This is a genomic window from Arthrobacter sp. SPT-J7 (genome assembly GCF_059089965.1).
Genome location: NZ_JBNHFF010000005.1, coordinates 113325 through 168464, shown reverse-complemented (window position 1 = coordinate 168464; position 55140 = coordinate 113325). Strand labels below are relative to the sequence as shown.

Here is a 55140-nt window from a genome sequence, read left to right as displayed (position 1 = left end):
ACCCCAAGCGCGTGGCCAAGGCCGTCTCGGCCCTGCTGCAGGTGGGCATCGGCGGGCCGTTCGGGCTGGCGCTCGGCCCCGGACATTACACCGCGGTGGTGGAGGCGACGGAGCGCGGCGGGTATCTGCTCTCGGAGCACCTGCGCAAGCTGCTGAGCGGACCGATCATCTGGGCGCCAGGGGTCCGCGGTGCGATAGTGATGAGCCTGCGCGGCGGGGACTTTCTGTTCGAGTCGGGCCAGGACCTGTCCCTCGGCTACGACCGGCACGACCAAGAGTTCGTGTATCTGTACATCGAGCAGTCCTTCAGCTTCCGGGTCGCCACTCCGGAGGCCGCGATCCATCTGACCGGCAGCGACGGTTAGGCCAGGAAAGCCGAGGCGAGCACCGCCGTCGTACTTCCAGACATGCCGGGCACTGGCGATTGGCCGGTCTCCGTGCCTAAGTTGGGGAGACCGCAACGGAAGGAAGCACATGTCCCGCATTGCCATTATTGGCGGCCACGGCAAGGTCGCACTGCACCTCTCCCGCATCCTCGCCGGCCAGGGCCACGAGGTCACTGCGATGATCCGCAATCCGGACCATGCCGTGGATGTTCAGGATGCCGGAGCGACGCCGGTAGTGGTCGACGTCGAGACCGCCACGGCTGGGGAGTTGGCCGATCAGCTGCGGGGGCACGAGGCTGTTGTTTGGTCCGCCGGTGCCGGTGGCGGCAATCCAGAACGCACCTATGCAGTGGATCGCGACGCGGCCATCCGGTCGATGGATGCCGCGGCGGCCGCCGGCGTGCAGCGATACATCATGGTGTCCTACCTGGGTGCCGGCAAGGATCATGGAGTCCCCGAAGACAATGCATTCTTCCCCTACGCCGAGGCGAAGGCGGCCGCGGACGAGTACCTGAAGTCGACGTCGCTGGACTGGACGATCCTTGGTCCCAGCGCACTGACTCTGGAACCGGCAACCGGAAAGATCCAGGCCGGGCCGGGAACGCCAGGCGGGCAGGTGAGCCGGGAGGACGTCGCGCTGGTCGCGGCAGAGGTGCTCGCCGTTCCGTCCACCACCGGGAAAGTGATCGAATTCATCAACGGAAGCACACCGATCAGCCAGGCCGTCCGCGAGCTCTGAGGCAGGTGCGGTCCCGGCGGGCCGCTGCTTTGGTTTAACTACAGAACCCCGCGCTGCAACCAGCGCGGGGTTCGGAATTTGAGATTTAGCCTTCGCAGTCGCGGCAGTACTTCTCGCCGTTCTTTTCGCGGGCTACCTGGCTGCGGTGGCGGACCAGGAAGCAGGAGGAGCAGGTGAATTCGTCCTCACGGGGAGGAACAACCTGCACTACCAGTTCTTCGCCGGAGAGATCAGCACCAGGAAGGTCAATGCCCTCGGCGGTGTCCGAATCCTCGACGTCGATCAGCGCGGTCTTCGCACCACCGGAGCGCTGGGCCTGAAGGGCTTCGAGCGACTCATTGTTATTGTCGTCGTCCTTGTTGCGCGGTGCGTCGTAATCGGTTGCCATGCGGGTTTAGAACTCCTGATGCTCTAGTTTGTTTTGACGTATCTGCGAGCGCCCATCATAGCTGCTCATCCAGACAATTCAACATCGTTTCAACAACGTCTCGCCTAGGGCGATAATTCCCGGCCTTCGGGAACCGCTGCAGCGCGCTGTTCAGGCGCAATTACTGTGGGCAAAGCCACGGCCACGGGCGGCTGGGTAAGGGGTGTGCACGCACGCGGTGCGAGGATTGCGCAGCCGACAAGCGGAGGCTTGCGCGCCACTGTCAGAGCGGTCCACGGCGGGCGGTCGGCGGTTTGTGCAGCGCCGTCAGAGGAGTGTGCGGCGGCGGTCAGAGGTATGCGCGGCGGCCGTGAGAGGAGTGCGCGGCGGCGGTCAGAGGTTCACCAGATTGCCGACGCCGGCGACGGTTGCCACAGCCCCGGCCCAGCACGCCAAGATCACCAAGGCGAACCCGACCAGCCAGAACGCGGCAGGAATCCCCGTCCGTTTGGCGATGATGAAGGCATCAGAATTGGCCAACTGATGGCGACGCCGTGTGTGGACGCTCAGCAGATTCAGCCAGTCCCGCACGGCCCCCACCAGCAGCCCGATGCCAATGGCCAGAGTCACATGGCCCAGGAACTCCGCCGGCGCAAACCAGACCAGCAACTGGGAGGCAACCGCCAGTCCCACGGCGATCACAATGCCCTCGAGATTTCGGATGAACAACAGCGTGGCCAGCAGCAGGAGCGCGCTCACCGACAGCGCCGCGCCAGACCATCCCGCGAATGCGGCCCACACCAACACGGCTCCCACCAGCGCAGGCACCGGGTATCCCCAGAAGCCCGCCCAGGCAGCCGAGGCAGGGCCTGCCCCGCGGCTGATCATCGCCCCGGATTGGTCGAACCGCAAATGAATTCCGCGCACCAGTCGACCAGTGGTCAGCGCCGCGAAAGCGTGTCCAAGCTCATGGACCGCCGTGACGAACAACCCGAAGTACCGCCAGCTGCCCCGCGGGACCGACAAGACCAACGCAACAGCCAGGATCAGCGCCAGTTCCAGGATTCCGGTTTCGAGCGGTTCGCCGCGCGTGAATCCGTCAGTGATCCTGCCCCACCATTCGGCGGCGAACTGCTGCAGCATTTTCCCTCGTCTCAGCCGTGACTACGCGATATAACTAGACCACATTCCCCCACTCCTGAAAGCAAACATGGACAAGCTTGATTTCAAGAAGGACCAGAAGGAGCTCTACTCCCCCGGCAAGGATTTCCGCTTGGTCACCGTTCCACCGATGCAGTTTCTGGAGGCAGACGGCCACGGCAACCCGAACACCTCCGAGTGGTACGGCCAAATGATCGAAGCTCTGTATTCCGTCTCCTACACGTTGAAGTTCGCCAGCAAGAAACAGTTCGACCGCGACTATGTGGTCGGCCCGCTGGAAGGCCTGTGGTGGGCCAACGACATGTCCGCCTTCACCCGTCGAGCCAAGGACGAGTGGTCGTGGACGCTGATGATCCGCCAGCCTGATTGGCTAGGACCGGACCACGTCAAAGATGCGATACGGCAAGCAGCGGCCAAGAAGGAACTTCCCGCCGTGGACTCGCTCCGGCTCGGGTCGCTGGATGAAGGGCTGAGCGTCCAGGTCATGCATGTGGGCCCGTACGACGACGAAGGACCCGTGCTGGCCAGGCTGCACGATGAATATCTGCCGGCGAACAAACTGGAGCGGGTGGGTCGGCACCACGAGATCTACCTCAGCGATGCCCGCAAGACTGAGCCGGCCAAGCTCAAGACCATCCTGCGCCAGCCGGTCCGCCGGGCTTAGTAGCCGAGTCCGCCCGCGCCTAGCGACCGAGTCCGCACTTGGGCGACGGCCCCGCGGATGGCGGCCGCATTCGCGAAAGTTGACACTTCAACATAATTGCTGTCACTATTTAGTTGAAGCGTCAACCTCCTGATGCTTATCGCTCGTTCAAGACGGCCGAGTTCCCCTGACCATCGAAACGGTGACAACATCATGACCAATTCCGCTATGACCACCACCGCACGTACCGTGCTCCGCGTAGTTTTGGGCTTCCTCTTCGCAGCCCACGGCTGGCAGAAGTTCAACGAATGGACCATTGCCGGCACCCAGGCCGCGTTTGGCCAGATGGGCGTCCCGGCCGCCGACATCGCGGCCCCGATCGTCGCCGGCCTGGAACTGGGCGGCGGCATTGCCCTGATTCTCGGCGTGCTGACCCGCGTGGTCGCAGCCCTGCTGGCGCTGGACATGATCGGCGCCCTGGTGCTGGTTCACGCTTCCGCCGGCGTCTTCGTCGATGGCGGTGGCTACGAACTGGTGCTGCTGCTCGGCGCTGCCGCACTCGCGCTGGCCCTGGTCGGGCCCGGCCGAATCTCGGTTGACCGCGCCGTCTTCGGCAAGACCAAGCTGGCGGCCATGGCCTAACCCACGCCACACCCGCAATTCCCAACGGGCAGGCGCAGCCGCAAAGGCCGCACCTGCCCGTTGTGCTGTCCGCGCACAACCGACCCGCGGCTCAAACAGAACGGGCGCCAAACTCGCTGCCCGGGCCGCCGTGGCCCCTGCCCGCAAGGGTTAGCCGCTAGCCCCTGTGTCTAGGCGCAGGAACGAGCCGCCGGTAGCTGTGACGGTCGGGCCTACGCGGCCGTCAAGAAGGACGACGGCGACCGCGCCGTCTGGGTGCCCGGGTCCGGCTCTAGACCGGGGCCCAATTCTGTACCTGGGCCCGGTTCTGCACCGAGGCGCAATTCTGTACCAGGGCCCGGTTCTGCGCCTGGATCCAGTTCTGAGCCGATGCCGGACCGGAATGCGGCAGACGTCAACGTATTCGGCGGAACCGGTCGGGTCAGGTCAAGTACCGGCCGGCGCTCGGAGGCAGCCAGTTCACGGTGCGCCGCGGCCAGGAACGCAGCCAGCACGGAGCCCAATGACGCGCAAACCGCGGCGAGGATCTCCGAAGAGGCCTCTTTAAGCCCGCGTTCAATCTCCGACAGGTATTGGATGGACACCCCGGCGCGGGTGGCAACGTCGTCAAGCGTGCGATGCTGGCGACGGCGTTCCCTGCGCAGCACGGCCCCGTAGACGTCCCGCAGCAGCGGCGCCGGTCCGGAAACGGGATCGCGATGAAGCTTTTGAAGTTCGAGCACGATGGAACTCCCTCCTGGCTGGTTCCATCGTAGAAACCTGCGGCACAGGAGTCAGCATGGTCTGCTGACGGCAGAAAAGGGTTCCGCACCAATTCCCCGGCGGGTTCCACGTTTTTTGTCGATCAGTATGAGGTCATCCTTGTAGGGTGGCGGCATGGCACCTCTACGACCTATCGGATTTTGGCTGAAGCTCCTTGACCGGCTGATCGACGAGCAGTTCAACGAGATTATGGAGGAACACGGCATCACGCGCCGGCAGTGGCAAATGATGAACCTGTTGGCGGACAAGCCGTCCACCGCCGAGGAGCTCACGGAAGCGCTGGGCCCATTCATCCCGGAAACCGAAGACGAAGGGCCGCTGGCGCCGGTGGAAGAGCTGGTGGAAAGCGGCTGGATAAGTTCCACCGACGGCCACTACGCGCTGACCGACACCGGCCGGGCCAGCCTGGCCTCGCTCGGCGACGTGGTTGACCGCAAGCGGGACGTTCTTGCCCAAGGCATCAGCGTCGACGAGTACGATGCAACCCTCGATGTCCTAGAACGCATCGCGCGGAATCTCGGCTGGGACAACCCGGAACCATGACCACGCCGACCCAACTGCGAAAAAGCGCGCTGGCCCTGCCGGAAACGGCCGAGGCGACGCAGTCCGGGATGGTCGTTTTCTCCGTCCTGCAGGAGGAGTTTGCGTCGCTGACACAGGACGGCCTGCTCCAGCTACATCTGACCAACGACGACGCCGATGCCGCCTTGGCTGCCCATCCGACAGCCGGGCGGGCGCTGGACAAGGGAACGCCACTCGGCATTCGCCTGCCACTGGCTGACATCAACGGCAAGGACCTTAACTGGCTACTTCGCCGGTCCTGGCTATGTTGTGCCCCAAAACACCTGGCCGCGCAGCTCGAAGCCGCAGATTCCGGGGCCAAGCCGCACGCACTGCCGGCGATCGGCGGACCGGCCACCCGCGCCCTGGTTTCGGCCGGCATTACCGACTTGGACACGGTGGCCCGCCACAGCCAGGCCGAACTCCTGGCCCTGCACGGCGTCGGACCTAAGGCGGTACGGATTCTCACAGAAGCTCTGGCGGTCTCCGGGCAGTCCTTGCGAAGGGACGGATAAAGGGCACGCCAGCGCGGCCAGCTGATAGCCGGCGATGGACCGGGCAACGGACCACCGCGACAAGACGGGGGGCAACACGATGTGCAGGTTGTTTGGACTCCATGCGGGCCGACACCGGGTCCATGCCACCTTCTGGCTCCTGGACGCACCGGACAGCCTGTCCGAGCAGGGCAGGCACCAACCCGATGGAGCGGGCATCGGCATCTTCACGTCGCTCGGCGCCCCGATTGTCAGCCGGCAAGCCGAATCAGCGTGGCGCGGGCGGACGTTCGAACTCGCGGCCCGGGACTTCACCTCCTCCACCTTCCTCGCCCATGTCCGGTATTCGTCGGGCAGCAAGGCCTCCGTTGCCAACACCCACCCCTTCGAGCAGGACGGCCGGTTGTTCGCGCACAACGGCGTCTGCCGCGGCATGGAACTGCTGGATGAGCGGCTGCAGCGACTTGGCGCTGCGTCACTGGTGCGCGGCCAGACCGACAGCGAACGGATCTTCGCGCTGATCACGGCGGAAACACGCCGCAACCGTGGCGACGTCGTCCAGGGCATCACCGCCGCGCTGGGCTGGATCATCGACACCTTGCCGCTCTACAGCCTGAACATGGTGATGACGACGCCAAACCATATGTGGGCGCTGCGCTATCCAGACACCAACGAGCTGTACATCTTGGAGCGCACCGCCGACGATCCTCAAAGCCAAAACCAACTCCACGCCCGCAGCAACCGCATCCGGGCGCAGTTTCCCGACCTGGCACGGTATCCCGGCGTGGTGGTTGCCAGTGAAGTCATGGACGGCGAAGCCGGCTGGCGGCTGATGGAGCCGGGGGAAATGGTCTGCATTGGTCCGGACCTGCGCGTCGAATCGAGCAAGCCCTTCCCGCCCAGCCCCATGTTTCCGCTGGCACTGTCCGAGCTGGGCCGGCATGCCGTCAGCCAACGACCCGACTGATGTTGAAGGTGTGCGGCGCTCCACAGCCGGCCACCGCCGTCGTTGTTTCAGCGGAAGTTGGACTCGCCCAGGTAGGGTTCCAGGATCTGCCGCTGGCGGTCGCTCAGGCGCAGCAGGCGGCCGGAGTCGGTGTGGAAGAACGCCAGCGTGGTTTCGGCCAGCACGCATTGCTCCGCGGTCACCGGGTCCATGATCATGTACGCGATGGTCAGGCTGGCACCCTTGATCGCGCTGATCCAGACCTCCACGTGGGCCGGGATGTTGCGGTAGTTCAGCGGCCGGACGTACTTGACCCTGTGCTCGGCCACCAGCGCCTGGGTGGATTCCGGCAAATCGGAAAAGACCGGCAGGTCCACCTCGAGTCCGGGTCCACCGGTTCCCGCCGGCGGGCCGAACGCGTGGATGCGCGCTTCCTCCAGGATCCGCAGGATCTCCACATTGTTGATGTGCCCGTAGGCATCCATGTCGCCCCAACGCATCGGGACGTTGCAGGACAGGCGCTGGGCGGAAGGTGTCTCGGTCATGGCCCGATTTACTTTACCGGCCGTTTACCCGGTGGATGCTGTTTGGCATTCCTGATCCGGAACCCTATAGTAGGAGGGCGCCGCATAGTGTGATGCGCAACACAAGTCTCATGATGAATACATACGAAACAGAAGATACAGCCAGCACGGTACCGGGTTTCGACGTTTGGGTGGACGTCGAACTCCATGTTGATACCCAGCTGGGCCTCATTCAGTTCTGCCTCGAGGGCGAGCGCGTCCTGGGCTGGTCCGACAACATCGACGCCATCGCTGCGGCGACGGCAGATTCCCCCGGCACCGCCCAGTGGTGCGAGAAATACTCCAAACTTTTGGTGCCGAGTTCACGCAAGGGTGCGGGAAACCGCTTCTTCACCGTGACGAGGATGGACCCAGAGTTCGACGACGGGGACCGTCCGGCGGCGTAGCCACGCACTCTCTGCCGGGCGCTGCGGTGGGTTCGTGCGTGCGCGGGTTCGCTCGTGCAGCGGACGGATTCGTGCGCGGGGTCGTTCATGGGCCGGCGCGGGGTCGCTCGTCCGCAGGCTCGAGTTCGCACTTGCGCCGGGCGCGGGGGCCCGACGTGGCCGTCATGAACGCCGCCCTGCCGCGGAGATGACTACCATGAAGCCGTGCCTACTTCATCGCCTTCACCCCGTCCGGAACGCGGCAAGTTCGCCGCCAAACTGCTCCGCGGCGGCACCGAGCCCGATCCGCGGTTCACGCTGGCCAACGAGCGCACGTTCCTCGCGTGGATCCGCACGTCGCTCGCCCTGGTGGCGGGCGGCATCGCAGTGGAGGCCTTCACCACCGACATTTTCGTTCCGGAGATCCGCACGACCATCGCCGTCGTGCTCCTGGTACTGGCAATGGCGATCGGCTGCGGTTCCTTTTTCCGCTGGCTGAATATCGAACGGTCCATGCGGCACAAGACTCCCCTGCCGCTGCCGCTGATTGCCCCGATTCTGGCCATTGGCGGCGGCGTGGTGGCGGCGCTGCTGCTGGTCTTCGTCCTCCTGCGGCAGACGTGATGCGACGCGGCCGTCCCGCCCCCGAGCCGGAGCACCACGATGCCGGCCTACAACCCGAGCGCACGTCGCTGGCCTGGAGCCGGACCACCCTGGCCATGATCGTAGCGACGGCCATGTTCCTGCGCTGGTTTCCGGAATACGGCTGGTTCACGGCAACGCTCGTGACCGTTGCGTTGTGCACGGCCTTGGGCATCTACCTCACCCAGAAGCTGCGCTACCGTCGGGCAGTCTCCGGCATCGCCAACGAAAGGATCCACGCCGACGCCGCCGCGGCCGCCTGGGTTGCCGGCAGCGTGGTGGTGCTCGGCGCGCTCGGCATCTACGCGGTCCTGTTCCTGGCCTTGGACTGATGAACGACGGCGGCGCGCGCCCGCAGGCGGGCGGCGGGAGTCAGGACAGTGACAGGGCGTCGCGGTAGACCCAGCGGCCGTCCTCGCGAACGAACGTGCTCTTCTCCTGTTGCGCCCGGTCTTGGCCGCCTTCGCGGTAGGTAGCCCGGAACTCCACCGTGCCCGCGCGGTCCGCTTCGCCGCCGCGCACGGTTCTCAGGATCTGCAGTCCGGTCCACGCCAGCGCAGGATCCAGTTCAAGGCTCGCCGGCCGTGTTTCCGGGTGCCAGGTACGCAGCAGATAGTCAACGTCGCCTGTCACAAACGCTGTGTAGCGCGAGCGCATCAGAGCTTCCGCCGTCGATGCCTCCGCGTCCCCGCGGTGCAGCGGCCCGCAGCACTCCCCGTACGTCCGGCCGCTCTGGCACGGACAGGCGGTGGCGGATCCAAGAGCCCTCATGAGGCCACCGCCACGCACGGCTCGGCCCAGCTGCTGGCGACGTGCTCGCGATGCCAGCTGTCTGCTTCGTGACAGCCGGCCCGCTCCGCGCGACGCACGAAGGACCGGGCGTTCCGCTCGGACCGCATGTCAGTGGGCCAACTGCCGGGCGGAGGCGTAAATGTCAGGCAGGCTGTCGTTCCGGCCCGCCTCGCGCCGGGTCACCCAGACTTCGAAGGCCACCCGGACCACCGCCGCGCAGGTCTCGAAGGCGAGCCTGATCTGCAGATCGCTGACGCCGGCGTGGCCGAACCTGTCCATCAGGGCATCCACCAGCCCCGTGGTGCGGGTGGCATTGTGCTTGAGCAGGGCCGCCTTCAGCAGCGGTTCCTTGCGGATGAGCTGGTTGACCAGCAACATGCTGCGGGCCTGCGGAGCATCGTTGTCCGCGTACCCCTGCATCACCTGCTGATAAACACGCTCCAGCTCTTCGCGCGGATTGCCCGTGGGGTCGATGGTCAGCAGCCCGGCTTCAAGCGCGGCGTCGAAGTCCTGGTGGGCCGGCAGCGCTGCCTCTTCCTTGCTGGTGAAGTAGCGGAAGAACGTGCGCTGGGAGATTCCGGCGGCGTTGGCTATGCCGTCCACGGTGGTGGCATCAACGCCGTACTCCTGGAACAGGCGCAGCGCCGCCTCACTGATTTCGATCCGGGTCTGGCGCCGCCGTCGCTCCCTCAATCCGGGTGCAGCAGCAGGGAGCTCAGCCGTGGAAGGGCCGGGCACATCGGTTCTGGAAGCGCCGCTGATCGGCGATTTCTGTGGCATAGCAGCTTCCAAGATACCCCAATATTTGAGTATTAGCTGCCAATGTGGCAGTATCTGCCATAATGGCATGAAAGGGCATCAATGAACATTAAAGTTGGCGACACCCTCGTCTACCCCCCGCACGGCGCCGTCACCGTGACCGATCTCCGGACCCGTCCGTTCAAGGACTGCCAGACCAAGTTCGTGCAGTTCCGCGCGCATCACGACGGACTGATGATCGAACTGCCGCTGGGCAACGCGGAAACGGTCGGTGTGCGCAAGGCCATCAGCAAGAAGGGCGTCAAGGAGGTCTTCGCGATCCTCAAGGCGAAGGTGCCCGAGGACCAGGAGAACTGGTCGCGCCGCTTCAAGGCCAATCAGGAAAAGATCAACAGCGGCGACATCTACAAGGTCAGCGAAGTGGTCCGCGACCTCTCGCTGCGGGCCCTCGGACGCGGCTCCTCGGCCGGCGAGAAGCACCAGCTGGAGCAGGCCATGCGGATCCTGTGCTCGGAGCTTGCCCTGGCCGAGAAGACCGACACCGACACAGCCCGCGGCATGATCGAAGCCGTTTTCGGCCCGGTCGACGCCACGGCCTAAACATCCACTATTCACCAGGCGGCCTTTTCAGCTCTGAAAAGGCCGCCTAGTGAATACTCGATCGAAATCGAGCGACGGCGCCCCGCTCCGCAAGGAGTGGGGCGCCGTCGTGTTCAGCCGGAAACGCCGACGCTGCCAGCGCGCCACCGGGGACGGCACTACAGGATGCCCAGCTGCTGGAGCTGGTTCGCCAGGCCCTTCCCGTCCGGGGCATAGATCCAGGGAATGCCGCGCGCCGGGCCGCTGGGGCGCTCCTGCGAACGGCCGCCAGCCAAGACCGCTTCGCTGACCGACAGTTGCCGGATGGCGACCGCCGCCACGTGCCCCGGATAGCGCAGCGCGAAGCCGGCGTAGATGGCCTCGTCGTGCTGGCCGTCGTCGCCGATCAGCAGCCATTTGATGTCCGGGAACTCTTCGGCCAGCCGCCGCAACTGGTCGACCTTGTGCAGCTGTCCGCTGCGGAACCAGCGGTCCTTGGTGGGACCCCAGTCCGTGAGCAGCAGTGCGCCGTCCGGATACAGGTTCCGGGACAGAAACCTGGTCAAGGTCTGCGCCACATTCCAGGCACCGGTGGAAAGGTACAACACCGGGCTGCCCGGATGTTGGCGCGCGACCCGTTCCAGCATCACCGCCATGCCCGGCGTGGGATTGCGCGCATGTTCATCCAGCACAAAGGTGTTCCAAGCCGCCAGCAGCGGACGCGGCAGGGCGGTGACCATCACCGTGTCGTCGACGTCGGAGACCACACCGAAGCGCTCCCCCGGCGGGACCACATACACGGCAGCTTCCACCGGCTCGGAGTCCTCGCAGCGCAGCGTGACGGTGTGCCAGCCGGGGGCAAGATCCACGGAGACTTTCGCGTCCACCACGCCGCCGCGGTCGGCCACCACATGATGTTCGACGCCGGCGGCGGTGATGGTCACGCGCGCGTTGGCCACCGGTGGACTGATGAAGTTCCGCCAGCCGCGGATGCCGTCGGCCACCAGCTTGGAGGGCATCCGGCCGTTGTCGAAGGCGCCGGGCCTGGCCATGACCACCCGGCCAAGCACGCGGATCCAGCCGTCCGTGCCGTAGCCGGTAAACGGCATCACGGTGGCGACGTCACCGCGCCGCCGCGCCCGCCGCTCGCGGTACGCCTGCCAGCGGTCTTCCATGCGCATGCCGATGTGGGCTGCCTTCTCCTGGAGGTCCTCGCCGTTGCCAATCCTGGATGCCATGGTCCAAGTCTGTCATGTCCACGCTTTGTGGCTTGAACTTCCCCTCGACCTCTTTCGGCGGTGAGGACCGGCCGCCAGGTCTTGTCCGCGCCGGAGCGAACCTGAAGACTGTTCCCATGACGTTTGCAGCGCGGCACATCAGCATTGCCATCAACCGCCCCTTTGGGGAGGTCTACGAGTTCACCAGCAACCCGGAGAACCTGCCGAAGTGGGCCGCCGGGCTCAGCTCCTCCATCGGCATGGTCGACGACTCGTGGGTGGCGGAAACGTCTGCCGGCCCGGTGCGGGTGAAGTTTGCCGAACGCAATGAGTTTGGTGTGTTGGACCACCACGTCATCACCGCTTCCGGCGAGACGATCTACAACCCGCTGCGCGTGCTGGGCAACGGCGACGGCGTCGAGGTTGTCTTCACGCTCTACCGCCGCGAAGGCATGGACCAGGCAATGTTCGACGCCGACGCGGCGGCGGTGGACCGAGATCTGCACACGCTCAAGCGACTGCTCGAGGCCTGACCAGCGCACTCCACGGGACCGCCGCACAGCCGCAATGACGCGCCCAAACCGGCCGCCGTCGTCGTGATTTTTTCGCGCCGGAGCGGGCAAACGGACGTACACTGAAAGCGCTGGTTCTGACGTCAGATGCGCCCTACCAACGGCCGAGTTGTCACTCGACGAAGTTTCGAAACTCATTGTTTGGGAGGAGAAATGACCACCGCATCACCGCATGCCGGACACGCACATGTCTCCCGTGGGAATGTGCGTAACGCTGCGATGGCTTCGGGAATTGTTCTCTTTGTGATCGGTGTCCTGGGCTTCATCCCGGGCATCACCATGCATTACGGGGACATGGCCTTCGCCGGAGGGTCAGAGGCGAAGTTGCTCAACGTGTTCCAAGTGTCCGTGCTGCTCAACATCGTCTACCTGGTGGTAGGCGTGGTGGGCTACATCATGAGCCGCACCGCCAGTGGTGCGCGGGAATTCCTGATGGGAGCAGGCATCCTGTACCTCGCGATGTGGCTGTACGGCCTGATCGTCGGACCCGCCGAATACGGGGCCAATTTCCTGTCCACCAACACAGCCACCAACTGGCTGAACTTCATCCTCGGCGCGGTCATGCTGGCCCTGGGCATCACCTTCATGATGCGCCAACGGGAACGAAGCGCACGGAATAACCTAACCCGCTGCCGCCCGCCGGACCTCGCGGCGGGCCTGGTCAGCCACCGGACCCCAGTCGACAATGACTGGGGTCCGGTGCCGTTTGGCGCCGCCCGATACTGGTTCGATGGTGCTCATGATGCTGTGCGGCCTGCTGGTGGCCGCGGGCTTGGCTGTGGTGTTGCTAGGGGGCGGGGAGCGGTTCCGGCCGCCAACTGCCCATAACGACGGCGGCGCCCTCCTGCCGCACGTTGCCCGCCGGGTGCTCTGGTGGGCGAACGTCCTGCTGGTCGGCGGCGGCGTGACCGGCCTGTGCATGGCCGGCGCCGGCGGTCGGCTCGTCATGCGTCTGCTGGCGATCACTTCGCCCGAGGACGACCGAAGGTTCACTGAAAACGGGTCGGTCATCGGGGAAATCAGTCTGGGAGGGACAGGGTTCCTGGCGGTCCTTGGCATCGCTATCGGCATGCTCACCGCCCTCCTCTACGGGTTGCTGCGACATTGGTTGCCTGCCGGCCGGGCCGGCGGTGCGGCCTTCGGACTGCTGTTGCTCCTGGCGCTGTCGACCGTCCTGGATCCGCTGCGGCCAGACAATCGGGACTTCCAAATCGTCGGGCCCGGCTGGCTCTCGGTGGCTGCCTTCTCGGCGTTGGCGATCGGCCATGGCACGCTGCTGGCCGTAGTTACCGCCGGGCTGTCCCGTCGCGTCCCCTTGATTGGTGCGGTAAAGGATCTGCGCTGGTATGTTCCTTTGGCCCTTGTACTGGTGCTGCTGGGTGCCGCCAGTGTCATTGCCTCGGCAGGGATTATTGCCGCGATCGGCGTGGCGTGGGCGGCGGCTGCCCTGAGGCGGCGGTTCCGCACCGGGGAGTCGTCGGGAATGCCTGCGGCGGCGGGACAACGGCTTGTGGTGGCCGCCGCACAACCGAGTCTCCCTGCGGAGACCGGTGTGGGAGCGGCGCCGGTGCCAACAACCAGGCAGTCACAGCCGCGAGGCGAGCGGCGGGATCGGCAGGTGCTGCTGGCCGGGCGCATCGCCCTGCTCGGGCTTGCTCTGGCATGCCTGCCGGGGTTCATTATCTCGATGGCCAGCATCCTGGCGGCGGGCGGCTAGGAGCCTGAAACGCCCTGCAGGTTAAATGGCACCGCCCCGCCGGATGGGAACGGCGGGGCGGTACGGCAGGAAGTGCGGTGCTAGACCGCGGCGCCCTGCGGGGTGCGGATGGTGGCGAAGCCCCGGGCCCAGGGAATGAGCTGGTCGATCATCGGGGCGAGCGTTCCGGCGTTCTGCTCGGTGGGCTTGAAGTCGGTGAAGTTCTCAAAATCGGTGAACAGCGAGAACATCACCTGGTTGCGGACCACGGCCACCTGCAGCTCGGCCAGCAGGTTGCGCAGGTGCTCGGCAGCGCGGACGCCGCCCATCGAACCGTAGGAAACGATGCCGGCGGCCTTGTTGTTGAATTCCGCGTTCAGGTACGACAGCGCGTTGGCCAGCGCAGACGAGACCGTGTGGTTGTACTCGTTCGCCACGAAGACGTAGCCGTCGAACTCGCTGATCTTGGCCGACCAGGCCTTGGTGTGGTCGCCCTGGTAGTTCTGGTAGGCGGCAGGGTATGCCTCATCCAGCAGCGGAAGGTTGAAGTCGGCAATGTCGACGACCTCGAACGTGGCGTCGGTCCGGCCGGCCAGTTCGGCAGCCACCCATGCGGCCACCGAGTCGTTCACCCGGCCGGGGCGGGTGCTGCCGGTGATGATGGCGATCTTGGGCAGGCCTGCGGTGGCCTCTGCCGGAGCCGCAGCCTCTACGGGCGCAGCTCCGGCCGCAGCTTCTGCGGACACCGCTTCGCTGGCCGTTTCGTTCTCACGGGACACAGCCGGTGCTGCCTCAGGGTTGGCGGCGGACCGGCGGGCGCTGGACTTGCTGAAAAGATTCTTGAACCAGGACATGGCAGCCTTCGATAGATTGCTTGACGTTTCAACAATCCTACCGATGGGAAGAATGACGTGTCAACAAATTGTCACGTGGGGTGCTTGTTCAGGGGGCGAGCGAGCTTCCCGGCGGCCGAACGTGTTCGAAAATGACGGTGGTATTGGTGCCTGCCACCTCCGGACGGAGGCTGAGGTTGTTTGCCACCAGGTCGCGTAGCGCCCTGGAGTCCGCCACGGCCACATGGATCAGGAAGTCGCGGTCTCCGGTGACAAAGAAGATTCCCTCCACCGCGGGCAGGCCGGCCAAGTAGTCCTTGAATTCGGCCAGGTTCGACCGGGCGTGCGCCTGCAGGCGGATGGAAATCAGCGCCTGCAGCCCGCGCCCCACGGCAGCCGGATCGACGTCGGCATGGAAGCCCCGAATCACGCCCCGCTCGCGCAGGGAACGGATCCGGCTCAGGCATGTCGATGGGGCAATGCCGGCGGCTGCGGCGATGGCATTGTTGGGAGTCCGGGCGTCGTTCTGGAGCAACTCGACAATCAGTCGGTCGATGCGGTCCAGCCCGGACCCGGCTGCAGCCCCCAAAGGCCGTCGAACATCATTCGATTCCGCCATGTGACAGCCACCACTTTCTGAACTTCCGCTTTCCTGATTCCAGTCTTGCAGAATCTTCTTCCAATCACTTGAGATATCGGTAAACATTGTTCACGATAGGTGCCGAGAGCAGACACAACCCGAGGAGCACCGATGTACTCTCGCGCACACGCCCCGAGCACCGCCGTCGTCGTTGGGGCCGGCATGGTGGGACTGGCCACCGCTTGGCACCTGCAGGAACGCGGCGTGGAAGTGACCGTCTTGGACAGGTCCGGCGTTGCCGCCGGTGCTTCCTGGGGTAACGCCGGCTGGCTGACACCCGGCATGGCCATGCCGTTGTCGGACCCGAGCGTCTGGACCTACGGCCCGAAGGCGCTGGTTGATCCCGCAGCGCCGCTCCACGTCCCCGCTCGGCTGGACCCGCAGTTGTGGAAGTTCCTGGCCCGCTTCGCGCTGCACGGCTCGCAGAAGGCTTGGGACCGGACCATGGCCGCGCTGACGCCGATCGACAAGATGGCGCTGGAGAGTTTCGACGAGTTGACGGACAACGGCGTCGAATCCTGGACGCGGAAGGGCCCCTTCATCGTCGGTTTCGAGAACGAAAAGGAGAGCCGCCACTTTGTCCACGAGCTTGCCAACGTGGAGAAGGCCGGCCAGTCCGTTCCGCTGACCCGTCTGGAAGACGCCCAGATGAAGGTGCCGCAGCTGTCTGCCGCGGTCTCGACAGTGTTCGAGCTGGAGGGACAGCGGTTCCTTGAGCCCGGTCCGTTTGTGGAGGCCCTTGCGGAAGCGGTGGTGGAACGGGGCGGGAAGATCGTCCCCGGTGCGGAGGTCCGCTCGCTGCGGCACGGCCATACCGGGATCTCGGTGGAGACCTATGCCCAGGAGCCGTTCCACGCCGACGTTGTGGTCCTGGCCACCGGGGCGTGGCTACCGGAGCTGGCCAAGCCGCTGGGCGTGCGCACCATGGTGCAGGCCGGCCGGGGGTATTCCTTCAGCGTGGAAACGGACCAGCCGGCCGAGTTCCCGATTTACTTCCCCGCCCGCCGTGTGGCCTGCACCCCGTATCAGGGACGGTTGCGCATTGCCGGGACCATGGAGTTCCGCGGTCCGGACGAGCCGCTGCAGACCGGACGGATCGACGCCATCCTGGCCTCGGTCCGGCCGCTGTTCACCAATATGGACTTGGAGAATCTCGAGGATCTCTGGGTGGGTCCGCGCCCGGTCACTCCGGACGGGCTGCCGCTGGTCGGCGCCACCCGCTCCCCCGGCGTGTACGTTGCCGGCGGCCACGGCATGTGGGGCATTGTGCTGGGCCCGGCCACCGGCAAGCTGCTGGCTGAGCAGATTGTCACCGGCCGCGTGCCGGACGAGATTCGTCCGTTCGATCCGCTGCGCTAACCGGCGGACCTACGGATTACCGCGGGACGGTCCCGGCACTGTCATCGCGCAACCTGGCGAAGGCGGGCGACTTGACGGGTTATTCCCGCTCACAAGACGGCTTCCCCTCTGGGGACTCAACTGGTCGGCCGCGCTGGAAGTGGTCGGGGGAAGCCGCTAATCCAAGGATGCAAGCAGTTCACTGCAGGCAGTTTCGCAGCGGCGGCAGGCCTCCGCACAAATCCTGCAGTGTCCGTGCATCCCGGCGTGCTGTTCGCATTCCTCGGCGCAAGACTTGCAGGCAGTGCGGCAGGCTTCCAGCATCGCCCGGGTGATGTTCGCGTCATAGCCGGTGTGCCGCGAGAGGATCTTTCCCGTAGCGGCACAGATGTCGGCGCAGTCGAGGTCGGTGCGGATGCACTTCGTCAGCTCAGCGACCATATCCTCACTAAGGCAGGCATCCGCACACGCGGTACATATCTGGGCGCATTCAAAGCAGGCCGCTATGCATTCGGCCAGTTTTTGGCGGTCCAACCCACCCATACCCTTGGGGTAGGCCTCAAGCATCGAGGTCACATGGTGTGTCATCGCTTCGGTCCCTTTCGCCAGTGGTTGGCTGCGGCCGGTGCCGGCCACCACTTGCGACAGTAGCCTTAACGGTGCAAGCGGCAACAGGCAGGATCTGACAGCAGCTTTGACCTAATACCCCACGGGGGTATACCGTTTGAGTACCGAAAACCGTCGTCACGGCCCCTCTTGGGGCTCAACGCAATGAAGGTCCCCCCGACGTCATAGGGCAATTGCGACCTCCTCCACCGTCATCGCCGCTCCCCGGCCGGTAACGGACGCGGAAGTTCTCGGCGGCGTAGTCCATGCCGGCTAGGAGGTTGCCCCTTCCTGAAGAACACGGCGCATCTAAGGGGCGCCGCGGAGTCTCGACAGCTTTCGTGATGAACGGAGAGTCATGAGTACCCCAAGTTCCCCCGAGCGGCACGATCACCACGGATATCGACCGATCGCTGAGAACCACCGCAACCAGCTCGTGACCGGCGGGATGGACGACCACAACACCCACGGCCAAGCCATGCCCTCCGGGCACACCGGCCAGGCTCATTCGGCAGTGGACGAAGAACACGCCGTCCACACCCACGGCCAGCACGCAGGGCACAGCACGGCCATGTTCAAAAACAAGTTCTGGCTGTCGCTGGCGCTCTCAATCCCGGTCGTGTTCTTCAGCCCCATGTTCGCCATGCTTTTGGGCTACGACCTACCCCGGTTCCCCGGAGTTGAGTGGATCCCACCGGTGCTCGGCACTGTCATCTTCTTCTACGGCGGCCTGCCGTTCCTGAAAGGCGGGCTGACCGAGCTGAAGACCCGCCAGCCCGGCATGATGCTGCTCATCGCAATGGCCATCACCGTCGCCCTTGCCGCCTCCTGGATCACCACGCTGGGCATCGGCGGGTTCGATCTGGACTTCTGGTGGGAACTGGCCCTGCTGATCGTGATCATGCTGCTGGGTCACTGGATGGAAATGAGGGCTCTCGGCTCGGCACAAGGCGCCCTCGATGCCCTCGCAGCACTTTTGCCGGACGAAGCGGACCGGGTGAACGACGACGGCAGCGTCACCACGGTACCCATCGGCACCCTGACTGCCGGGAACGTCGTCCTGGTGCGCTCGGGGGCCCGGGTTCCCGCGGACGGCCGGATCATCGATGGCGAAGCCGAGTTCGACGAATCCATGATCACCGGGGAGTCCAAGGCCGTCGCCCGCGGCGTCGGGGCGTCCGTCGTAGCTGGCACGGTCGCCACCGACAATGCCGTACGGGTAGAAATCACCGCCGTGGGTTCCGATACCGCACTGGCGGGCATCCAGCGGCTCGTCGCCGAGGCCCAGGCCTCGTCCTCCCGCGCCCAAGCCCTTGCAGACCGCGCGGCGGCCCTGCTCTTCTACTTCGCTCTCGGCGCCGGCATCATCACCTTCGTGGCGTGGCTGGTTTTGGGCAGCCCGGACGAGGCGGTGGTCCGTACGGTCACTGTCTTGGTGATCGCCTGCCCGCACGCTCTGGGGCTGGCCATCCCGCTGGTTATCGCAATCTCCACCGAACGCGCGGCCCGCTCGGGCGTGCTGATCAAGAACCGGATGGCGCTTGAACGGATGCGCACTATCGACGTCGTGCTGTTCGACAAGACCGGCACCCTGACCGAAGGCCAGCACGCCGTCACTGGCACGGCGGCGGTCGGGGGCGTCAGCGAGGCAGAACTGCTGGCCGCTGCGGCCGCCGTCGAATCCGACAGTGAGCACCCTGTGGCCCGCGCGATCGTCGCGGCGGCTGCCGCTGACCCTCAGGCCTCCGCAATGCGGCTGATCGGCCGGGACTTCAGTTCCATGACCGGCCGCGGCGTACGCGCCGTTGTGGCCGGCGCCGAAATAGCCGTAGGCGGACCCAACCTGCTGAGCGAACTTGGCCTGGCAGTGCCTCAGGAACTGGGCGTCCGGACTGACGTCTGGATGGAGAGGGGCGCGGGAGTACTGCACGTGGTCCGCGACGGACGCATCATTGGCGCCGTGGCGCTGGAAGACAAGGTCCGCAGCGAATCGAGGGCCGCCGTCGCCGCACTGCAAGAGCGCGGGGTGAAGGTCGCAATGATCACCGGCGACGCGCGCCAGGTGGCCGAGGCTGTCGGCCGGGATCTCGGTATCGACGAGGTCTTCGCCGAGGTGCTGCCGCAGGACAAGGACAAGAAGGTAACCGAACTGCAGGAGCGCGGCCTGAAAGTCGCGATGGTCGGGGACGGAGTCAACGACTCCCCCGCCCTGGCCCGCGCCGAAGTCGGCATTGCCATCGGCGCCGGCACGGACGTGGCGATGGAGTCGGCAGGCGTCGTGCTGGCCGGCAACGACCCGCGGGCCGTGCTGTCGATGATCGATCTGTCCCGCGCCAGTTACCGCAGGATGATCCAAAACCTGCTCTGGGCCACCGGCTACAACATCATCGCCGTCCCGCTCGCCGCCGGCGTGCTCGCCTTCGTTGGTGTGGCAATCTCCCCGGCGGTCGCCGCGGTCCTGATGTCTATTTCCACCATCGTGGTCGCACTCAACGCCCAATTCCTGCGCCGGATCGACCTGGACCCGGAACGGGTCCACATCGATGCCCGACCCGACGCGCCGGAGGCGGCCGCGGTCCCGAGTGGATTCGATTCCGCCGGACGGCAGTAGCTAGGCCGGATGCACATGTCAGGAACACGGCGTCAGGAACGGGGTCCCGGACCAGCCCCCGGGTCACCGCTTCCCCGCCCACTCGAACGATCGGCTACCGCCACCGCCGTCAGGCTACGTTCCGGGGCGGCCCTGACGTCCCGTCGGCGGTGACGCGCGCACGGGCTCCTGCGCCCAGCTGCTTCTAGTAACAGCGCGGGTTGCTCTGCCGGACAGGTCAGCGTGCGCGAACGGCGCAGGGATTTCCCAGCGGGCATGGCGGTTCCATACAGGCACCGTCCCTACCGTTGAGACACCCGAGTCATACAAGGGAAAGGGACCACTGTGTCCATCAAAAGCGCTCCAGTATCCACGCTGGGTCCCCGTGTTCCCGGTCCGCCGACGGCCGGTGCCGGCGGCCCGGTCTCCCGTCGTGTAGAGGGCGTGGACGTCGCCCGAGGTGTCGCCCTCATCGGAATCGTGGTCATCAACATCCTGCCGACGGAAGGCGCAGGCCAATTCGTTTGGACGTTGTTCGGGGGCCGGGCGGCCGCTCTCTTTGCGCTGATCGCAGGGATTTCCATCGCCCTGCAGTCCGGGGGCCGGCGGCCCCCGGTGGGACGGGCGATGACCGCGGACCGAGCCGCCTTGGCGCTACGCGGCCTGCTCATCCTTGGGATAGGCCTGTTGCTGGGCTCCACAGACACCCCACTGGATATCATCCTGCCGTACTACGGGATCCTCTTCGTGCTGGCCGTCCCGTTGCTGAGTTTGGGACGGCGGACCCTGCTCGCCCTGGCCGTCATCTTCGCGGTGCTCGGCCCGGTGGCCATGCAATTGGTCCGTGCCTGGTGGCCGGAGCGGCCACAGCTCGACGCCGAATACACCTTCGGCCTCGCCGCCGGCCATCCGGGAACCTTTCTCACCGACATGCTTCTGACGGGGGTCTATCCCGCCTTGCCCTGGCTCGCCTACATCTGCGTGGGGCTCGCCGTCGGCCGACTGGACCTGACGTCCCGGAAGGTCGGCGCCGTCCTCCTCGCCGCGGGCGTTGCGCTGGCCGCCGCGATGTGGGCCCTGTCGGCACTTTTGCTGGGTCCGGGCGGCGGCTACGAGCGGCTGGTCGCCGCGACACCGCTGCTAGACAGGGAGCAGATAAACCAGTTCCTGACCCTCGGTGAAGCCCCGGGCGCGGACGACCTTCCCGCCACCACTGGGTGGTGGCTGGCCATCCTCACCCCCCACACCTCCACACCTCTCGCCATCCTCAGCAGCCTCGGAACCTCGCTGGCCGTGCTCGGCGCCATACTGCTCCTCGTGCCGCACTTGGGCAGGATCACGGCTCCGCTGGCCGCGGCCGGCTCGATGACCCTGACGCTCTACTGCGCCCACGCAATCATCCTGGCCACGGAGATCCTGGACGCGGACCGTCCGATCATGTCCATCACCATCCAATGCATCACCTTCCTCCTCGCAGCCGTCCTCTGGCGCAACGCCGTCGGCAAAGGACCCCTTGAGTCCATCCTCGCCGCCGCCACTGGATGGCTCCGAACCCTGGTCCTCACCGGCCATCGCCCCGGCCACCATGCCGATGACAAAACAGCACCGCTTCCCGCCCGACGGAGTTGATCGCTCATTATGTGGCGGGCTAAAAGCGACTGCGCCCAAGATGGTGGCTAACGCCAGCCCGCATGGTCCGGCCATCCTGTGAGGTCCTTCATGCGGGGGTGCTGGCTACTACCGACGACGTACCGGTGAGGTTCCGACGACGGCGTTTATCTCCTCGGCGGCCCATACCCAGCTGGCCCGTACGGGTCTATCATGGTCGGCGTTCGACCCGAGGAAGGAAGGCTGCCATGGAATCACTGACAGTGCCGGATCTGGATGCCAGGACGCTGGAAGGACTCCGCATTCTCGCCGATGCGCACCATCGGACCCTTGAGGCGGAAGCCCGGGCCATCCTTGTCCAGGCTGTCCGGGGGCTGGGCGAAGCCGACGACCTCCTCGCGTCGATGGTCGGCGGCGATGAAACCGAACGCGGCCGGCACCGCCGGACCGGCCCGCAGTAATCACCGGCCGCGAGACCGCAGGCGCCCAGGCGCGGGGCCGGGCGCACCGCCGTCGTCGTCGGTTAAACAGCGCTGCCCCGCACCACAAGGTACGGGGCAGCGCAGACTGCGGAATCAGCCGCCGAAGAGCGGCGAGACGCTGTTCCACAACTGGTAAACACCGAGGACCACGAACAGCAGCGCACAGATGCCCAGTGCGATGTTCGTGTGCAGGCGGTTGGCCCACTCCTTCGGGATCCGCTTGCCATTGAGCAAGCCCAGCAGCGTCAGTGCCAGGAACGGCATGAACAGCGAACCCAAGGCGCCGTAGATCAGGATCAGTGCGATCGGCTTGCCCAACATGAACAGCAACATGGGAGGGAAGGTCAGCCAGAGCACGTAGAACTTGAAGTACTTGCCGCCCACGCGGGTGTCCGGGTGGCCGGACTCCTTCTTGCGCATGTTGCCCCAGAAATCGGCGAACATCAGGGACACGCCATTCCAGACGCCGATGATGGAGGAGAAGGACGCAGCCCAGAAACCGACCAGGAAGCCGGTGCCGACCACATCGCCGTACTCGACCTTCAGCACTTCATAGAGGTCCAGCAGGCCCTCGTCGCCGGCGCTCAGCGACACACCGGCGGTACGGACTACCTCGGCGCCGACAATCAGCATGGCGATCACGAAGATGCCGGTCATGACGTAGGCCACGGAGTTGTCAATCCGCATCACGCGCATCCACTTGGGCGTGTGCCAGCCCTTTTCGCGCAACCAGTAGCCATAGGCTGCCAGCGTGATGGTGCCGCCGATGCCACCGGCCAGCGCCAAGGTGTAGAAAATACCGCCGTCATCCTGCGGGATCATCGGCACCAGACCGCCGATCATCTCCGGAATGTTGGGCACGGCGATGATCGCCAACCCGACCACGGTCACGAACATCAGCCCGACGAACACCGCCGTGATCTTCTCGAAGGTTGCGTACTTGCCGAACCAGACCATGACGAAACCGGCCAGGCCCATCAGAATGGCCCACGCCCACAGCGGCAGCACCGGGAACACCGCGGCCAACGGCAGCGCTGCCGACGACATTGCGGTGGCGCCGTATACGAAGCCCCAGATCATGATGTAGGGGCCGAAGTACCAGGTGGTCCAGCGGCCCAGCGAGCGCCAGCCTTCAAAGATCGTCTTGCCGGTGGCCAGCGAGAACCGTCCGGCGCCTTCGACCAGAATGATCTTCAGGATGACGCCGACGATCACCGCCCAGAACAGGCCGTAGCCGTAACGGGAACCGGCCACCAAGGTGGCGACCATATCCGCGGCACCGACGCCCGTGGCCGCCACGACGAGGCCGGGACCGACGATCTTCCACTTGGCGGGAGCGCCGCCGTCGTTGTCCACCCGCGCAGCGGCATCCAGCGCGCCCGGGGCGTTGTTCTCAGTGGCCATGAGCCATGTATTCCTTACCTTAAACGGAGCTTGTCCGCAGAAAACGGGCGGCACGAGTGCCGCCCGTCACCGGACCCCGTTTAGTTTCTCACGCGTTCAGAACGCCCGGTCAGTAAATAACCGAAGGAGCCACACCGGGAACCGTTCGGCGCTTCGATGGCTCCGTTGGGCGGACATTGGCGGCGCGACTGTGGCCGTTTGCATACCGGATGTCCGGGCTAGGGCGGTCCGCCGCCGGACGTTTGCGGTGGTGCCGCCTTCTCTACCGTGGCTATGAGTCCCGGGCCGACTTCCACGGGTCGCACGCCTCAACCGACAGTCGGCGGTAGCCTTCGGCGTTGCCGGACACCACGGTTAGGCAATGCTTCACTGCCGTGGCGGCGATAAGCGACTCGACGGCTGGCACGTCCTGGATCGCCAGCGGCGCCCAGGCCTCGGCCACCTGCAGATCGACCGGCAGGATGTAGGCGGCGAACCGCTCGGTGAGCTCGGCCAGCCAGGTGTCGGCACGCCCGGCCAGTGCGCTGTCCTGCGTGCTGAGCGCGTGCAGCTCCCCCAGCGTCAGCGCTGAAATGTAGACGCGCGAGCGGCGGCGCCGCTGCAGGAAGTCCACGACGGCGGGGTCCGGATTCTCGCGCCTAAGCTCGGCTACCACATCGGTGTCCAGCAGCAACCCGCGTGCACGCCGCCCTGTGGAGGCCTCGCCGGGCGACGGTGCCGGGCTGGAGGACGGCGCCGGGACGGACGACGGTGCCGGGCTGGACGTTGGTGAAGGGCCGGTCCTGCTGGTCATCGGGCCGCGGCGACGGCGCGCTGCTGCCCCCGGTGCAGTGACGCTTCCAGCAGGAAGTCCACAAAGGCTTCCCTCGCTGCGGAGATCTGCTCGTAGTCGGCCAGGCTCAAGACCTGCAGTTGCGGAGATTCAAGGGTTTCCATCGCAGCCGGCGCCGGGCGCCGCGTCCTTTCGGGTGCTCTTGCCCGCACCGGTAGCCAAGGGCTGATGCAGGCCGCTTCGTCATCCGAACCACCCAACGAGCGTGGGGTTGGTATGTGGCCAAAGTCGGAGCTTGGCGGCCACAATTCTTGAAGCTGTTGCTACTGTAGCCAGTCCGCGTGCCAGATGTCAGAGACCGCGGTCACACCGCGTAACAGGGGACGTAACGTTCCACCCTCCCATCTGTGATGGCCCGCCCCGGCGCATCTTGGCGGCCACCCCGGCACCTCTTCGCGACCGTCCCGGCACAATCATCCGAAACTGTCCGCGTCGGCTGGTAGACCTTTGATTGCCGGCAGGCACCGGTCGGCGGCGGGATATCGTTGGGGGGACCCGCCGCCGGCCGGGTTGGCACCTTCCAACGTGAGCAAGGAGGCACCGTGTTTCTGCTCGACTCCGACGTCGACGGGGCCGACCCGGACCTGGTCTACACGGCCACCGACCTGGTCACCGCCGCCCAGTGCGAATACCAATTGCTGCGCAAGCTGGACGAGAAGCTGGGCCGCTCCCCGGTGCCGGATTTCGGCCGGGACGAGATGCTTGAGCGCACCGCGGCGCTGGGCGATCTGCACGAGCACCGGGTCCTGCAGCAGTTTCGCGACAAGTTCGGCTCCGGCGTGGTGGAAATCGCCGAGACGCGCAGTTACACCCGCGAAGACCTGCGGGCCAAGCATGCCGAATCCCTTGCGGCGCTGCGGTCGGGCGCGGACGTGGTGTTCCAGGCCTCCTTCTTTGACGGCAGCTTCCATGGGCGCTCCGATTTTTTGGTCAAAACCGAGCACGACGGCGGTGCGCCGGCTTACGCCGTCTATGACACCAAACTGGCCCGCCATGCCAAGGTCACCGCGCTGCTGCAGCTGGCGGCCTACGGCGACCAGCTCCTCCGGGCGGGCATCAGCACGGCTCCGATTGTCACGCTGGTGCTCGGCGACGGCCGGCACAGCGACCACAGCCTGACCGACCTGCTGCCGGTCTTCCGCGAACGCCGCGGCCGATTCTTGGACCTGGTCGCCGGACACCGCAGGCAGCCGGAAGCTGTCCGCTGGGGAGATGAACGGGTCAAGGCGTGCGGCCGCTGCGACTACTGTGCGGAACAGGTTGAGCTGCACCGCGATCTGCTGTTGGTGGCAAGCATGAGCACGTCCCGCCGCCGCACACTCCAGGCGGCCGGAATCCGCACCATCGATCAACTGGCGGCACTGGAATTGCCGGCGGGCGAAGCGCCCGACGGTGCGCTGGCCCGGTTGCGGGACCAGGCCCGCATGCAAACCGGCACCGCCGAGCCGGACGGGCAAGTCACCTTCCGCAAGGAGGGTGCCGAACACACCGTTGCCTACCGCGTGCTGGAACAGCACACCCTCGCGCGGCTGCCCGCCCCGGACCCGGGCGACATCTTCTTCGACTTCGAAGGCGACCCGCTCTGGCAGGACGACGACGGGATCTGGGGGCTGGAATACCTTTTCGGCGTGGTGGAAAACCCGCCGGCCGCTGGCGGCCCTGCACCGTTCAAACCCTTCTGGGCGCACAGCCGAGCGGGCGAACGCAAAGCACTGGCGGACTTCCTAAATTACGTGTCCGAACGGAGGCGCCGCCACCCCGGCCTGCACATCTACCACTACGCCAACTACGAAAAGGCTGCCCTGCGCCGACTATCGCTGCAGCATCTGGTCGGCGAAGAAACCGTGGACGAACTGCTGCGCGAGGGCATCCTGGTGGACCTGTACGACACGGTCCGGCACAGCCTGCGAATATCGGAAAACTCCTACAGCATCAAGAAACTGGAACCGCTCTACATGGGCGACAACCTGCGCTCCGGCGACGTCAAAGACGCGGGCGCGTCGGTAGTGGCTTACGCGCAGTACTGCACTGCCCGGGATACAGGCAATGACGCTGAAGCTGACACCATCCTCAAGAGCATTGCGGACTACAACGAGTACGACTGCCTGTCCACGCTGGAATTGCGTAACTGGCTGCTGCGGCTGGCCGCCGAACGCGGCGTTGCCACCGGAACGCCAGCGGCGCCCGCTCCGGCCATCCCGGCAGAAACAGGCACGGACAACGACGAACCGCTGCAGCCGCAAGAACAGCGGTTGCTGGACTATGTGGCGGCAGCAGCCGACCAGGCCGCTTCACGAAACCAGGAGCTGTCGCCGGACGAACAGGCGGTCGCCATGGTCGCGGCGGCCGTCGGCTACCACCGGCGGGAAGCGAAACAGTACTGGTGGGCACACTTTGACCGGTTGGATGCCCCGATCGGGGACTGGGCCGACACCCGAGATGTATTCACGGTCGAGTCGGGTCAGATCGAGGCCGATTGGCATAAGCCTGGTCCTCGCAAAAACCTCGTCCGGACCGTCCGATTGACCGGCCGCCTGGCTCCCGGCTCCACGATCAAGGAAGGCAGCCTGCTTTGCCGCCTGTACGACCGGCCCTATCCGGCGTTCCTCTGCAGCCAGAACGACGGCGTCAATCACCGCGCCTTCTGCTTCGGCGCCGAAGTGCTGGAACTGGGCGCCGACGGAGGCAAGGATACGCTGCTAGTCAAGGAGCGGTTGCAGCGCGACGCCGACGAGTATTCCGAGTTCCCGGTGGCCTTGACCCCGGACCAGCCGGTCCGCACCACTTCCATCCGCCAGGCGCTGGCCGACCTCGCCGCTGCAGTGGCGGATACGCTCCCCGGCTTCCCCGCCGAACCGGCGCTGGACCTGCTGCGCCGGCGTCCGCCGCGGCTGGCAACGCTGGCCCAACTCCCCGAAGTCCAGGACCACCCGGACGGCTATGTTGATGCGATCACCGCCGCGGTCCAGGATTTGCAGGACTCCTACCTGGCGGTCCAAGGGCCGCCTGGTACCGGCAAGACGTATGTCGGTTCGCACGCGGTAGCCCGGTTGATTGAGCAGGGCTGGAAAGTCGGCGTGGTTGGCCAGTCGCATGCCGTGGTGGACAACATGCTGCGGGCCGCCATCGAGAAGGCAGGTGTGCCGCCGGAACTGGTCGCCAAAAAACCGAACGGCAACCACGACCTTCCCTGGCCCCATCGGAGCACTGAGGATGTGACCCGGTTGCTCGGGTCGCCGGGAGGTGCGCTGATTGGCGGAACGGCGTGGACCATGACCGGCTCGGCGGTCCCGGCCAAATCGTTGGATCTGCTGGTCATTGACGAGGCCGGCCAGTTCTCGCTGGCGAATACACTGGCCGTTTCCCGGGCCGCCAAGCGGCTGCTGCTGTTGGGCGATCCGCAGCAACTGCCGCAGGTCACCCAGGGCACGCACCCGGAACCGGTGGATGAATCCGCCCTCGGTTGGCTCTCCGCCGGGCATGCCACCTTGCCGCCGGAGCTGGGCTATTTCCTTGCCCGGAGCTGGCGCATGCATCCGGAGCTCTGCCGAGCCGTCTCGGTCCTGGCCTACGACGGGCGGCTGGAATCGGCACCGGCCGCAGCAGAGCGCCAGCTGCAGGGAGCCCCGGCCGGAGTGGAATGCGTCTACGTGGACCATCACGGCAACGCCACATCGTCACCGGAAGAAGCGGTTGAAGTGCTCGCGCAGGTCCGCCGGCATCTGGGCCTGCTCTGGCGCGAGGATGGCGCAGCGCAGCCGCGGCTGCTGGCCGGCGCGGACATTCTGGTGGTGGCTCCCTACAACGCCCAGGTCCAGCTGATCCGTTCCGTGCTCGACGGCGACGGGCTGCCGGACGTCAGGGTCGGCACGGTAGACAAGTTCCAAGGCCAGGAAGCGCCCGTCGTGATCGTTTCCACCGCCGTATCCGCGGCGGCTGAGGCGCCGCGCGGAATGGAATTCGTGCTTAACCGGAACCGGAACAACGTGGCTGTCTCGCGCGGGCAGTGGCGGGCGGTCATCGTTCGTTCCCGTGCCCTCACGGACTACCTGCCGGCACGGCCCGCCGGCCTCGAAGAACTCGGCGCCTTCACCGGGCTCTGCGACTGCACGAAATGACCTCACCCGCCCGTGGACTGGAGGTGCAATGTCATCTCAGGGGGCAAACCGCCCGTCACGCGGCGGATGCAGGGCTACGTCAGTGGCGAAATCCGCTACGGTGCAGGCCTCGGTCATGTTTGAATGAGGATTGGCAGCCTGCAGGGCCAACCATCCGTTGTCCGTGTCGGCTGGAAGTGTGCACGTAGTAGTTTCCGCACAGTAATTCCGACGAGAGGAAGAACATGAGCAAGTACGAACTGCCCGAGCTCGACTATGATTACGCAGCCCTGGAGCCGCACATCTCGGCCCGGATCATGGAGCTGCACCACTCCAAGCACCACGCCACCTACGTGGCCGGCGCGAACACCGCACTGGAGCAGCTGGCCGAGGCCCGCTCCAAGGGCGAATTCGGCAACGTGCCGAAGCTGTCCAAGGACCTGGCCTTCCACCTCGGCGGGCACACCAACCACTCGATCTTCTGGAAGAACCTCTCCCCGGAAGGCGGCGACAAGCCCACCGGTGAGCTGGCCTCGGCCATCGATGAGTACTTCGGTTCCTTCGACGCGTTCCGCGGCCACTTCGACGCGGCAGCGCTGAGCCTGCAGGGCTCGGGCTGGGCTGTGCTGGCCTACGAACCCCTCGGCGGCAACCTGGTCATCGAGCAGCTTTACGACCAGCAGGGCAACATCCCGGTGGGCACCATCCCTCTGCTGATGCTGGACATGTGGGAGCACGCGTTCTACCTGGACTACGTCAACGTCAAGGCCGACTACGTCAAGGCGTTCTGGAACATCGTCAACTGGGCCGACGTCGCCGCCCGCTTCGATGCCGCCCGCTCCGGCGCATCCGCGCTGATCACCCCAGCCAGCTAACACTGGCCTGCCGTGCCACTGCACGGCGATGACTCAGCAGGCACCGCCGTTGGGCCGGGCACCCGGCCCGGCGGCGGTGCCTCGCCGCTTAACGGGTGCGGCGGTTTGCAGCCGGCACTGCGCTTTTTACGGCCGGCGCCCGCTCACGCCCAGAGGCTTCCTTTCTTCACCGCATATGTAGAAGATGGGCGGCATGATGTTTGAACATGACGACCCCATCCTTGAGCTCACCGACGAGCAATCTTGGAAGCTGCTGGAGAAGACCAAGCACGGCCGGCTTGTCCTCACCGCCGCCGGTGAAACCGACATCTTTCCGATCAACTATGTAGCCCGTGACGGCAGGTTGGTCCTGCGTACCGCGCCGGGCACTAAGTTGGCCGAGCTGACCATCAACGAACGAGTCCTGTTCGAGTCCGACGGCATCGGCAGCGGCGAAGCGTGGAGCGTGGTGGTTAAAGGCACCGCACGGGTGCTCCAAACCCAGGAGGAAATCGCGGCCGCCGAGGCGCTTCCGGTCGAGACGTGGATTCCCCCCCCCTCAAGGACTTCTACGTGGAAGTGAAGCCAACAAGCATCAGCGGACGGCACTTCAAGTTCGGCGAGCAGCCCGAACGCTTTTAGTGACCGAAAGGCCCGGTCCGGGGTCGCTACGCGGCGCTGCTGCGCCTACTGTAGCCAGCCCCTAACCGGGCCTTCGTCTAACTCAGAGGTGGTCACTCATTTAGTGGCCGACGCTGGCAAGGATCTCCTCGAAACTCTTGGCCTCGATACCGCCGCGGCCACGCTCGGTCACCGGAGCCCCCTGCACCAGGTCGACCAGTTCGGCAGCAGCTCGGTCGGAACGCTCGGACAGTCCACCGGTGCCGGCCTCGCCTGCGCCCCAGTCCTCCGGCGCCGCGAAAACCGTGGTCTGCACGGTGCGCGCTCGGAGGTAGCTGAAGAGCGGGCGGACAGCATAGTCCAGCGCCAGCGAGTGCCGCGCACTGCCGCCGGTGGCACCCATCAGCACCGGTTTGCCGGCGAGCGCGCGTGGCTCGACCACGTCAAAGAAGGACTTGAACAGGCCGCTGTAGGAAGCACTGAAGACCGGTGTCACCACGATCAGGGCGTCCGCCGCGATGGTCGCCTTGATCACCTCATCCAGCTTCGGCGCGGCGTAACCGGTCACCATATTGTTGGCGATATCAACCGCGTAATCGCGCAGCTCCACCGACTGGATCTCGGCTTTATCGCCCTGCAGTCGGAACTGGTCCACCGTGGACGCCGCCAGCTGGTCGGCCAACATGCGGCTAGAGGACGGTACGCCGAGTCCGGCTGAAATGACTACGATCTTGCGTTCTGACACTGCGGCTCTCCTTGGTTGTTCATGCAATTGCATCTACAGGGAAAACCTATGTCCGGTCCGGTTTATTCCAGCCCGACCGACGGTGGCCTACGTCTCACCGGCCCGCTGGGTGGAGCAAGCGGGCCTCAAGCAGCCGGGCGGTCACCGCGCTGGAGCCCTGTCGGGCCGCTGCATCGCGAACCGGCGGAACTGCCCGCCGTCGGGAACCGGCGAGGCTGCGCGCCTGTCAGAAACCGGCAGACTTGCCCGTCGAACCGGCGAGGCTGCGCGCCTGTAAGAAACCGGCGGACTTGCGCGCCCGTCACGAACCCGCGGCGCGGCCTGCGGCGCGGCCGCTGAAGAGGCAGCCGCCCAAAAAGGTGCCTTCCAGCGAGCGGTAGCCGTGCATGCCGCCTCCACCAAACCCCGCTGCCTCTCCGGCGGCGTACAGTCCGGGCACCGGCTGCCCCTGCGCTGTCAGCACGCGGGACAGCAGGTCCGTTTCCAGTCCGCCAAGGGTCTTGCGGGTCAGCACCGACAGCCGCACCGCGATCAGCGGCCCGGCATCAGGGTCCAGCAGCCGGTGCGGCTTGGCCGTGCGCACCAGCTTGTCCCCCAGATAGCGCCTCGCCGCCCGGACGGCCGTCACCTGCGCGTCCTTGCCGTAGGCATTGCCCACCTCGCGGTCCCGCGCCCGGATCTCGGCCTCCACCTCGGCCGGATCCAGCATCGGCCCATCCGGGTTTTCGCTGAACGCCGGCAATACAGGTTCTGCGGGCCTCGTCCCCTGCCCGTCCGGCGAACCTACGGCAGTGGCCACCCCATCCGGTTCACCGAGCGGATGGGTTTGCACCAGCTCGTTCATTTTGGCCACCAGCTCGGCCACGGTGTCCGCCTGCAGGAAGTCCACGCCATGGTCCAAGAAGGCCTGCACCGGGCCGGGCACGTCCGTCGTCGCCCGCTTGAGCACTTCGCGCACCGACTTGCCGGTCAGGTCCGGGTTCTGTTCCGAGCCGGAGAGCGCGAATTCCTTCTCGATGATCCGCTTGTTCAGGATGAACCAGCTGTAGTCGTGTCCGGTCGAGCGCAGGTGCTCCAGCGTGCCGAGCGTGTCGAATCCGGGGAACAACGGCGCCGGCAGCCGCTTCCCGGTGGCATCCAGCCAGAGCGAACTGGGACCGGGCAGGATACGGATGCCATGCCGCGCCCACACCGGATCCCAGTTCCGGATGCCCTCCACGTAGTGCCACATCCGGTCCGGATTGATCACCCGCCCGCCGGCCGCCTGCGCAATGCCCAGCATCCGTCCGTCCACGTATTCGGGAACCCCGGCGACCATGTGCCCCGGCGGGGTACCCAGGCGCTGCGGCCAGTTCCGCCGCACCGCATCCAGATCCGCGCCGATTCCGCCGGAGGTGACGACGACGGCGCCGGCCGGGTACTCGAAATCCCCCACCACGGTGCGTGAGGACGCACGGCCGCGCTCCGCCGTCGTCGGTTCCAAGATGCTGCCGCGCACTCCGGTGACTGCGCCGTCTTTCGTCAGCAACCCGTCCACCCGGTGCCGAAAGGCAAAGGTGACCAGTCCGGCGTCGGCCGCTTCCCGCACCCGGCGGGCGAACGGTTCCACGATGCCGGGACCGGTCCCCCACGTGATGTGGAAACGGGGCACCGAATTGCCCGGGCCGCTGGCTTCGTAGCCGCCACGTTCGGCCCAACCGACCACCGGGAAGATCCGGTGTCCGCGCTCGCGCAGCCACGCCCGCTTCTCGCCCGCGGCGAAGTTCACGTAGGCCTCCGCCCAGCGGCGCGGCCAATAGTCCTCCGGCCGGTCGAAGCCAGCGGTGCCCAGCCAGTCCTGCCAGGCCAGTTCCACAGAATCCCTGACGCCCAGCCTGCGCTGCTCCGGTGAATCCACCAGGAACAGGCCGCCGAAGCTCCACCAGGCCTGGCCGCCGAGATTCGCTTCCGATTCCTGCTCCACCAGCAGCACATGGCGCCCGGCCTCGGTCAGCTCAGCGGTAGCGACCAATCCGGAGAGCCCGGCCCCCACAACAATGACGTCCGCGCCCGCGATTCGGTCTGACGCTGCGTTCGCACTCATGGAGCCCACCCTTGCGGATCGCGTCTAGGCCCACAAGAGGGCCGTGCGGATTGGCCGCTGGAACGGCCGCAGGATCCGCTACTGGATTGGCCCTAGCCAGCCCGGCAGCAAGAGGGCTACGGTGGCTCCTACCTACCCCTTGGCTCCGGTCCGGATCAGAGAGGATGGGCAGCAACCACGCGGTTGCTGACAAGGAGATCGACAGTCGACGCGATCGATAGTTTCTAGCCGTCAATCCGACAGACATTCGTTTGGAGGACGCACCGAAGGGCTACGCGGATTACAACGCCGGTGCCGCCACCAGTACATGCTCAATCCACGATGACATCACAAAGGGACCGCCGCCGCGGGCTGCGACCAAGGAGCAAACATGGATACTGTCACTCTGGAAGATGCGCGTCGGGTCATTGCCGCTGCGGAGGCCAAGGCCGCGGAAATCGGCCAGCCAATGAACATTGCCGTGGCCGACGCCGGTGGGAACCTGGTCTCGCATGTGCGGATGGACGGGGCTTGGCTGGGCAGCATCGACATCTCGATCAACAAGGCCTTCACCTCCCGTGCCTTCGACATCCAAACCAAGGACCTGGGCGACAACTCACAGCCGGGAAACCAGTTCTACGGCATCCACGCCAGCAACCATGGCCGGATCATGATCTTCGCCGGCGGCGTTCCGCTCTCCCGCGACGGCCAGGTGGTGGGATCGATAGGCGTCAGCGGCGGCACCGGGGAGCAAGACCAGTCCGTGGCCGAGGCTGGAGCGGCCGCGTTGTAAGTCGCGCTGGTTCGTGCCTCCGGGGCGGCCGCAAGAATGAGCACACTCTCGCGACTTGTCCGCCGGGCCGGAACCGTGGGAATCACAGGGTGCCCGGGCTAGCTTAGGCGGATGACTCGCGAAGGGTCATCGGATGGGTTATGTCTGAACTGGGGATGATTTACTGGTCGCGGCGGATCACGCTGTGGGTTTTCGTGGCGGCCTTGGCTTGGCTGGCATATGCCTTCGTCTCGGTCCTGCTCGGTACCGGGTTGATGACCGGGGTCCGGCTGTTTCTCGCTGGCGGCGGTCCGGAGCCGTTGCTTCAGGAGCTTTGGCCCGTGCTGGGCTGGATCGGACCGCCCGTCGTGGTCTTGCTGGCCATCGGCGTTGCCGCACGCATCCGCCGATCCCGCGATCTGCGCCGCCGCGATCCGCTGCGCAAATTTACCAAGGAGCAACGCCGCGAAGGCTTGGCCCGTGCCGGCGGCCAATGCGAACTTGAGGTTGGCCGGGACCGCCGTTGTCCGAACCCGGCCACCACCGGCGACCACTTCTTCCCGTGGCAGAAAGGCGGAGCCACCGTGATGACCAATTTGGCGGCGGCCTGCAGGAACTGCGATCGAAGGAAAGGCACTTCGATACCCTCGCCGCAATCCCGGCAACGGCTTGAAGAACGGCGGGCCAGCTACTTCCCCACCGGAGTTCCGGTCCAGGCCGGCGAACGCAATGAGATCTCCGGCCGCACGCACACGGCGGCGTGGTTGATGGGCTGAGCGGCAAACGTGAGCGCTTCTGGTGACAGGAAACACGGATAACGAAGTTGTAACGCCGCGTGTCGCTCCAGTAAATTTGAGGATGTTCCTACTAAGAGGGTAGGTGCCAGGTCCGCCCGCCGAACCCTGCCGGCGGACCATAAGAAATCGAGCTTTATGTCGAAGGCAGGGGCGGAGGAACCATTTACGGTGCTTGGGGGCACCTTGGGGTGAAGTCCTCAGAGGCAGGCCAGCTTCCCGCAGCCTTGCCGGCAGGACCGAGTGAACTCTCGCTCGAATCCGACAGCTAACTTCGTAGGCGCACGAGAGGAATACCCTGTGAACACCCCTGTCCGCGGTCGTCGCCGTTCCGACACCCGTACGTCGCCCCTTGCCCAGATCTCCCGCCGTACCGGCGATCCCAGTGGCCGCCGCCGCGCTGAAACGTCCGACCCGGCTCGCTCAGTTGCCCGCAAAGCGGGTATTGCTGCCGCAACCGCCGGCATGCTTGCCGTGATTGCCATCCCGGTGGCCCATGCCGGTGACTCGGACGAACTGGTTCGCACCGATCGCGTTTCCAGCAACAGTACATTCAGCGTGACCGCGAAGGATGTCGACCTTCGGTTCCTCCGAGCCGACATTTCCAGCAAGGCCGCCGAAGAAGAGACCAAGACCGCCGCCGCATCCGCCGAGAAGAAGAAGGTCGACGACGCCGCTGCCAAGAAGGCTGCAGCGGACAAGAAGGCTGCCGCCGACAAGAAGGCAGCAGCGGATAAGAAGGCCAAGGCCCAAGCTGCCGCCAAGAAGAAGGCAGCCGCCATCGCTGCAGCGAAGAAGGTTGACGCGGCCAAGGCCAAGACCGCCGGCTTCGCGACGGGCAGCCTGGAGGCCCCCATTCCGAACATGAACCAGACGTCAGGCTTCGGCTACCGCATCAATCCGATCACCGGCGCGGCCGGCGAACTGCACACCGGCATTGACTACGCGATGGGCTGCGGCACCCCGGTGCACGCTTCCGACGGCGGCAAGGTGGTCGAGGCAGGCTGGCAGGTGGGCGGCGGCGGAAACCGCATTGTGGTCGAGCACAGTAGCGGCCTGCAGACCACCTACAACCACCTGCAGTCGATCGGCGTCTCGCTGGGCCAAAAGGTCGCCCAGGGCGAGCGCATCGGCGAGCTGGGCACCACCGGAAACTCGACCGGCTGCCACTTGCACTTCGAGGTTGTGAAGGACGGCCAGACCGTGGATCCGGCCGGCTGGCTCTAAGCCCACAGCAACGGCGGAGCTTCCGCCACCCCGACGGCGATGCCCACCTATGCGGTGGGCATCGCCGTCGCTCGTTAAACCGGCATTGTCAGAAGCGGAGCGACGGCCAGCAGCGCCTGACGGCTCAGGCGAAGGACTGCGACGCCTTGTCCAGGGCGGAAATTTCGTCGGCAGTCAGCTCCACGTCCGCCGCAGCCATCAGATCCGGCACCTGCTGCGGCGTCCGGGCGCTGGCCAGCGGCGCGGTGATACCTGGCTTGCTGAGCAGCCAGGCGAGCGCCGCCGTCGTCATGGAGATTCCGCGGGAGGAGGCGACCGTTTCCACGGCGTCCACCACCGCAAAGCCGTTCGCGGTGAGGTAATCCCCCACCATGCCGCCACGCGGGCTGGCGTCGGCGTCGTCGTTGCTGTGGTACTTGCCGGTCAGGAAGCCAGCGGCCAGGGAGTAGTAGGGGAAGACCGAGAGGTTGTGCTGCCTGGCCAGCGGCGCGTAGCCCTGCTCGTAGTTTTTGCGGGCCACCAGGTTGTAATGCGGCTGCAGTGCCACCGGCAGCGCGAAGCCGTTTTGCCGGGCGATGGTGATCCACTCGGCGATCCGCTCCGGGGACAGGTTGGACAACCCGATCTGGCGGACCTTGCCCTCCTTCACCAAGGCATCGAAGGCGGCGGCCGCTTCGATCAGCGGCGTGCTCTCGTCGTCGTAATGGGCGTAGTACAAGTCGATGTAGTCGGTGCCCAGCCGCTGCAGCGACGCGTCGGCGGCAGCGGCGACGTTCACCGCCGACAGGCCCTGAAGCTCCGGGTGCCCACCGACTTTGGTGGCGATGACCACCGATTCCCGGTTCTTCCGCTCGGCCATCCAGCGGCCAATGATGTGTTCGGACTCGCCGCCGGTGTTTCCCGGAACCCAGGCGGAGTAGCTATCAGCGGTGTCGATGAAATTGCCGCCTGCATCGGCGAAGGCATCCAGGACCTGCTGTGAGCCGGGCTCGTCCGAGGTCCAGCCGAAGGTGTTGCCGCCCAGCGCAAGCGGGAAAATCTTGAGGTCCGAGGTGCCGATCAAGCGCATCGAGGGTCCTTTCGAGGAAAGGCGGCGGATCTTCGTCCGCCGCATCAGCGTTTAAGGATAGTGCGGCGGCAGCCGTTCCGGTCGCGAATGAGAGCGCGGTCACGCGGAAAACTTCATGTTTCCCGGGATCGGCCACCCAGCCGAGCCGCACAGACACCGGCTGCTGGCCACCGGCTCCGTTGTCCCGGCAACCTAGACTTGGTCCATGGCCGATTCGCTGACTCCGCAGCAGCGCAGCGCCAACATGGCCAAAATTCGCGGCAAGAATACTCGGCCCGAACTGGTGGTCCGGCGGCTGCTGCACGCCAAGGGGTACCGCTACCGCCTGCATGGCCGCGCCGGGAACCAGAAGCTGCCGGGCAAGCCGGATCTGGTCTTCGCGGGGCGCCGCAAGGTTATCTTCGTCAACGGCTGCTTCTGGCACGCCCACGACTGCAAGGTCGGCCAGCATGCACCGAAGTCCAACGCCGAGTTCTGGGAAACCAAACGGTCCCGGACGGCCGCCCGGGACAAGGTACAGGAGGCGGCGCTGCAAGAGGCCGGCTGGCAGGTCCTCACCGTGTGGGAGTGCGAGTTCAAAAAGGCAGGGGATCTGGCAGCGCTGGAGGACCGGCTCATGAAGTTCTTGGACTAAGCGGCCCAAGAGTCCTGCGGGCCGCGGCACGATCAGTCCGGCGCGTTCACGGCGGCGCCGCCGAGGCCGCGCATCCAAGACGGCGCGTCCAACACCGTGCATCCAAGGCGGCGCTTCAAGGCGGCCCGGCACTGGGCCAGGTATATCCGCCGACGCGGGAGCGCCCCGCCTGCTGGCATTCACCAGAGGCGAGGCGCTCCGCCGTCGTTATTTCCCGCGGTTCCCGCCCTCGGCCGCATCTTGCTGTCCGCTGCTGGTGGACCGGGCGTCGTCCGTTACTACCGGGAACGAATCGGTCATCACCGGTTGGGCCCCACCGACCATGCCGGGTTCCACCGGGCTCTCGGTGGTCGGCTTGATGTCGATGGTGCGGCGCAGCGGTTGCTCCTTGATGAACAACACCGCGATGAGCGCCACTACCGCGATCAGGGCGGATAGCTGGAAGATCAGGGCCGTGCCGTCTCCGTAGGCTGACCGCATGATCTTTGCGGCCGCGGGAGGCAAGGAAGCGAAGTCCAGCGTAGCGCCCACGCCTTCGCCGGATACCGGGATGTTGGCTTCCTGCATACCGGCGGTGGCCAGGGCATTGACCCGCCCGGCCAGCGCGGCACCCAGCACGGAGACGCCGATGGCGCCGCCGAAGGAGCGGAAGAACGCGACGGAGGCGCTGGCCGCGCCGATGTCCTTGGCCCGCACGGTGTTCTGCACGCCGAGCACCAGGTTCTGCATCAGCATGCCCATGCCCAGTCCGAGCAGCAGCAGGAAGATGCCGGCCAGCCACAGCGATGTTTGATGATCCATCATGCCAGCCAGGCCGGTGCCGCTGATCACCAGAATGGCCCCGATAACCAGAAAGCGCTTCCAGCGGCCGTAACGGGTGATCAGTTGGCCGGAGAGTGTGGCCCCAATCAGGTTTCCGGCAACCATCGGCAGCATCAGCAGCCCGGCTTCGGTCGGCGTTGCACCGCGGGCCACCTGGAAGTACTGGCCCACAAAGGTGGCCGAGCCGAACATCGCTACACCCACCGAGATAGAAGCGATGATGGACAGCGCGGTGGTGCGCTCGGTGATGATCTTCAGCGGGATGATCGGCTGTTCCGCCTTGGACTCGACCCACACCAGCAACACCAGAAGCACGACGCCGATGCCCACCATCAGCGCGCTGGTTCCGGAAAGCCACTCATAGTGGCCGGGCTGGCCGGCGAAGGAAACCCAGATCAGCAGGATGGACACGCCGGCGGTCAGCAGCACAGAACCGAGCCAGTCGATCTTGACCTGCCGGCGTTCGTGGCCCATCTTGAGGGTCTTCTGCAGCATGAACAGCGCAATCACGGCCAGCGGGACGCAGACGAAGAAGGTCCAGCGCCAGCCCAGCGGGCTGTCCACAATGAAGCCGCCCAGCAACGGGCCGCCAGCGGTGGCCACGGCCATGACGGCGCCCATATAGCCGGCGTAGCGTCCGCGTTCACGCGGCGGGATGACGGTGCCGATGATGGCCTGGACGAGCGCGGTCAGGCCACCCATCGCGGTGCCCTGGACCACACGCGCGGCCAGCAACGTGGTCATGTCCGGGGCGAACCCGGCCAGCACGGAACCGGCTACGAAGATGACGATGGACAGCTGGACCAGCAGCTTCTTGTTGTAGAGGTCGGCGAACTTGCCCCAGATCGGCGTGGTGGCAGCGTTGGCCAGCAGCGCCGCAGTAACCACCCAGGCGAAGTCGGTCTGGGTGCCGTGCAGGTCGGCGATGATGGTGGGTAGGGCGTTGCCCACGATCGTGCTGGACAGCATCGCGGTGAACAGGGCAGCCAGCAAACCAGTAAGGACTTGCAAGATCTGCTTGTGGCTCATCAGATCACCCTCTGCGGGCGTCTGCTTGGCGGCAGCCGGTCCGGCTACCGCGGCCGTGTCTTCCGGCGTGCGCTCCTTGAGCAACACGTCTGCGGTGCGGTTCGGTTCAGTGGATTTGTTCAAAGAGTCAGACTCCTGCCGGTTCGTAGCGGTGGGTTCCCGGCTTCATTGACAGGATCGAGGTGTGGAGGGTTTCGGCCAAGCGGCCGACGGCGGTGATCGCGGCTTGAGCTTCGGCCTCGGACCAATCGCCGAGCATGCCCTGCATCAGCGCGGCCCGGCGGATCGCCTCGGCCCGCATGCTGGCTTCGCCCGCCTCGGACAGCGAGATCAGCGACGCCCTGCCGTCGTCGGGGTGCGGTCTCCGGCGTACGAAACCGGAGGCCTCAAGGTCCGCAACGTGTCGGCTGAGGGCCGCCGGACCGATGCCCAGCTTGGCTGCCAACTCCGTGGCCCGCAGCTCCTCTGCTTCGCCGATGATTCGCATCACGCCTTGCAGCGCGAAGCCAGGACCGGACGGATCCGCCATGTGGTGGGTGGCCGCGCGCAAGGACCGCTGCAGGGAAAAGACGCTCGCCACCAATTCCTGGGCGGTTTTAGTTTCGACAGCCACGGCACACCTCATTCTTATACTTGCCTGAAGCAACTATAAACTTCCGTTAGTTGTCTTGGCAAACTAAATGTATGCGATCTGGCCCACTCCTGCGGCCCATCGAAGAGTCAGCAGGCGGCCTTCTCAGGGCTGAGAAGGCCGCCTGCTGATGCGTCGATTGTGAGCGCTGAGGTCAGCTGCCCAGATGTGTCGGGGCGAACATCTTGAGCAGGGTCTCCACCACGACGACGTTCGGCCCCTCCGCGGCGAAGCTCTCCTCGAGCGCGGTGCGGATGTCCTCTGGCGCTACCCGCCGGGCCGGCACGCCAAAGGACTCAGCCAGGGCGACGAAGTCGGGGCGGGCCAACTCGGTGGCGGTGGCTTTGCCGAAGGCGCCTTCCATGTATTCGCGCAGAATGCCGTAGCCGCCGTCGTCTACGATCAGCCAAGTCACCGGCAGATTGTGCTGTCGCACGGTGGCCAGCTCGCTGATCGAGTACATGGCCGAACCGTCGCCGGAGACCGCCAGCACCCGGGCGGGCTTTCCCTGGCTGGCCAGGCCCACGCTGCCGCCGATGGCGCCGGGGAAACCGAAACCGAGGCCGCCGGCACCCTGGGCGGAATGGAACTGGCCCTCGCGCGAGTCCCAGCAACTCCAGGCCCAGTAGGCGGAGATGGTCATGTCCCAGAAGGTCTGCATGCTGTCCGGGACGGCCTCGCGGATGTCCGCCATGAAGGTCCGTTCCTTGGCCAGGTCCTGGCTATCCAGCCTGGCCTGGACCTTGGCCAGCGTGTCCTTCACCAGCTGTTCGGGGGTCTGCCCGTGCCAGTCCGGCCGGTTCCGCAGCTCCCCGGAGAGGGCGTCGTCGAGCGCGTGCAACGCCTGGCCGGCGTCGGCGCGGATGCCCAGCGCCGGGCCGTTGGACTCGAGCACCCGCGGCTCGGCGTCGATCTGGATGATCCGGCCGCGCGGCTCCATGGTGAAGTAGTTGCTGGTCACTTCGCCCAGCGAGGACCCCACGACCACGAGGACGTCGGCGTCTTCCAGGACGTCGGTGACGTAGCGGTCCTCCACCCAGGACTGCAGCGACAGTTCATGGTTCCAGGGGAACGCACCGTTGCCGCCCGGCGAGCAGACCACCGGGGCGTGCAGTTTTTCCGCGATGGAAAGCAACCATGCTTCGGCCTTGCCCCGGCGGGCGCCGCCGCCGGCGATGATGGCCGGCCGCTTGGCTTCGGCGAGCCAACGCACCGCTTCCTTAACCAACTCGGTCCGCGGCGGATTATCGAACGCTTCGGCTAGCGCATCCTCAACCGGCGGCACCACGATCGGATCCAGTAGCACATTCTGCGGCACTTCCACCCAGACCGGCCCCTGCGGCGAGGAGATGGCCTCGGTCCAGGCATCCTGAATGGCCGAAGGAATGCCGGAGGCGTGCTGGATCAGCCGCTGGCTCTTGGTGACATTTGCGGCCGACGCCTTTTGATCGTCGAGCTGGTGCAGCATGCCCTTGCGGCGGGCACCGAGACCTTCCAGCGGGATCTGGCTGGCGATGACCACCATCGGCACGCCCGTGGCATAGGCTTCCTGCAGCCCGGCCAGCGAGGTCAGCGCTCCCGGGCCGGTGGAGAGGAACAGCACGCCAACTTCTCCGGTCGCGCGGGAGAATCCATCGGCGGCGAAAGCTGAGTTGTTCTCCACCCGGGAGGAGACGAAATGCAGCGAAGACCGGGACAACGCGTCAAACAAGCCCAAGGCGTGCTGCCCCGGAATGCCGAACACCGTCGTCGCGCCCAAAGCGCTGAGTGTTTCGACGACGAGGTCCCCGCCGTTGCGCACGGCCGGTTCGACAGGCCCGGCGTGGGCCGCCCCTGCTCCGGGAAGTGCCCCGCTTTTCGGCGCCGTCACTCGAAGGACCCCTGAGGCTGCGCTTCGCTGCCCTGAGGCTGCAGCGGCCGCTCGGCCCGCAGTGCCTGCGCCGCGTAACCGTTGCCGGAGCCGCCGCCAGCCGCGTTGTCGGCCATCAAAGAGACCAGTTCGTAGGCCACGTGGCTGCCGGCCACCCCGGTGATTTCGGCGTGGTCGTACGCCGGGGCCACTTCCACCACATCGGCGCCGATGAGGTTCATGCCCCGGAAGCCGCGGATGATTTCCAGCAGCTCGCGGCTAGTGATGCCGCCGGCTTCCGGCGTGCCGGTGCCGGGCGCGTGGGCCGGGTCCAGCACGTCAATGTCAACGGAGAGATAGAGCGGGGTGTCGCCGATCCGGTCGCGCAGCTTCGCCACCACGTCTCGGACGCCTTCGTAGTAGACGTCGGCGCTGGTGACGACGCCGAAGCCGAAGCGGTGGTCGTCGTCGAGGTCCTTCTTACCGTAGAGCGGGCCGCGGGTTCCCACATGGCAGATGGATTCGGTGTCCAGGATGCCTTCCTCCACCGCGCGGCGGAACGGCGTGCCGTGGGTATATTCGGCGCCGAAGTAGGTGTCCCAGGTGTCCAGGTGCGCGTCGAAGTGCAGCATGGCCACCGGTCCGCCGGCGCGCTCGGCAGCCGCCCGAAGCAGCGGCAGGGCAATGGTGTGGTCGCCGCCGATGGTGACCAGCTTGGTGCCGGTGGCGGTCAAATCCAGCGCGTTCTGCTGGATGGTGTCGATGGCCTCATTGATATTGAACGGGTTGACGGCCATGTCGCCGGCGTCTGCCACCTGGACCTCTTCGAACGGACTGAGGTCCCAGGCAGGGTTGTAGGGGCGCAGCAACCGCGAGGCCTCGCGCACATGGTTGGCGCCGAAGCGCGCGCCCGGGCGGTAGGAAACGCCGGAATCGAAGGGAACACCGACGACGGCGATGTCCGCCTGCTGCACCTGGTCCAGCCGGGGCAGCCGGGCGAAGGTGGCGGCGCCGGCGTAGCGCGGGATGCGGGACGAGTCGATCGGGCCGAGGTGGCCGTTGGCTTCCACACGAAGCTCTTCCATGGTTCTCCTTCGATGCGGCGCGGACGGCGCAGGCGGTTACGCAGCGGCGTCCGGCGCGTGGCAATGTTGTCCAATGTGCAACATCTGTTGCCTGAAATGGTATTTGTGGTGCCGGTAACAGTCAAGGTTGCCCGGCTTGGCCGGATTCGCTGCGCAAGACCGGGTCAGCCCACCGGCCCGGGAACCATGCCCGCCGCGGCGTAGAGCGGGTCAGCCCACCGGCCCGGGCACCATGCCTGCCGCGGCGCAGACCGGCTCAGCGGGCAGCGGCAGGAACCAGAGTCCAGGTGACGATGGCTTCCTCGTCGGTTTCATTGATCCACGTGTGCGGCTCGCGGCCGGAAAATGAGATGGTGTCGCCGGCGGCAAGTTCATAGCGTTCGGAGGTGAAAACCAAGGTTATGCGCCCAGCAATCACGTGAAGGACATCCACATCGCAGTCCACCGAGTAGAGGTCTGTTTCGCCGCGGCCGCGCGGTGCGATCACGGCGCGGATGATCTGCAGTCGGCGTTCGTGCCGCGCGGTCAGCAGTTCCTCCTTAATGCCTTCGCCGCCCAGGTTGATCCGCGGACCCTGCCCTGCGCGCGAGAGATGCGTTTCAGGCATGGAGAAGAGATCGCCGATGGAGATGGAGAGCACCTGACACAGGGTGACCAACGATGCGACGGACGGCGAGGTCAGGTCGCGCTCCACCCGGCTGAGGAAGCCCTTGGTGAGCCCAGTGGAATCCGCAACCTGCTCAATCGTCATGCGCTGGCCTTGGCGAGCTGCACGGATCCGGGATCCGATGGCCACCGGGTCGTTGCTGGGTTCGACGGGCAGTGCCTTCACTAAACGTCCTTCTCGGGCCAGTGTGGATGGGACAGGTACGGTTGATGGGACAGCTACACGGCGTTGATGGGACAGCGGCGGCCGGAAAGACGGACTGCTGCCGCGACCGCCCAAAGTTGACGTGTGCCACAGAGCACAAATAGCTTAACACTCAACACTTGTTGCCTGACAGGCAATTTCCTATATTTCTTCTGGCGTCAGAATACTTCCCTCCCCCCTTGGAGTCCCCGATGGAGAGTCAAACCGTCAACGTCGTCATTGTGGTGGCCTATCTGGCCGCCATGCTGCTCTTCGGCTGGTGGGGCAAATCCCGCACCAAGAACACCAGCGATTACTTGGTGGCCGGCCGCCGGCTCGGCCCCTTCCTCTACACCGGAACGATGGCCGCTGTGGTGCTGGGCGGCGCCTCCACCGTGGGCGGCGTGGGCCTAGGCTACAAGTGGGGCATCTCCGGGATGTGGCTGGTGGTCGCCATCGGCTCCGGCGTGCTGCTGCTGAGCCTGCTTTTTGCGCCGACCTTGCAGAAGCTGAAGATCTACACCGTGGCGCAGATGCTCACGCTGCGTTACGGCGTGCACGCCACCAAGGTATCCGGCATCGTGATGCTGGCCTACACGCTGATGCTTTGCGCCACCTCCACCGGCGCGTATGCCACCATCATGGTGGTCCTCTTCGGCTGGGAGCGTTGGCTGTCCATTGCGGTGGGCGGTGCGATTGTGCTGATCTACTCCACGGTGGGCGGCATGTGGTCCATCACGCTGGCGGACATGGCCCAGTTCATCATCAAGACCGTCGGCGTGTTCCTGCTGATGCTGCCGTTCACGTGGTCGGCCGCCGGCGGGTTGGACGGTATCCGCGAGCGGGTCAACACGGAGTTCTTCTCGCTCACCGGCATCGGCGGGCAGACCATCATTACCTACTTCGTGGTGTACACCCTGGGCCTGCTGATCGGCCAGGACATCTGGCAGCGCGTCTTCACCGCCCGCACCCCCAAGGTGGCCCGCTGGGGTGGCGCGACGGCCGGCGTCTACTGCATCCTCTATGGCGCCGCCGGCGCACTGATCGGCATGGCCGCGTCGGTAGCGCTGCCCGCCATTGAAGTTGAGGATGACGTTTACGCCGATGTGGCGATGAACCTTCTCCCCATCGGCATCGGCGGCATTGTGCTGGCCGCCGCCGTTGCGGCGATGATGTCGACGGCGTCCGGCTGCCTGATTGCCGCCGCCACCGTGGCACGTGCGGACGTGGTGCCCTTCGTGGCCTCGTGGTTCGGGAAGCACGTCCACTACGACCATGAGAACACCGAACACGACGTAGCCGGCAACCGCTGGTGGGTCTTCGGTCTGGGAGCTGTCTCGATCCTGCTGGCCATCGTGGTGCAGGATGTGGTGGCAGCCCTCACCATTGCCTACGACATTCTGGTGGGCGGCCTGCTGGTAGCAATCCTGGGCGGGCTGGTTTGGCGCCGCGGCACCGGACTGGGAGCTGCATGGTCCATGGCGGCCGGCACAGTCGTCACGCTGACCACCATGATCGTTTTGGAAATCAACGCGGAGGAACAGTACGGCGGCGTCTACGCCAACGAGCCCATTTACTATGGCCTGGTTGCCTCCGCCCTGACCTACCTTGGGGTGTCGCTGCTCTCGAAGCCCACCGACGCCGCCGTCAGGCTGGCCTGGGACCGCCGGGTTGCCGGACAGTCGCTGGAGGAAGTTCCGGTTGAGGGGCCCGACGAGGTCGCCTCGCGCTGACCGCGATCGCCCAGCTACTCCCCCGCGCCCCGGAACCCGTCCAGGTTCCGGGGCGCGGTTGTGCCGCTGGCAAACAGCTACAATGGAGGTTGCGAAGGGGAGTAGCTCCACCGCCGCGCGGCAACGCGCACGAGCGTGGAGGCCTGTCGACATACTGGCCAGCATGAGCGGCCCGGCAGTCCACCTGGGCGCACGGAAGGGCACAGCCTGATCCTGCGCAGAGGCGAGCGAGACCTTCGGTCAGTTGATAGTTAACTGACCGGAGATCATTGAACCGTCTCCGGTCCGACTCAGGAGCAGCGTGACAACGAGCCCCGATCCAGCCGGCCCCAACCCTCTGGACCCCCAGCACGACGGCCAAGCAACGCCGTCGAAATCCGACATTAGGCTATGGCGCCGCTATCTGGCCGACGAACGAGCCGAAGCCGCAATCTACCGTGATTTGGCCCAGCGCCGCGACGGCGAAGAACGCGAAATCCTGCACGCGCTGGCCGAGGCGGAAGGCCGGCACGAAAAGCACTGGCGCGATCTGCTGGGCGAGCACGGCACGCAACGGCTCCGTCCGTCCTTCCGCCGGACCGTGCTGCGTTTCCTGGCCCGCCGGTTCGGCTCGGTGTTCGTGTTGGCCCTGGCACAGCGGGCCGAGAGCCGCTCCCCCTACGCGACCGAGCCCGCCGCCACCGAGGCCATGGCCGCCGACGAACTGATCCACGAAGAGGTCATCCGCGGCCTGGCCACCCGCGGCCGGGCACGACTCTCCGGCAACTTCCGCGCCGCGGTCTTCGGCGCGAACGACGGCCTGGTCTCCAACCTGGCGCTGATCATGGGCATCGGCGCCACCGGCGTTTCCAGCGGGTTCATTCTGTTCAGCGGCTTCGCCGGCTTGCTGGCCGGCGCACTGTCCATGGGTGCCGGTGAATACGTGTCCGTCCGATCCCAGCGCGAGTTGCTCTCCGCGACCCGGCCCACCCAGATCACGCTGCAGGCGGCACCCGATCTGGACCTGAACGCCAACGAACTGGTGCTGGTGTACCGCGCCCGCGGCATGACACCGGAAGCAGCCGAGCACCGCGCCGCGGAACGGATGGGCTATCTGGACTGCGACTGTGATCCGAGCCTGTCCCTGCAGCCGGCGGAAACCTACGCCAACGACTATCAGGAGATCGGCACCGGCTGGAATGCCGCCGTGTCCAGCTTCCTGTTCTTCTCCTCCGGGGCCCTGATCCCGATCCTGCCGTACATCTTCGGCCTCCAAGGCACCGCGGCAGTGGTGGTCGCGCTGATCTTGGTCGGTCTGGCACTGCTGGTGACCGGTGGAATTGTCGGGCTCCTCTCCGGTGCTTCACCGTTCAAGCGCGGCCTGCGGCAGCTGGCGATTGGTTTCGGCGCGGCGCTGGCCACCTACTTGTTGGGCTCGCTCTTCGGCACCGCCACGGCCTGATCCCCGGCCCCGGCTAGCTGGTTCACTTGCCGGTCATCCTGTGGACATCTACCGTTTGCCTCGCAGCTTGGTTACTGTATGGCAAGCGGGGCAACGACGCTCCCGCTGTCCGCCATGCGAGGGGGACCATGAGCTGGCCGCCGACCGACGGCCCGGGCGAGGCGCCGGGTCCCGGTCGGAACGTGCCCAGATCCTTCACCAGGCAGGTGCCGCACGGGGCCCCGACCGAATCCGGCGGAGGACCGGGGTCCGGTGCCGCCACGGAAAAGGCGGAGACCTGGGTCAACCCGACGGCGCGGCAGGGCCCGTTTCCGTGGCAGCATTCCGTCCGGCCGCTGCCCCCGTGGCACGTCTCCGTCCCCGGTCCGGAGCTGAAGGCCAGGAGCGGTCCGACGCCGTTCGGCAAGCTGATCCTGTTCGCGGCCGTGGCGGGACTGGTGGCTTGGGCGTTCATCTGGCTGGCCCAGCCGCGGCTCGCGTCGGCGGTGCCACCCAGCGGAGCGGCCAACGGCGTCCCATTCGACGGCGGGTCCACGGCTGAGGGCTTGGGCCACGGCGGGTTTCCGCCGTCGGGGGTCGACATCGCTGAGGCGCCGCTGGGCGTTCCGGCGCCGCTGTACGAGGAGAGCAATTCGTATCGCTTCCTCGCCTCGCCAACCGAGGGTCAGGACTACATCGCCTACGACCCGTGCCGTCCGATCCGCTACGTGGTCCAGGCGGCGGATTCCCCCGTGGGCGGCACTGACCTTGTTCATCAAGCGGTGAAACAGGTTTCCAACGCCACCGGCCTGCAGTTCATCTACGAAGGAACGACCAGCGAGCAGCCCACCGAGAAGCGCCCGTCCTACCAACCGGAACGCTACGGCGAGCGCTGGGCCCCGGTGCTGATTGCCTGGTCCGATCCCGACCACAGCCCCGCCCTGGTTGGCCCTACCATTGGCCTGGGCGGAAGCGGCTGGGCCTCGCGGGGCGGGGTGTCCGCCTACGTTTCCGGCCAGATCGAGCTGGACACGCCGCAGTTCCGCCAGCTGCTCGGTGCTCCGGCTGGAAAAGATGCAGCCCGGGCCATCATCATGCACGAACTGGGCCACCTGATCGGGCTGGACCACGTGGATGACCCCAACCAGCTGATGTACGCCCAGGCCTCGCACGACATCCTGGAATTTGCCGACGGGGACCTCTCCGGCCTGTCCTTGCTGGGCCAAGGCGAGTGCGTTCCCGAGCTATAGGACGTCGCTAGAGCACGTCCAGGGCCTGGTCCACGGTATCCACCAAATGCACCGAATCTTCCATATCGCGGCCGCGGGCCAGCGCCTGCAGCAGCGGCCAGGCCGGAAGCTCCTCGGTCCAGTATTTCCGCCCCACCAGCACCATCGGCGAGAGCGCTTCGGGGGTAGCGTAGTAGTTTTCGCAGGCGTCCTGGAAAATTTCCTGCACGGTGCCGCCGGCGCCGGGCAGGAAAACGATGCCGCCGTCGCAGCGCTGCAGCAGCACCGCCTCGCGGACGGCGTTGCCGAAGTACTTCGCAATGTGGGTGGCGAAGAGGTTCGGCGGTTCGTGGCCATAGTGCCATGTGGGAATGCCCAGATTGACGACGCCGGTGCCCGCCTGCGCGAGCACGTCGGCTGCGGCGCGGGCCCAGTCAGTCACGGATGGCCGGAACCCGGGGACCAGGGCCAGCCGGTCCAGGGCAGCCGCAAACTCGTCGTCGCCGGTCGCTGACAGGTAGGCGCCGAGGTTGGCTGCCTCCATGGCACCGGGCCCACCGCCAGTCGCCACGGCATAGCCCGCCTTGGCGAGGAGTCTGCCCAGCCGGGCGGCGCGGTCATACGTTGCGCTCCCCCGCGCGGCAGCATGCCCGCCCATCACCCCTACCATTTTGCTGTCGGCAAACACCGTGCCGGCCAAAGCTTCCATCGCGTCGCCGACGGCATGGTCATGCAGGCTCGCGGCCAGGGTGGCATCCAGATCGCGACGGGTGGCGGTCCGCGACGACCAGGCGTACACCTGCGCGTCCAGCGTGGCTTCGTACGGCCCGGTCTCCAGCCCGCTGTAAAGCTCGGCGGCCGTGTAGACCTGGCTGCGGTACGGATCGAACGGGACACCCGGCAGCGTCGGAAAGATCAGCGCTCCGTGGCGGTGCAGCCAGTCCTCGGTGGCGGGCTCAAAATCACAGCCTAGGAACACAGCGCCGGCCGGATCCAAGCTGCGCAGGGCCTCGGAGCGCGCGGTGAGGTCCACCGATTGGAAGTGCCAGCCGTCCATCGACGGCTGGCTGTCGCCGGACGGTTTCCGGGCAATAAGCCGGTCGAAGTCCTCCAGCGACTCGATCTCGACGACGCGCGGTTGCTGATGAAGTGCCGCTGATGTGTCCATTCAGGCAAGCATAACCACGGGGGCCGGGCCGCCCGCCGCGCTGCGGGAGCGGGTCGGTGCGGCGGGCGTGCTACCGGTTGCTGGCTTCGGCTCGTCGCAGGTCGGTGTTCGCCGGATGGTTGCCCTCGGTCTCGGCGGTGATCATCACGTTCCCCTCCGAGAGTGCCTCCGGCATGACATCCGGTTCCAGCGTCGTGGCCAACGGCTTTTCCACTACGAACAGGCAGAGCACGGTCGCGGCCAGGGCCAGCGGAACCATCCAGAGGAACAGCGGCATCAAGGCTTCGTTGTAGGACGCGACGATCACGTCATGCACGGGTGCCGGGAGGTGCTCCACCATGTCCGGAGTCAGCGAGTTGCCGCCGCCGGTGGCTGCGACCGCGGCGGACGGCAGCCTATCGGTCAGCAGATCGACGAGCCGGTGGGCGAACAGACTGCCGACGACGGCCGAACCGAGCGTGGCGCCGATCTGGCGGAAGAAGTTGTTCGCCGCCGTCGCCGTGCCCACCTGCCGCAGCGGGAAGGAGTTCTGCACGATGAGCACCAGGATCTGCATGTTCAGGCCCAGGCCAAGACCAAGCAGTCCCAGGTAGACGCAGAGCACCCACACTCCGGTATCCGCATGAACAAAGCTCATCAGCAGCAAGGCCACGCCCACGATGGCGGAGCCAACCACCGGCATCCACTTGTAGCGGCCGGTCTTGGACACCAGGACGCCGGAGATCATTGACGAAGCCAGCAGTGCAGCCATCATAGGAATCATGAGCATGCCGGCAGCGGTAGCAGATACCCCGGTGGCCATCTGGAAGTAGGTGGGCATGTAGCCGAGCGCGCCGAACATGGCCACGGAGACAAACAGGCCCGCGATGGTGGTCATGATGAAGTTGCGGTCGCGGAACATGGACATCGGAATGATCGGCTCGGCCGTCTTCCGCTCCACCAGCACAAACCCGACGGCGGCCAGCACCGTCCCGGCGATCAGCCCGATGATCATCGGATCCGACCATGCATAGGTGCTGCCGCCCCAGCTGCTCACCAAAACGAGTCCGGTAGTGGCAGCCGCCATCAGCAGCATGCCCCAGAAATCCAGCTTCGGCCGCACCGTAACCGGACGCGACTTCAGGAAGAACAGGGCGCCAATCAGCGCCAAAGCGCCCACCGGGAGATTGATCCAGAAGGCCCAGCGCCAACCCGGCCCCTCAGTGAACCAACCACCCAGCAGCGGGCCCACGACGGAGGAAAACGCAAAGACGCCGCCCATCGCGCCCATGTACTTGCCCCGTTCCCGGGCGGGAACGACGTCGGCGATGATGGCCTGCGAAAGGATCATCAAGCCGCCACCACCCAGGCCCTGGACCACGCGGGAGGCAATCAGCCAGCCCATGTCCGGTGCCAGGGCACCGATCACCGAACCGATCAGGAACACGATGATCGCGCCGACCAGCAGATACTTGCGGCCAATCTGGTCGCCCAGCTTGCCGTAGATGGGCATCATGATGGTGGCCGCCAAGATGTAGGCGGTGATCACCCAGAGCATCAGGTTGGCGCCGTTCAACTCGCCCACGATGGTGGGCAGTGCGGTCGCCAGGATGGTCTGGTTTAGCGCGGCCAGCAACATGGCCATCATCAGCGCGACGAACACCAGCAGCAGGTTGCCGTGGCTGTGGCCATGCTGACCCGGCTGGGACGGGTTGGATGCCGCGCGACGCTGTTGCGTCTGCAAGCTATCGTTCTTCATTCGGATTCCTTCAGGACTGCACGCAGCAGGGCCAAGCTGTGCTCGAGCGCCTCCGTCTGCGATTCCAGGGTGGGTTGGGACATCGTTTTTTGCATGGCAAAGCGGAGCGCGGTGCCCGCCGTCATCACGAGCATGCGGACAGCGTCTTCGGGGGTGTACTGCCCGCCGACGGGGTGTGCGGCCAAAGTCCGTTCAGCATCCGCGAGCCGGTCGGACCCGGCCAGCAGTTCGGAGACAGCCGTAGTCACCAGCTGCTCCACTTTGACCACGTACTGGACGCGGCGGTGCAGCAGGTGCGGGTACTTGTGGAGGATCCGGTGGCGGATCGCATCGTCCCCGCCCTGAATGGAACGAGTGACTGCCAGCATCAGCTTGGCGACTTCGTCCAGCAGGTTCGCGTGGACGTCGAATTCGGCGAGCATGGCCTCGTCAAGCACCGGCTCCCGCAGGCCCAGCACTGCGTCTTCCTTGCACGGAAAGTAATTGAAAAACGTGCGCGGCGAAACCCCGGCAGCGTTAGCTACCCCGTCAACGGTGACGCCCTCTATTCCGCCTTCCAGTGCCGCCTGAGCAGCGGCATCATGCAGCGCGGCCCAGCACTCAGCGCGCTTACGCTCACGCAGGGAATTTAGTTGACTCACCGAACCAGTGTGCCAGCGGCCGGACGGCTTACACAAGCGCAAACTTGCACTCCTGCAAAACTTAGACCAACGTCACACCCGGCCCCGACGTCAAGCAGGGATCGGCACGTCTGAGCGCGCACCGCCGAACGGGGAGCAAGTCAGCGGAAGCGTAGGGCTGGATGATTTCTACAAGCGCGCATCGCCGAACCACGGGTCAGCGAGAATCTCTCAGGCGTGGGGCAGATTCAGAAGCGCCCATAGCCGCACGACAAACGAGCGAAGCATGTTCGGAGGGATGAGTGGTTTCCATAAGCGCGCATCGCCGAACCAGGACCGGCGAGATGTCTCAGGGGTTGGGCAGCTTTCATAAGCACGCATCGCCGAGCGAGGAACGAGCGAGGTGTCTAAGTGCGTTGAAAGCTACCCAACCCAACTGAGGACTAGCGAAGAACTACCGTCCGGTTCCCGTGCAGGATCACCCGTCCCTCGCAGTGCCACCTGACCGCATTCGTCAGCGCCTTGCACTCCGTATCGCGGCCGGCGGCCACCAGATCCTCGGGACCGAACGTATGGTTGACCTCCACTGTCTGCTGGGCGATGATCGGGCCCTCGTCCAGCTCGGCGTTGACATAGTGGGCGGTGGCGCCGACGGTCTTGACGCCCTTTTCATACGCCTGGTGGTAGGGCTTGGCGCCCTTGAAACTCGGCAGGAACGAATGGTGGATGTTGATGGTACGCCCGGTCAGTTCCCGGCTGAGGTGGTCGCTGAGCACCTGCATGTAACGGGCCAACACCACCAACTCCACGTCGTGCGCGTCGATCAGCTCCAGCAGTTCGGCTTCCGCGGCAGGTTTTGTTTCCGGCGTGACCGGCACATGGTGGTAGGGAATGTTGTGCCACTCCACCAGCCCCTTGTGGTCCAGGTGGTTGGAGACCACGGCGACGATCTCCACCGGCAGCTCCCCCATCCGCGAGCGGAACAGCAGGTCGTTCAGGCAGTGCCCGAACTTGGAAACCATCACCAGCACCCGCCGCTTGCGGCCCTTCGGTTCCAGCTGCCAGGCCATCCCGTACTGCTCGGCCAGCGGCGCAAAGGCGGCGCGCAACTCCTCGGTGGATGTTCCGGTGCCGCTCTGCCCGGCGAAGTCCGTGCGCATGAAGAAATGCCCGGCCCGCCGGTCGTCGAACTGATTGAGCTCCTGGATGGTCTGCCCGTGCTCCACCAGGAAGCCGGAGACGGCGTGCACCAGGCCCAGCCGCTCCGGGCAGTCAAGCGTCAGGATGTGCTCATTGTGGTTCGGCATGGTGCTACCTCGTTCTCCTTCAGCATTCAATAACGTTCACGGCCAGTCCGCCGCGGGACGTCTCCTTGTATTTGGCCTTCATGTCCGCCCCGGTATCGCGCATGGTTTTGATCGCCATGTCCAGGGAGACCCGGTGGTCGCCGTCGCCGGCCAGCGCCAGCCGCGCCGCGTTGATGGCCTTCACGCTGGCGATGGCATTCCGCTCGATGCACGGAATCTGCACCAGGCCGCCCACCGGATCGCAGGTAAGGCCCAGGTTGTGCTCGATGCCCACCTCGGCGGCGTTTTCCACCTGCTCGGGAGTCCCGCCGAGCACCGCACAGAGAGCCCCGGCTGCCATCGAGCAAGCCGAACCGACCTCGCCCTGGCAGCCGACCTCGGCGCCGGAGATCGACGCGTTGGTCTTGAACAGGATGCCGATGGCTGCCGCGGTGAGCAGGAAGTCCACTACCTTGTCGTCGTCGGCGCCGGGCACGAACCTGGTGTAGTAGTGCAGCACTGCGGGCAGGATTCCGGCCGCCCCGTTGGTGGGGGCGGTGACAATGCGCCCGCCGGAGGCGTTCTCCTCGTTGACCGCCAGCGCGTACAGGTTCACCCATTCCATCGCCCACAGTGGGTCCGCATCCGGCGTGCCGTCCGCGACACGTGCCGCCTCGGCGGCGCGCAGCCTGCGCCGCAGCCCCGGAGCACGACGACGGACCAACAGTGATCCGGGCAGCCTCTCCTCGGTGCGGGTGCAGCCGTTTTCCACGCATTCCTGCATCACCGCCCAGATCCGCAGCAGCTGAGCCCGCAGCTCGGCTTCGGTCCGCCAGGTCAGCTCGTTCGCCAGCATCACGCCGGCAATGGAGGTCCCGGCCTCCCGGCAGCGGGCCAGCAGTTCGGCGCCGCTGCTGAACGGATACGGGATCTGGCCGCCGTCGGCCGCATCAGGCAGGGTCGCCTCGGCGGCGCCGGTAGCGTTGTCAGCCGCCGCGGCCTGCTCGGCCGCTTCGGCTTCTTCAGCCGGCACCACGAACCCGCCGCCCACCGAATAATAGGAGGATTCACGCACCGGCGAGCCATCGGCGTCGTACGCGGTGAAGGTCATCCCATTGGGGTGGGCCGGCAGCGAGCGGCGGCGGTGCAAAACCACATCCGCCGCCCGGTCGAACACCACCGGGTGCCTGCCTGCCAACTGCAGCTTCCGCCCCTCGGCCGCCTCCGCCACCTGCGCATCGGCCGTGTCGGGGTCGACCGACTCCGGGTCCTCGCCCTGCAGGCCCAGGACCACCGCCTTGTCCGACCCGTGCCCGACGCCGGTGGCACCGAGCGAGCCGAACAGCTCCGATTTGACCCGGGCCACCGAATCCAGCAGCCCGTCCTCAGCCAGCGACTCGGCAAACTGCCGCGCGGCCCGCATCGGACCGACCGTGTGCGACGACGACGGCCCGATGCCGATCGAGAACAAGTCCAGCGCGCTCAGTGCCATCTCAATCAACCTCGGGCGCAGCGAACTCCGTCATCGCGTCCAGCAGCCACCGGGCGGTGAAGTCGGCGAACGATGCCCGCGGCATGATCCGGTAGACCGGGCCGCCCTCACGCTCAGCGGTCTGCCACAGCAGCACCGGCACCGTGGCCAGCTGCGTGCTGAGCGCTGTGCCGGGTCCGAAGACCCGGGGATGCAGGTCCGCGTGGCAGCCCTTTTCCAGCACCAGTCGGGCCGACGGTCCGGACAGCTCCAGGGTGGTGCGATTGGCCGACAGATCGACGACGGCGCCCGGGTGGCTGCCGAGCGCGGCAGTCAGTTCCGCGGCGGCTGCCGATCCGTCCGGGGCGACCAGCAGGTACTCGTCCGGTCCCAGCCAGAGCACCGCGGTGCCCTCCGGGTCGCCGGTGACCTGGCCAACCTTGCCGGGCAACGGCACTCCGGCGGCGGTCTCAATGGCGGCAGCGGCGGCCGAACCGGGCTCGGCACGCAAGCCCACCATGGTCAGGAACGGGACTTCGCGCAGCGCCACGCCGCGTTCGCCCGCCACCTCGCCGCCCCGGATGGCTTCTGCCAAGTGGGCCAGCGGGCTGCGCCGCAGTTGGACCGGCTGACCGGCCCGCGTCGAATTGTGTACGGACTGTTCCATCAGTTGCTCAGCCATCTCGGCGGCTTCCTTCCGGGTCGAAGAGTACGGTGTCTGCCACGGTGACCTCCACCAGCTTGCCGTCCAGCGGGGCCAGCAGGGTTTCGCCAATGCGGTCGCGGCCGTTCTTGATCAGCGCCAGGCCGAAGGTGCGGCCCAGGGCGGCGCTGCGGTAGCTGGAGGTCACGTGGCCCTCCATCGGCACGGGCGCCTCGGCCGGGGCGACCCGGGTGCCCTGCTTGACCAACTGCGACCCTTCGGGCAGCAGCACGTCCTGGTCCACCGGGAGCACACCGACCAATTGCTTGCGGTCGGGACGCACGTTGTCGGCCCGGCTGTAGGAGCGATTGCCCACAAAGTCCTTGGCCTTGGAGACGATCCACTCCATGCCGGCGTCCTGCGGGGTCACGGTGCCATCGGTGTCCTGGCC

Annotated in this window: 55 protein-coding genes, 1 pseudogene and 2 riboswitches (2 of these 58 running past the window's edge); of the genes and pseudogenes, 28 read left to right on the top strand and 28 right to left on the bottom strand. The window is 66.1% G+C overall.

Annotation, left to right across the window (positions count from 1 at the left end; genetic code table 11):
• Positions 1 to 365: the 3' end of a family 1 encapsulin nanocompartment shell protein gene (locus AC5RWX_RS10375; RefSeq protein ID WP_493941800.1), read on the top strand. The gene continues 457 nt to the left of window position 1, outside the view; the window shows 365 of its 822 coding nt (coding positions 458-822); its start codon lies off the left edge, out of view; it ends in the stop codon at positions 363 to 365.
• A 109-nt stretch (positions 366 to 474) separates the two neighbouring features.
• Positions 475 to 1125: an SDR family oxidoreductase gene (locus AC5RWX_RS10370; protein WP_493941801.1), complete on the top strand. Its 651-nt coding sequence runs from the start codon at positions 475 to 477 to the stop codon at positions 1123 to 1125.
• An 85-nt stretch (positions 1126 to 1210) separates the two neighbouring features.
• Here the strand turns inward: AC5RWX_RS10370 and AC5RWX_RS10365 are convergent, their stop codons facing one another.
• Both AC5RWX_RS10365 and AC5RWX_RS10360 read right to left on the bottom strand, forming a co-directional pair.
• Positions 1211 to 1513, bottom strand: a complete 303-nt coding sequence (locus AC5RWX_RS10365) for a DUF4193 domain-containing protein (protein WP_127513562.1) — start codon at positions 1511 to 1513, stop codon at positions 1211 to 1213.
• A gap of 372 nt (positions 1514 to 1885) precedes the next feature.
• A complete protein-coding gene (locus AC5RWX_RS10360; RefSeq protein ID WP_493941802.1) occupies positions 1886 to 2635 on the bottom strand; it encodes a M50 family metallopeptidase in 750 nt (249 codons plus the stop codon).
• Between the two features lie 67 nt (positions 2636 to 2702).
• On the opposite strand from AC5RWX_RS10360, the gene AC5RWX_RS10355 reads away from it, so the two are divergent.
• Together AC5RWX_RS10355 and AC5RWX_RS10350 are read left to right on the top strand one after the other, a co-directional pair.
• Complete coding sequence (locus AC5RWX_RS10355; protein WP_494097379.1) at positions 2703 to 3317, top strand: GyrI-like domain-containing protein; 615 nt, start codon at positions 2703 to 2705, stop codon at positions 3315 to 3317.
• 192 nt (positions 3318 to 3509) lie between these two features.
• Entirely contained in the window at positions 3510 to 3938 is a 429-nt protein-coding gene (locus tag AC5RWX_RS10350; protein WP_493941804.1) for a DoxX family protein, read from the top strand.
• A gap of 212 nt (positions 3939 to 4150) precedes the next feature.
• On the opposite strand, the gene AC5RWX_RS10345 is transcribed toward AC5RWX_RS10350, so the two are convergent.
• Complete coding sequence (locus AC5RWX_RS10345; RefSeq protein WP_494097378.1) at positions 4151 to 4660, bottom strand: helix-turn-helix domain-containing protein; 510 nt, start codon at positions 4658 to 4660, stop codon at positions 4151 to 4153.
• Between the two features lie 154 nt (positions 4661 to 4814).
• On the opposite strand from AC5RWX_RS10345, the gene AC5RWX_RS10340 reads away from it, so the two are divergent.
• The 3 genes from AC5RWX_RS10340 (at position 4815) to AC5RWX_RS10330 (ending at position 6722) form a co-directional block, all read left to right on the top strand.
• Positions 4815 to 5243, top strand: coding sequence for a MarR family winged helix-turn-helix transcriptional regulator (locus AC5RWX_RS10340; RefSeq protein WP_494097377.1), 429 nt, complete (start codon positions 4815 to 4817; stop codon positions 5241 to 5243).
• Positions 5240 to 5776: a hypothetical protein gene (locus AC5RWX_RS10335; RefSeq protein WP_494097376.1), complete on the top strand. Its 537-nt coding sequence runs from the start codon at positions 5240 to 5242 to the stop codon at positions 5774 to 5776. The genes AC5RWX_RS10340 and AC5RWX_RS10335 overlap by 4 nt, the downstream gene beginning before the upstream one ends.
• A gap of 79 nt (positions 5777 to 5855) precedes the next feature.
• The gene (locus AC5RWX_RS10330; protein ID WP_494097449.1) at positions 5856 to 6722 is read left to right on the top strand and encodes a class II glutamine amidotransferase; all 867 of its coding nucleotides are present in this window, start codon (positions 5856 to 5858) and stop codon (positions 6720 to 6722) included.
• Between the two features lie 47 nt (positions 6723 to 6769).
• Here AC5RWX_RS10330 and AC5RWX_RS10325 read toward each other — a convergent pair whose 3' ends face one another.
• Positions 6770 to 7246 (bottom strand): acyl-CoA thioesterase, encoded by a 477-nt coding sequence (locus AC5RWX_RS10325; protein ID WP_494063175.1) that lies wholly within the window; start codon positions 7244 to 7246, stop codon positions 6770 to 6772.
• 110 nt (positions 7247 to 7356) lie between these two features.
• Between AC5RWX_RS10325 and AC5RWX_RS10320 the strand changes: the two genes are divergently transcribed.
• The 3 genes from AC5RWX_RS10320 to AC5RWX_RS10310 all read left to right on the top strand — a co-directional run bounded on the left by AC5RWX_RS10320 (position 7357) and on the right by AC5RWX_RS10310 (position 8624).
• The gene (locus AC5RWX_RS10320; protein ID WP_493941809.1) at positions 7357 to 7671 is read left to right on the top strand and encodes a hypothetical protein; all 315 of its coding nucleotides are present in this window, start codon (positions 7357 to 7359) and stop codon (positions 7669 to 7671) included.
• 204 nt (positions 7672 to 7875) lie between these two features.
• Positions 7876 to 8274, top strand: a complete 399-nt coding sequence (locus tag AC5RWX_RS10315; RefSeq protein WP_493941810.1) for a YidH family protein — start codon at positions 7876 to 7878, stop codon at positions 8272 to 8274.
• Positions 8274 to 8624: a DUF202 domain-containing protein gene (locus AC5RWX_RS10310; RefSeq protein ID WP_494078095.1), complete on the top strand. Its 351-nt coding sequence runs from the start codon at positions 8274 to 8276 to the stop codon at positions 8622 to 8624. Before AC5RWX_RS10315 ends, AC5RWX_RS10310 begins: the two co-directional genes overlap by 1 nt.
• 40 nt (positions 8625 to 8664) lie before the next feature.
• Here AC5RWX_RS10310 and AC5RWX_RS10305 read toward each other — a convergent pair whose 3' ends face one another.
• Both AC5RWX_RS10305 and AC5RWX_RS10300 read right to left on the bottom strand, forming a co-directional pair.
• Positions 8665 to 9063, bottom strand: a complete 399-nt coding sequence (locus AC5RWX_RS10305; protein ID WP_494097375.1) for a YchJ family protein — start codon at positions 9061 to 9063, stop codon at positions 8665 to 8667.
• A gap of 129 nt (positions 9064 to 9192) precedes the next feature.
• A complete protein-coding gene (locus AC5RWX_RS10300) occupies positions 9193 to 9864 on the bottom strand; it encodes a TetR family transcriptional regulator (RefSeq protein WP_494097374.1) in 672 nt (223 codons plus the stop codon).
• Positions 9865 to 9945: 81 nt separating this feature from the next.
• Between AC5RWX_RS10300 and AC5RWX_RS10295 the strand changes: the two genes are divergently transcribed.
• On the top strand, positions 9946 to 10443 hold the full coding sequence (locus AC5RWX_RS10295; protein WP_493942355.1) for a CarD family transcriptional regulator: 498 nt from the start codon (positions 9946 to 9948) through the stop codon (positions 10441 to 10443).
• A 158-nt stretch (positions 10444 to 10601) separates the two neighbouring features.
• Here the strand turns inward: AC5RWX_RS10295 and AC5RWX_RS10290 are convergent, their stop codons facing one another.
• Positions 10602 to 11660, bottom strand: coding sequence for an App1 family protein phosphatidate phosphatase (locus AC5RWX_RS10290; RefSeq protein WP_493944816.1), 1059 nt, complete (start codon positions 11658 to 11660; stop codon positions 10602 to 10604).
• Between the two features lie 116 nt (positions 11661 to 11776).
• Here AC5RWX_RS10290 and AC5RWX_RS10285 point away from each other — a divergent pair, with 116 nt between their 5' ends.
• The 3 genes from AC5RWX_RS10285 (at position 11777) to AC5RWX_RS10275 (ending at position 13928) form a co-directional block, all read left to right on the top strand.
• A complete protein-coding gene (locus tag AC5RWX_RS10285) occupies positions 11777 to 12172 on the top strand; it encodes an SRPBCC family protein (RefSeq protein ID WP_494078097.1) in 396 nt (131 codons plus the stop codon).
• Between the two features lie 192 nt (positions 12173 to 12364).
• Positions 12365 to 13039, top strand: a complete 675-nt coding sequence (locus tag AC5RWX_RS10280; RefSeq protein ID WP_494097373.1) for a DUF4383 domain-containing protein — start codon at positions 12365 to 12367, stop codon at positions 13037 to 13039.
• Complete coding sequence (locus AC5RWX_RS10275; RefSeq protein ID WP_494097372.1) at positions 12942 to 13928, top strand: hypothetical protein; 987 nt, start codon at positions 12942 to 12944, stop codon at positions 13926 to 13928. Before AC5RWX_RS10280 ends, AC5RWX_RS10275 begins: the two co-directional genes overlap by 98 nt.
• Positions 13929 to 14008: 80 nt before the next feature.
• On the opposite strand, the gene AC5RWX_RS10270 is transcribed toward AC5RWX_RS10275, so the two are convergent.
• Both AC5RWX_RS10270 and AC5RWX_RS10265 read right to left on the bottom strand, forming a co-directional pair.
• Positions 14009 to 14761: an NADPH-dependent FMN reductase gene (locus tag AC5RWX_RS10270; RefSeq protein WP_494097371.1), complete on the bottom strand. Its 753-nt coding sequence runs from the start codon at positions 14759 to 14761 to the stop codon at positions 14009 to 14011.
• Between the two features lie 88 nt (positions 14762 to 14849).
• The gene (locus AC5RWX_RS10265; protein ID WP_493942524.1) at positions 14850 to 15359 is read right to left on the bottom strand and encodes an Lrp/AsnC family transcriptional regulator; all 510 of its coding nucleotides are present in this window, start codon (positions 15357 to 15359) and stop codon (positions 14850 to 14852) included.
• 132 nt (positions 15360 to 15491) lie between these two features.
• Between AC5RWX_RS10265 and AC5RWX_RS10260 the strand changes: the two genes are divergently transcribed.
• Positions 15492 to 16739 (top strand): NAD(P)/FAD-dependent oxidoreductase, encoded by a 1248-nt coding sequence (locus tag AC5RWX_RS10260; RefSeq protein WP_494097370.1) that lies wholly within the window; start codon positions 15492 to 15494, stop codon positions 16737 to 16739.
• Positions 16740 to 16895: 156 nt separating this feature from the next.
• Here the strand turns inward: AC5RWX_RS10260 and AC5RWX_RS10255 are convergent, their stop codons facing one another.
• The gene (locus AC5RWX_RS10255; RefSeq protein ID WP_494097448.1) at positions 16896 to 17306 is read right to left on the bottom strand and encodes a four-helix bundle copper-binding protein; all 411 of its coding nucleotides are present in this window, start codon (positions 17304 to 17306) and stop codon (positions 16896 to 16898) included.
• 376 nt (positions 17307 to 17682) lie between these two features.
• Between AC5RWX_RS10255 and AC5RWX_RS10250 the strand changes: the two genes are divergently transcribed.
• The 3 genes from AC5RWX_RS10250 to AC5RWX_RS10240 all read left to right on the top strand — a co-directional run bounded on the left by AC5RWX_RS10250 (position 17683) and on the right by AC5RWX_RS10240 (position 21983).
• On the top strand, positions 17683 to 19935 hold the full coding sequence (locus tag AC5RWX_RS10250; protein WP_494097369.1) for a heavy metal translocating P-type ATPase: 2253 nt from the start codon (positions 17683 to 17685) through the stop codon (positions 19933 to 19935).
• 324 nt (positions 19936 to 20259) lie between these two features.
• Positions 20260 to 21543 (top strand): heparan-alpha-glucosaminide N-acetyltransferase domain-containing protein, encoded by a 1284-nt coding sequence (locus AC5RWX_RS10245; RefSeq protein ID WP_494097368.1) that lies wholly within the window; start codon positions 20260 to 20262, stop codon positions 21541 to 21543.
• A gap of 227 nt (positions 21544 to 21770) precedes the next feature.
• The gene (locus AC5RWX_RS10240; protein ID WP_493942053.1) at positions 21771 to 21983 is read left to right on the top strand and encodes a FitA-like ribbon-helix-helix domain-containing protein; all 213 of its coding nucleotides are present in this window, start codon (positions 21771 to 21773) and stop codon (positions 21981 to 21983) included.
• A 114-nt stretch (positions 21984 to 22097) separates the two neighbouring features.
• Here the strand turns inward: AC5RWX_RS10240 and AC5RWX_RS10235 are convergent, their stop codons facing one another.
• The 3 genes from AC5RWX_RS10235 to AC5RWX_RS10225 form a co-directional block, all read right to left on the bottom strand.
• A complete protein-coding gene (locus AC5RWX_RS10235; RefSeq protein ID WP_493944825.1) occupies positions 22098 to 23408 on the bottom strand; it encodes an Nramp family divalent metal transporter in 1311 nt (436 codons plus the stop codon).
• 271 nt (positions 23409 to 23679) lie between these two features.
• Positions 23680 to 24201, bottom strand: coding sequence for a PIN domain-containing protein (locus AC5RWX_RS10230; RefSeq protein ID WP_494097367.1), 522 nt, complete (start codon positions 24199 to 24201; stop codon positions 23680 to 23682).
• The gene (locus tag AC5RWX_RS10225; RefSeq protein WP_494097366.1) at positions 24198 to 24344 is read right to left on the bottom strand and encodes a hypothetical protein; all 147 of its coding nucleotides are present in this window, start codon (positions 24342 to 24344) and stop codon (positions 24198 to 24200) included. The genes AC5RWX_RS10230 and AC5RWX_RS10225 overlap by 4 nt, the downstream gene beginning before the upstream one ends.
• A gap of 29 nt (positions 24345 to 24373) precedes the next feature.
• Positions 24374 to 24497: riboswitch (SAM riboswitch) on the bottom strand.
• Between the two features lie 285 nt (positions 24498 to 24782).
• Between AC5RWX_RS10225 and AC5RWX_RS10220 the strand changes: the two genes are divergently transcribed.
• The 3 genes and pseudogenes from AC5RWX_RS10220 to AC5RWX_RS10210 all read left to right on the top strand — a co-directional run bounded on the left by AC5RWX_RS10220 (position 24783) and on the right by AC5RWX_RS10210 (position 29833).
• Complete coding sequence (locus tag AC5RWX_RS10220; protein ID WP_494097365.1) at positions 24783 to 28358, top strand: TM0106 family RecB-like putative nuclease; 3576 nt, start codon at positions 24783 to 24785, stop codon at positions 28356 to 28358.
• A 224-nt stretch (positions 28359 to 28582) separates the two neighbouring features.
• On the top strand, positions 28583 to 29212 hold the full coding sequence (locus AC5RWX_RS10215) for a superoxide dismutase (RefSeq protein ID WP_493944828.1): 630 nt from the start codon (positions 28583 to 28585) through the stop codon (positions 29210 to 29212).
• 193 nt (positions 29213 to 29405) lie between these two features.
• Positions 29406 to 29833 (top strand): annotated as a pseudogene (locus tag AC5RWX_RS10210) (pyridoxamine 5'-phosphate oxidase family protein).
• Between the two features lie 100 nt (positions 29834 to 29933).
• Here AC5RWX_RS10210 and AC5RWX_RS10205 read toward each other — a convergent pair.
• Together AC5RWX_RS10205 and AC5RWX_RS10200 are read right to left on the bottom strand one after the other, a co-directional pair.
• Entirely contained in the window at positions 29934 to 30557 is a 624-nt protein-coding gene (locus tag AC5RWX_RS10205; RefSeq protein ID WP_494097364.1) for an FMN reductase, read from the bottom strand.
• 301 nt (positions 30558 to 30858) lie between these two features.
• Positions 30859 to 32640 (bottom strand): FAD-binding dehydrogenase, encoded by a 1782-nt coding sequence (locus AC5RWX_RS10200; protein WP_494097363.1) that lies wholly within the window; start codon positions 32638 to 32640, stop codon positions 30859 to 30861.
• Positions 32641 to 33010: 370 nt separating this feature from the next.
• On the opposite strand from AC5RWX_RS10200, the gene AC5RWX_RS10195 reads away from it, so the two are divergent.
• The 3 genes from AC5RWX_RS10195 (at position 33011) to AC5RWX_RS10185 (ending at position 35412) form a co-directional block, all read left to right on the top strand.
• Positions 33011 to 33412 carry a GlcG/HbpS family heme-binding protein gene (locus AC5RWX_RS10195; RefSeq protein WP_493942334.1) on the top strand — a complete coding sequence of 134 codons (402 nt, stop codon included), beginning with the start codon at positions 33011 to 33013 and terminating at the stop codon, positions 33410 to 33412.
• A gap of 140 nt (positions 33413 to 33552) precedes the next feature.
• Positions 33553 to 34167 carry an HNH endonuclease gene (locus AC5RWX_RS10190; protein WP_494063161.1) on the top strand — a complete coding sequence of 205 codons (615 nt, stop codon included), beginning with the start codon at positions 33553 to 33555 and terminating at the stop codon, positions 34165 to 34167.
• A 140-nt stretch (positions 34168 to 34307) separates the two neighbouring features.
• Positions 34308 to 34481, top strand: a riboswitch (cyclic di-AMP (ydaO/yuaA leader).
• A gap of 4 nt (positions 34482 to 34485) precedes the next feature.
• Entirely contained in the window at positions 34486 to 35412 is a 927-nt protein-coding gene (locus AC5RWX_RS10185; RefSeq protein ID WP_494097362.1) for a M23 family metallopeptidase, read from the top strand.
• Between the two features lie 124 nt (positions 35413 to 35536).
• Here AC5RWX_RS10185 and AC5RWX_RS10180 read toward each other — a convergent pair whose 3' ends face one another.
• Positions 35537 to 36481: an aldo/keto reductase gene (locus AC5RWX_RS10180; RefSeq protein ID WP_494097361.1), complete on the bottom strand. Its 945-nt coding sequence runs from the start codon at positions 36479 to 36481 to the stop codon at positions 35537 to 35539.
• A gap of 205 nt (positions 36482 to 36686) precedes the next feature.
• Between AC5RWX_RS10180 and AC5RWX_RS10175 the strand changes: the two genes are divergently transcribed.
• Entirely contained in the window at positions 36687 to 37115 is a 429-nt protein-coding gene (locus AC5RWX_RS10175) for a very short patch repair endonuclease (RefSeq protein ID WP_494097360.1), read from the top strand.
• Between the two features lie 207 nt (positions 37116 to 37322).
• Here the strand turns inward: AC5RWX_RS10175 and AC5RWX_RS10170 are convergent, their stop codons facing one another.
• The 5 genes from AC5RWX_RS10170 to AC5RWX_RS10150 form a co-directional block, all read right to left on the bottom strand.
• The gene (locus tag AC5RWX_RS10170; protein WP_494097359.1) at positions 37323 to 39089 is read right to left on the bottom strand and encodes an MFS transporter; all 1767 of its coding nucleotides are present in this window, start codon (positions 39087 to 39089) and stop codon (positions 37323 to 37325) included.
• 4 nt (positions 39090 to 39093) lie between these two features.
• Positions 39094 to 39579, bottom strand: coding sequence for a MarR family winged helix-turn-helix transcriptional regulator (locus AC5RWX_RS10165; protein ID WP_493944835.1), 486 nt, complete (start codon positions 39577 to 39579; stop codon positions 39094 to 39096).
• A gap of 172 nt (positions 39580 to 39751) precedes the next feature.
• Entirely contained in the window at positions 39752 to 41398 is a 1647-nt protein-coding gene (locus tag AC5RWX_RS10160) for a thiamine pyrophosphate-binding protein (protein ID WP_493944924.1), read from the bottom strand.
• A 65-nt stretch (positions 41399 to 41463) separates the two neighbouring features.
• The gene (speB, locus tag AC5RWX_RS10155) at positions 41464 to 42531 is read right to left on the bottom strand and encodes an agmatinase (RefSeq protein WP_494097358.1); all 1068 of its coding nucleotides are present in this window, start codon (positions 42529 to 42531) and stop codon (positions 41464 to 41466) included.
• A gap of 256 nt (positions 42532 to 42787) precedes the next feature.
• Positions 42788 to 43363, bottom strand: coding sequence for a helix-turn-helix domain-containing protein (locus AC5RWX_RS10150; RefSeq protein WP_493944837.1), 576 nt, complete (start codon positions 43361 to 43363; stop codon positions 42788 to 42790).
• Between the two features lie 230 nt (positions 43364 to 43593).
• Between AC5RWX_RS10150 and AC5RWX_RS10145 the strand changes: the two genes are divergently transcribed.
• The 3 genes from AC5RWX_RS10145 (at position 43594) to AC5RWX_RS10135 (ending at position 47784) form a co-directional block, all read left to right on the top strand.
• The gene (locus tag AC5RWX_RS10145) at positions 43594 to 45114 is read left to right on the top strand and encodes a sodium:solute symporter family protein (protein WP_493956995.1); all 1521 of its coding nucleotides are present in this window, start codon (positions 43594 to 43596) and stop codon (positions 45112 to 45114) included.
• Positions 45115 to 45415: 301 nt separating this feature from the next.
• Positions 45416 to 46555: a VIT1/CCC1 transporter family protein gene (locus AC5RWX_RS10140; RefSeq protein WP_493941927.1), complete on the top strand. Its 1140-nt coding sequence runs from the start codon at positions 45416 to 45418 to the stop codon at positions 46553 to 46555.
• 128 nt (positions 46556 to 46683) lie between these two features.
• A complete protein-coding gene (locus AC5RWX_RS10135; protein WP_494097357.1) occupies positions 46684 to 47784 on the top strand; it encodes a matrixin family metalloprotease in 1101 nt (366 codons plus the stop codon).
• A 7-nt stretch (positions 47785 to 47791) separates the two neighbouring features.
• Here the strand turns inward: AC5RWX_RS10135 and AC5RWX_RS10130 are convergent, their stop codons facing one another.
• From AC5RWX_RS10130 to AC5RWX_RS10100, 7 genes are all read right to left on the bottom strand, one after another.
• On the bottom strand, positions 47792 to 48931 hold the full coding sequence (locus AC5RWX_RS10130) for an LOG family protein (RefSeq protein WP_494097356.1): 1140 nt from the start codon (positions 48929 to 48931) through the stop codon (positions 47792 to 47794).
• 70 nt (positions 48932 to 49001) lie between these two features.
• Positions 49002 to 50669, bottom strand: a complete 1668-nt coding sequence (locus AC5RWX_RS10125; protein WP_494097355.1) for an MDR family MFS transporter — start codon at positions 50667 to 50669, stop codon at positions 49002 to 49004.
• Positions 50666 to 51310, bottom strand: a complete 645-nt coding sequence (locus tag AC5RWX_RS10120; protein WP_494097354.1) for a TetR family transcriptional regulator — start codon at positions 51308 to 51310, stop codon at positions 50666 to 50668. Before AC5RWX_RS10120 ends, AC5RWX_RS10125 begins: the two co-directional genes overlap by 4 nt.
• A gap of 422 nt (positions 51311 to 51732) precedes the next feature.
• The gene (gene purU / locus AC5RWX_RS10115; RefSeq protein WP_493944845.1) at positions 51733 to 52596 is read right to left on the bottom strand and encodes a formyltetrahydrofolate deformylase; all 864 of its coding nucleotides are present in this window, start codon (positions 52594 to 52596) and stop codon (positions 51733 to 51735) included.
• 19 nt (positions 52597 to 52615) lie between these two features.
• A complete protein-coding gene (locus AC5RWX_RS10110; protein WP_493941786.1) occupies positions 52616 to 54067 on the bottom strand; it encodes an L-serine ammonia-lyase in 1452 nt (483 codons plus the stop codon).
• Between the two features lies 1 nt (position 54068).
• Entirely contained in the window at positions 54069 to 54728 is a 660-nt protein-coding gene (locus tag AC5RWX_RS10105; RefSeq protein WP_494097353.1) for a sarcosine oxidase subunit gamma, read from the bottom strand.
• Positions 54721 to 55140, bottom strand: the 3' portion of a protein-coding gene (locus AC5RWX_RS10100; RefSeq protein ID WP_494097352.1) for a sarcosine oxidase subunit alpha family protein. 2532 nt of this gene lie beyond the right edge of the window; the window shows 420 of its 2952 coding nt (coding positions 2533-2952); its start codon lies beyond the right edge, outside the window — the gene reads right to left on this strand; the stop codon is at positions 54721 to 54723. Before AC5RWX_RS10100 ends, AC5RWX_RS10105 begins: the two co-directional genes overlap by 8 nt.

What these genes read in the sequence shown, in the direction of transcription:
- AC5RWX_RS10370 (WP_493941801.1), top strand. Translation starts at nt 475, where the DNA reads ATGTCCCGCATTGCCATTATTGGCGGCCACGGCAAGGTCGCACTGCAC.
- AC5RWX_RS10365 (WP_127513562.1), bottom strand. Translation starts at nt 1,513, where the DNA reads ATGGCAACCGATTACGACGCACCGCGCAACAAGGACGACGACAATAAC.
- AC5RWX_RS10360 (WP_493941802.1), bottom strand. Translation starts at nt 2,635, where the DNA reads ATGCTGCAGCAGTTCGCCGCCGAATGGTGGGGCAGGATCACTGACGGA.
- AC5RWX_RS10355 (WP_494097379.1), top strand. Translation starts at nt 2,703, where the DNA reads ATGGACAAGCTTGATTTCAAGAAGGACCAGAAGGAGCTCTACTCCCCC.
- AC5RWX_RS10350 (WP_493941804.1), top strand. Translation starts at nt 3,510, where the DNA reads ATGACCAATTCCGCTATGACCACCACCGCACGTACCGTGCTCCGCGTA.
- AC5RWX_RS10340 (WP_494097377.1), top strand. Translation starts at nt 4,815, where the DNA reads ATGGCACCTCTACGACCTATCGGATTTTGGCTGAAGCTCCTTGACCGG.
- AC5RWX_RS10335 (WP_494097376.1), top strand. Translation starts at nt 5,240, where the DNA reads ATGACCACGCCGACCCAACTGCGAAAAAGCGCGCTGGCCCTGCCGGAA.
- AC5RWX_RS10330 (WP_494097449.1), top strand. Translation starts at nt 5,856, where the DNA reads ATGTGCAGGTTGTTTGGACTCCATGCGGGCCGACACCGGGTCCATGCC.
- AC5RWX_RS10325 (WP_494063175.1), bottom strand. Translation starts at nt 7,246, where the DNA reads ATGACCGAGACACCTTCCGCCCAGCGCCTGTCCTGCAACGTCCCGATG.
- AC5RWX_RS10320 (WP_493941809.1), top strand. Translation starts at nt 7,357, where the DNA reads ATGATGAATACATACGAAACAGAAGATACAGCCAGCACGGTACCGGGT.
- AC5RWX_RS10310 (WP_494078095.1), top strand. Translation starts at nt 8,274, where the DNA reads ATGCGACGCGGCCGTCCCGCCCCCGAGCCGGAGCACCACGATGCCGGC.
- AC5RWX_RS10305 (WP_494097375.1), bottom strand. Translation starts at nt 9,063, where the DNA reads ATGAGGGCTCTTGGATCCGCCACCGCCTGTCCGTGCCAGAGCGGCCGG.
- AC5RWX_RS10300 (WP_494097374.1), bottom strand. Translation starts at nt 9,864, where the DNA reads ATGCCACAGAAATCGCCGATCAGCGGCGCTTCCAGAACCGATGTGCCC.
- AC5RWX_RS10295 (WP_493942355.1), top strand. Translation starts at nt 9,946, where the DNA reads ATGAACATTAAAGTTGGCGACACCCTCGTCTACCCCCCGCACGGCGCC.
- AC5RWX_RS10290 (WP_493944816.1), bottom strand. Translation starts at nt 11,660, where the DNA reads ATGGCATCCAGGATTGGCAACGGCGAGGACCTCCAGGAGAAGGCAGCC.
- AC5RWX_RS10285 (WP_494078097.1), top strand. Translation starts at nt 11,777, where the DNA reads ATGACGTTTGCAGCGCGGCACATCAGCATTGCCATCAACCGCCCCTTT.
- AC5RWX_RS10280 (WP_494097373.1), top strand. Translation starts at nt 12,365, where the DNA reads ATGACCACCGCATCACCGCATGCCGGACACGCACATGTCTCCCGTGGG.
- AC5RWX_RS10275 (WP_494097372.1), top strand. Translation starts at nt 12,942, where the DNA reads ATGGTGCTCATGATGCTGTGCGGCCTGCTGGTGGCCGCGGGCTTGGCT.
- AC5RWX_RS10270 (WP_494097371.1), bottom strand. Translation starts at nt 14,761, where the DNA reads ATGTCCTGGTTCAAGAATCTTTTCAGCAAGTCCAGCGCCCGCCGGTCC.
- AC5RWX_RS10265 (WP_493942524.1), bottom strand. Translation starts at nt 15,359, where the DNA reads ATGGCGGAATCGAATGATGTTCGACGGCCTTTGGGGGCTGCAGCCGGG.
- AC5RWX_RS10260 (WP_494097370.1), top strand. Translation starts at nt 15,492, where the DNA reads ATGTACTCTCGCGCACACGCCCCGAGCACCGCCGTCGTCGTTGGGGCC.
- AC5RWX_RS10255 (WP_494097448.1), bottom strand. Translation starts at nt 17,306, where the DNA reads ATGACACACCATGTGACCTCGATGCTTGAGGCCTACCCCAAGGGTATG.
- AC5RWX_RS10250 (WP_494097369.1), top strand. Translation starts at nt 17,683, where the DNA reads ATGAGTACCCCAAGTTCCCCCGAGCGGCACGATCACCACGGATATCGA.
- AC5RWX_RS10240 (WP_493942053.1), top strand. Translation starts at nt 21,771, where the DNA reads ATGGAATCACTGACAGTGCCGGATCTGGATGCCAGGACGCTGGAAGGA.
- AC5RWX_RS10235 (WP_493944825.1), bottom strand. Translation starts at nt 23,408, where the DNA reads ATGGCCACTGAGAACAACGCCCCGGGCGCGCTGGATGCCGCTGCGCGG.
- AC5RWX_RS10230 (WP_494097367.1), bottom strand. Translation starts at nt 24,201, where the DNA reads ATGACCAGCAGGACCGGCCCTTCACCAACGTCCAGCCCGGCACCGTCG.
- AC5RWX_RS10225 (WP_494097366.1), bottom strand. Translation starts at nt 24,344, where the DNA reads ATGGAAACCCTTGAATCTCCGCAACTGCAGGTCTTGAGCCTGGCCGAC.
- AC5RWX_RS10215 (WP_493944828.1), top strand. Translation starts at nt 28,583, where the DNA reads ATGAGCAAGTACGAACTGCCCGAGCTCGACTATGATTACGCAGCCCTG.
- AC5RWX_RS10200 (WP_494097363.1), bottom strand. Translation starts at nt 32,640, where the DNA reads ATGAGTGCGAACGCAGCGTCAGACCGAATCGCGGGCGCGGACGTCATT.
- AC5RWX_RS10195 (WP_493942334.1), top strand. Translation starts at nt 33,011, where the DNA reads ATGGATACTGTCACTCTGGAAGATGCGCGTCGGGTCATTGCCGCTGCG.
- AC5RWX_RS10190 (WP_494063161.1), top strand. Translation starts at nt 33,553, where the DNA reads ATGTCTGAACTGGGGATGATTTACTGGTCGCGGCGGATCACGCTGTGG.
- AC5RWX_RS10180 (WP_494097361.1), bottom strand. Translation starts at nt 36,481, where the DNA reads ATGCGCTTGATCGGCACCTCGGACCTCAAGATTTTCCCGCTTGCGCTG.
- AC5RWX_RS10175 (WP_494097360.1), top strand. Translation starts at nt 36,687, where the DNA reads ATGGCCGATTCGCTGACTCCGCAGCAGCGCAGCGCCAACATGGCCAAA.
- speB (WP_494097358.1), bottom strand. Translation starts at nt 42,531, where the DNA reads ATGGAAGAGCTTCGTGTGGAAGCCAACGGCCACCTCGGCCCGATCGAC.
- AC5RWX_RS10145 (WP_493956995.1), top strand. Translation starts at nt 43,594, where the DNA reads ATGGAGAGTCAAACCGTCAACGTCGTCATTGTGGTGGCCTATCTGGCC.
- AC5RWX_RS10135 (WP_494097357.1), top strand. Translation starts at nt 46,684, where the DNA reads ATGAGCTGGCCGCCGACCGACGGCCCGGGCGAGGCGCCGGGTCCCGGT.
- AC5RWX_RS10130 (WP_494097356.1), bottom strand. Translation starts at nt 48,931, where the DNA reads ATGGACACATCAGCGGCACTTCATCAGCAACCGCGCGTCGTCGAGATC.
- AC5RWX_RS10125 (WP_494097355.1), bottom strand. Translation starts at nt 50,669, where the DNA reads ATGAAGAACGATAGCTTGCAGACGCAACAGCGTCGCGCGGCATCCAAC.
- purU (WP_493944845.1), bottom strand. Translation starts at nt 52,596, where the DNA reads ATGCCGAACCACAATGAGCACATCCTGACGCTTGACTGCCCGGAGCGG.
- AC5RWX_RS10110 (WP_493941786.1), bottom strand. Translation starts at nt 54,067, where the DNA reads ATGGCACTGAGCGCGCTGGACTTGTTCTCGATCGGCATCGGGCCGTCG.
- AC5RWX_RS10105 (WP_494097353.1), bottom strand. Translation starts at nt 54,728, where the DNA reads ATGGCTGAGCAACTGATGGAACAGTCCGTACACAATTCGACGCGGGCC.